The organism is Neobacillus bataviensis (assembly GCF_019969725.1).
In genome coordinates this window covers 1-57,671 of the sequence record NZ_JAHXYW010000006.1, presented here as the reverse complement: position 1 = coordinate 57,671, position 57,671 = coordinate 1, and the positions used below count along the sequence as shown (strand labels likewise).

Sequence of the window (57,671 nt, the reverse complement as noted above, 5' to 3'; positions counted from 1 at the left end):
TTATGTTGAACACCATTATTTGTTAACCATTTGCTTTCCCATATCTCTTTCATCCTTTTATTTACTTCTTCTATGCCAGGTAGCAATGGTCTAGTCACGTAAAGAGGTTCATAAAATTTATTTATCATAATAATCTTCCTTCTAAATAAGATAAATTTTGTTTAAGACTTGATGAGATGTAAATTAAACAATATCTTTTTTATTAACGGTTTAATCAAAGAATATAATGTATTTAATTCCTGTACTCTTGCAATTTTACTAAAACATATATACAACAAAATCCCTATTCCAATCTGAAAAATCATTGTGATTAAATTACTACCTGATAAAAGTAAACCAACATAATATACAATTCCCGCCATAAATATCGAAATTAAAAATATTGGTGTTATGTCTTTTAACTGCTCTTTAACTGAATAAGAAATTTCCCTAGCTGAAAAATAGGTGTTAATAAAGAGGGCAATAAATGAATGTAAAACTGTTCCCCAAATTAAACCTATAACCCCCAATTTAAGCCATAAAACTAATATTATTAAAATGGTTAATATTAATTTCTTTAATAATTCTAAGACTAGAAATAAATCGGATCTCCCCTTCACTTGCAGGATATTTAAATTTATAGCGTGAAGTGGATATAACATTCCAGCTATACAAAGTAATTGAAGATATTTTACAGACGGCATCCATTTATCTCCAAGTAAAGAATAAATAAGGGGACTTGAAATAGCAGCTAAACCTAACATAAACGGGAAAATGATAAAGGTAGTTGTCTTAATAACCTTCCTATAGCCGTATTTTAGTTTTTCCTCATCTCCTTGAATCTTACTTAGAACAGGATATGTTACACGTTGCACAGATGTAGTTATAGACTGAGACGCAACATCTCTTAATTTAACTGCGTTAGTGTAATATCCTAGTTGAGATGCAGTAAAAAACTTTCCAATAATCACAAAATATAAGTTATTGTATAATGTATCGATTAAACCAGAAATTAGTAACTTAGAACCAAAGCCGAAAAGCTTTTTAAATGATTTTACACTAAAGACAAAAGATGGAATCCATTTATTGTTAAACCATAACAACAATGTTTGAATAAATTGCATTGATAAACTTTTAAGAACAAGACTCCAAACTCCGAAACCAAATAAAGCAAAAACAATTGCTACCATACCCGAAACAGTACCAGCAATTATATTAATTTTGGTTTGTGATCTGAAATCGACATTCTTTATAAGAATAGCTCTTTGTATAATTCCAAATGAATTAATAATAAGAACTAACGATAAAATCCTAAGAATTGAAATCAATTGGGGTTCTCCAAAAAAACTACTAATCGCTTCTGAGGATATAAATAGAACCATATAGATAAGAAAGGCCAATAATAAGTTAAAGTAAAAGACAGTCGAATAGTCATCTTGACCTGGATTTTTCTCTTTGATTAAGGCTTGAGTAAATCCACTATCGATTATAGAGTTAGATATGGAAATAAAAATTAAAATCATACCTATCAAACCAAAGTGTTCTGGTAACAATAATCTCGCAAGAATTATTTGTATAAAAAATTGAATACCTTGATTTGCTATTAAATCAGTTGAACTCCATAATAATCCAGAGATAGCTTTTCTTTTCAATGAGCTTGAATCATTCATTTTTGTTTCCTCTTTCACATTAAGAGCTTTTATTTAGAATACTTCTTAGATAGTTTTGCTAAATTAGAATACAAACTTGGAAAGTTAATAAGTGTATACATTTTAACTTTCTTTATTAATGTCAAATCCTTAAAATATTGAGTTTTAAAAAACATTGTATCCTTTTGTTCTAACAATATTAATGCTTTATTTTTTGATATAAGAAAGTCTATAGAAGTGGAATATTTATACTCTGAATATTCGTTAAACCTTTCCAAAATCCAAATTAAACCTTTGGCGTTTTTAATTATTTTTGCACTTAGATTTTCCCCAGATAAGTTCCTCTGACTCCAAGATCCAAATACTCCGGTTCTATAAGCGGACATGATTTCATCTATATAAAATACTTTTCCTTTATTTGCAAGAATCATTACAAGAGGGTAATCACCTACAATACCATTTCCAAAGAATTCTGGTGGATTGTCCATTAATTGTTTAGGGTATACAATTGAGGCAGTGGGAAAGAGTCCACCTCCACCAAGAATTACTTCTCCAATTTCAACCACCTTATTTCCATAATATGGTTTAACATATTTACCAGTAGGGCTTTTATCTTGTTCTACTATTTCCGAAGCATGTACACATAAACTACAATCCGTATTTTCTTCCATGTAATCTATTTGTTTTTGTAGTTTATATGGGTCTGTCCAATAATCATCACCTTCACATAATGCAATATATTTTCCTTTTGATTGTTCAGCAATACGTAATAGATTTTTTTGAGATCCAACATTCGCTTCTGAGGTTATTAATCTAATTTTCTCGGGATATTTATTAATATAGTGTTCAACAATTTCTCTTGTTTTATCGGTACTACAATCCTCGCCGATAACAATTTCAAAATCAAATTTTGTCTTTTGCATTAGGAAACTTTCTAATGCATCTGCAATATAATCTTCATGATTATAAGTAATACAATTTATACTAACTAAAATACTCATAAAATATCGCCTCCTACTTTTAAGGCATTTCACTAGTAAGCTTAATATCCTGATATGTTCTTATGAAGAAAAATAAGAAGAGAAATATATTAGTAAAATTTATAGCATTCTATTATTAATTTAATCCAAATGATAAGTACCACTATACTGTTTATTAAAATATTAGAACAAATTTCTAAAAATCATTGAGTCGTCAAGTCAATTCTCTTTTGAACAAAAATTTAATATTGCATTAATAGAAATCATTTAATTCAATTCATTATATGAATTCCTTATTCTTAATTATAGATTTTATTGAGCTCATCATTTCACGTAGAATATACAATATTTTTATTTTGTTATATTTAAGAAGAAATAAATACACTTTGTGCTTTATAGAAAATCCTTCGATATTTCCATTTCTTAGGGATTCAGTAAACAGATTAGATTTATAAATATCTTTTATTCGATTTAGGGTAATATCTTTTGGGAGGTCTGAAAATAAAATTTCACATTCTATACATAATAACGCTAAACTTATATAATCATTTGCAATTTGTTCTACAATGTTTACATCCTTACACTTTGCTATTTCACTCAATTTAATATTTAGTTGATTTACTTTTTCTATTCGCTTGTAATCATACTTACCTGTAATTGATTGATTGTTAATTCGATAATGATAAGGGTGGTAATCTGGTAGAATTACAATTGTTTTAGCATCACAAACGCATGAAAAACATGTAATCAAGTCTTCCCCCAGTGAAATTCTATCGTCACAAAATTGTAAATTATTCTCTATAAGCTCTCTTTTAAAAAGTTTAGTAACTCTATTTGGAGACAACCTTCGCCCAAGGTAACTACCATCATTAATTATTCCAGGTATTATCTCATTTTTAATTTTTTCTGAGTTATAAACCCCAGGTTCTAATCTTAACTTCTCTTTTAATTTTATATTAGACAATTCATTAAACTCTTTAATTAATTGACAAACTGCAATATCAGCATCATGTGAAATAGCACTTTTAACAAGTTGCTCGTACATATTATTTTCTATCCAATCGTCACTATCAACAAATCCAACATATTTACCAATAGAAGATAAAAAGCCAGCTTTCCATGCAGACATAAGACCACCATTCGGCTTATGTATTACTTTAACTCTAGAATCTTTAGAAACATACTCATCGCATATTTTACCACTATTGTCTGTTGAACCATCATTGACCAAAATTATCTCCAAATCCTTGTAACTTTGCTGAATTACACTATCAATACATTGTTCTAAATAGGTTTCAACGTTATAAACCGGAATAACAATGCTAACCTTCATTATGAACACCTCATACTATAAATTGATAATTCCTTTCTTGAATAATTTATTTACTTCATAATGATTGTTTTTTAGTATCATAATGAGTAGAATAATATTCCATATGGGTTTATATGAATATAATGACATAGACATTGCCATAATCATATAACCTATAAAGCAAGTAGCCATAACATATTCTTTTAATTTAAAAGCTTTTCTAATATAGCTAAAATATAAAATAAAGAGCATAAGAACTCCTATTACTCCAATTTCTATTAACGACTCTAACCATATATTATGGGCGACATTTCCATTATAAGTAAAATAGCGTATTGTACCTGCACCCCATCCAAAGAACTTATTAAATCCTGGGGACTGTTCATAGGAAAAAATTAAACTTTCCCAAATATCCCCCCTTCCAGCAGCATTGTCGTTTAATGAATAAGATGCATCGTACCTCTGAGCTACTGTTTCGGGTAACATATTTAAAGCAATGTTAAAGATTGTGCTCATTATTAGGATAAAGCTAATTAGTATTATTAAAGAAGACGGCTTAAACTTTTTTGTCCTCGTCCATATCAAACTATAAATTAATATTGAACCGACGATAGCTAGAAACCCTCCCCGTGATCCAGTTAAAAGGACAAAAATCAAAAAAACACCCAATTTTACTATTGAGGCTTTACTCCTATTTTTTATTAAATCCTCAAAATAAAACATTATTGAAAAAATTAAAAAACCAGTTAAATAATTGGGATCTTGATATACACCGTTTACAGAAACCGTAAGTCTACCTCCCAAAATTGATTGAGTATCAGAATAGAAATACATTAGCAATAATGTAAGCCACCCGCTAAACACAATTGCCCGTTTTAATAATCTAATTTCTGTTCTATTGTAGCTTAACAAAGACAAAATAATTATTACCCCAATATTCTGCCCTATGGAAATGGTCCTTTGAATTGTTTCTGATAAATCGTGACTATAAAACATAGTTACCATTACCACCATGACATATAGTATTGGAATTATCAAAAATTTATCTAAGCGAATTTTCATATTCTTTAAATAGAAAATACTAACACCTAAAGGAATAAGGATTAGAAATCTTGAAACTGATACTCCGGGAATTACTGGCAAAAAGTCTAATGGTGCTAAAAATAAATAAAATGCTAATAGCATAGTAATTATTTTAATATTTTCCTTTTCTTTGATATTATTAATTTTCAAGATAAAAATCACCGTAATTTCTGTTATTTATTAAGTGTGTGTATATTATTTTCAAATACCTTAATATATTCTCTTGCCATTTCTTGAGCAGAAAACTGTTTTGATGCATCTTTAGCCGCACTCCCCAACTGTTGTCGAAGATTTTCGTCGTAAATCAATTTAAGTAATGCAGCAGCAATTTCTTCTTTGTTAGTGTCAACAAGGAGACCAGAAATATTATCCTTAATCATATCAGGTACACCACCAACATTCGTTGCAACTATTGGTAGCCCCGTAGCCATCGCTTCTATTAAAGTTATTGGCATCCCCTCCCATGTTGAAGGTAATACAAATATATCCGCTTTATTTAAATAAGGATGTACATCATCTTTTAAACCCAATATTTCTACAGAATCCAATAAATCTAACTCTTTTATTTTCTCTCTGACATCTTTCTCCATTTCTCCAGTCCCGATTAATCTTAATACAGTATCTGGGGATTTATCATGAACAATTTTAAAGGCATCTATTAATCCTAGATGATTTTTTTGCATGGAAAAACGCCCTATATGAAGTATGCTAACTTTACTATTCTCTTTAATGTAACTCTTTTTATATAAGCATTTATTTAAATCGATGCCATTAAAAATCATAGGCAAATGTTCATTTTGTAATTCATATTCCTTAATTACAGAATCTTTTACTATAGGGCTAATACTGACTGGAATTACCTTACAATATTTATAAAAGAATGAATGTAATTTCCTTTGTAATTTACCTACTTCTTTCTCGGCAATATTATGGATGGTATGAATTCTTATAGGTATTTTAGCCAATATTGCAGCAGGTATTGCATATTGCATTGCATAACGGTGTGTATGAATGACTTTTGGCCTTTCTTTCAGTATTAAATTATATAATCGGAAAATAAGCTTTATATCAAGACCCTTTTTCTTCCCTAGATAAAATAGGGGAATATTTTGATTTTCTAATCTTTTTGTTATTGCTGATTGTTCATCGTATAAACTAACAACACACACTTCAAAAAGATCATTCTTTAAATTAACTGATAAATTTTCCACCATTATTTCCGCACCAGCAACACCGAGGTTTGGTATTATTTGCATTATCTTTACTTTTCTATTCATAGGCTAAGTCCTTTCGCCCTTTTTAATACTTTTTTCAATAACTTTTAAAAAAAGTTGTTTTTTCTCCAAAAATTGTTTTTTCTTAGAAAAATTTATTTTAATTTTTTTATCTTTGATTTACTTACTTCTAATTACTCTAAGGATACTCTCAAGATAATTATCGATTAAATACTGTTCTGCTGATGCCCTTGCGTTATGTTTCATTTCTAATAGCAATTTTCTATCTAAATCTAATCGCTTAATTGAATCTGCTAATTCATCAGGAATGTTATGATTTAGAACAATACCCGTTTCCCCATCCTTAATAATCTCAGAATTAAAGCTTAAATCACTTACAATTGCCGGAATTCCTGCAAACTTCGACTCAACTAACACACCAGGTACACCTTCAGTATCACACTTAGTTGGAAATAATAATACATCATATTGTTGTAGTTTCTCATAAACATCTTCATTATTATCTGATTTAAAAACTCCCAAATAATCAAGATTATCAATTAAAGCAATAGAAGACTTAAATTGCTTTTCAAACTCAGGGTCAATGTGTCCATAAAAATCTATGCTATGATCAATGCCCATCTGTTCTAGTAGGATTGCAGCATCAATAATAAGATCAATGCCTTTATCAATTGATATTAGAGAAAATGATAAACATCGTATCGGCTGATTACTTTCTAATATTTTATTATTTTTATTTGGTTTTTCCCTACAATTTGGAAAAATAGAAACATTATTTACACCAACAGAATTAAGGACCTTTTTCATCCCGTTTGTCTCAACATATATACACTTATATTCTTTTACGTACCTCCCGAGCCTTACATCTGTAGCAACCATTTGTGGAAATGTACCGCCCATTACCATAACAATAGATTTGTTCATTATCTTCTTATTTGTGAAAAATAATATATAGGTCAACATTTTTAATGAATTTCTACTAATACCAATAATTAAACCATGACTATTACCTAACAATGTGGTTAAAAGTTTTATTATTCTCCAAAATAAATTCTTCCTTTTATCAAAAAATACACATTGTTCAATATCTATATGTTTAGATAACATATTAAACAAGAGGTTATTTTTTATTGTGACACCTCCATACGGAGGAGGGAGTGCCCCTATATAAATATATTTCAATTCAATACCATCCCTTACTATTACGATTTCCATTACGCCTTGCATTGTAAATCAAGACCTGCGCAACCTAATTTCTTGATTACTTAAGCTGGTACCTTTAAGGGTTCTAGTCTTAGTTCTCTTACAAAAAAGAAGACTTTCATTCTCTCTAAATTTTACCTATCACAATTACTTTTTTTATTCAGCCTATTTAGTTTATAATTTATAAACTCCATCAAAAGTGCAAATATTATTAGTATCAAGCACATGCTTATTTTTTATGATATTAATATTATTTTTAATATGATCATGACCTACCATGAGAACGAGAATCTCTATCTCATTTAAAAAATCCTCAAAGTTCATAAATTGATGGTCTACAAATCTAGTTTTTACAAACGGATCGAATACTTTAACACCAAAAGCCAGATGCTCATCCATTTTTTCTAGTAGTTGAAGAGTCGGGCTTTCCCTTACATCATCTACGTTTTCTTTATACGTTAAACCATATAGTCCAACTTTAGAAACATCCTTAATACCATGTTCCCTCATAATATCTCGAATTCTTCCCAAAACATGTGTAGGCATGGAATCATTTATTTTTCGTGCTGTCAGAATTAAATTTGTTAAGTCAGGATAATCCCCTACCAGGAACCATGGGTCTACTGATATACAGTGACCACCAACACCAGGGCCAGGTTTTAAAATATTTACCCGTGGATGTTTGTTTGCGATTCTAATAATTTCGTAAACATCCATATCGTCAGTTCGACAAATTTTAGCTAATTCATTTGCAAATGCAATATTAATATCCCGGTAAGTGTTTTCTACAACTTTCGACATTTCTGCTGATCTAATATCCGTTACAACAATTTCTGCCTTACAGAAACTTGAATATAAACCCTTAATTTTATCACCAATTTCCGAGTTATCTGCACCTATCGTCCTTGAATTATGCTCAAGTTCATAGATCATATTCCCCGGGATAATTCTTTCAGGTGCATGTAGTAAGTGTACATCTTTCCCAATAACATAGCCTCTTTTCTCTATTTCAGGGCGAACATATTTATCAATTGTACCTGGTGAAATCGTTGATTCAATTATTAATGATGCACCTTTTTCACAGACATTAAGAACGTTATTTACTGCTGAGATGACATACTTTGGATCTAGTTTTTTATTCTCTTTTATATAAGGGGTTGGGACAGCAATAATATAGGTATGGGATTTCTGATATTCGGTTGTAAATTCAATTCCATTACTAAGAGCTGCTTGGAAAAGTTCTTCTAATCCCTCTTCTTCAAATGTAAGCTTTCCTTCATTTAGTGAATTTACAAGTTCAACATTGTAATCAGTTCCTACTACTTTAACCCCACTTTTTGCAAACATAAGGGCTGTAGGTAACCCAATATAACCAAGGCCAATAATATTAATCATTAAAATACCTTCTTTCGATTTTTCACAATTATGCATGTTCTATTTCAAGTTTTATTCCCTCTTCGAAACTAAGTGGGTTATACCCTAAATCCCTTTTAGCTTCATCATAAGAGAAATCCTTATTTTCATTTAATCTTAAGACTTGTTCTGCTTTCAGCTTCGGTTTTTTTGAAATCTTTTCATACATTTTTAACAAGTTGTAGCTTAACTTCATAGGAATATGAATTTTAATTACTTTTTTACCCAATGCTCGACCTGTTATATCAATTACCTCATTATAAGTTAGAGGTTCTGCGCCAGAAATGTTATAGGCTTTCCCAACACTTATGTTATTTTCATAGGCACTTACTATAGCAATAGCTAAATCTTTTACATAAACAGGTTGCTGCAAGTATGTTCCTGAACCTAATATTGGAAGTACCGGTAGTCTCTTTAAGTACTTTACTAACCGCCACATATTGCGGTCACCTGGTGTCCCATAAATCATAGTAGGTCTTATAATTGAAAAATCTAAATTACTTTCTTTAATAAGCCTCTCTGCTTCAAGCCTAATGCCTTTGCTCGCGGGATTTAACTTAGTAAATATTCCCGTAGTACTTACAAAGACTGCTCGGTTTACATTCATCTCCATACATGCATTAACTATGTTTGGAGCATGTCCAAACCCTAGAGAGGCAATATTAATCAATGCTTCTTTATCCTTCAATGCTACACAGATAGACTTATAATCATCCAATTCACCGTATATATATTTAACATTAAATCGCTTAATCTTATCTAAATTACTTGTTTTTCTAACAAGACACGTAACTTCATGCCCTCTTTTTACGAGTTCTTCCAGTACAAACTCACCAAGAAATCCGGTTGCACCTGTTAATAAAATCATATAAATCTCCCTTTATATATCACTGATTAATTCTAAATATTTTTCAGCAAGTTTTTTTCTAGAATAGTTCTGCTCAACAAAAGCAGGACCATTTGCCTTTCTAAATTCATATAAGGACTTATCATTTTTTAGTTTAAGAATTGCTTGCTTAATTTCTACTGCATTATCCGGTTTAACCACTTCAGCAGCTTTTGATTGATTCAGTATATCTGCTGCCTCTCCTTCCAAGCTGGCAACAATCGGAACACCACATGCCATAATTTCAAACATTTTTGAAGGAATAAAAGTCTTAAACAATTCTATGTCCTTTAATGGGACTAAACAAAGATCAGAGGCATTATAAAACTCAGGAATCATCTCTTTAGGTTGTGAATCTATAAAAGTTACATTGTTAATTTGCTGTTCTTTTACAATGTTCTTTAATTTATCTTTTTCAGCGCCTTCTCCCACAAATAAAAACTGAATATCCTTTTCTTTCATTGCTAATTCTTTCGCCACTTTCAATATCGTATTTAAATTTTGGGATATCCCATGCGCACCAACATATGAAATTACGAATTTATTTTCCAAGTTATAGTTAGCTATAATTGATCTATTTTTATCCTTTGGATAAAACATCTCCTGATTTACTCCATTTGTGATGACGTGAACCTTGTTTGCGTCTATTCCTCTATACACTACATTATCTTTAAATGCTTTCGTCACCATGATAAGTTTCTTGCTCTTTCGGTAGAAAAACAATTCCATTTTTTCTAATATATTTGTGACGGCACCTTTTTTCATTACCCCCAGTTCAATCATTGCAGCCGGCCACAAATCTCTAATTTCGAGTACAAATGGGGCTTTTTTTCTTAGGCTATACCAATACCCAGAAAAAATTGAAAAGAAAGTAGGGGAGCTAGTAATAACAACATCTGGTTTCTTTATTTTTCTCATTGAAAACAAAACAGAAGAAAACATGAATGATATATGGCCAAGAGTCTTTTTAATAAAGCCTTTATTAGGGGTTGCATATACATAATTTCGGTGTACATGAATTCCATCTAACATTTCATGCATATATTTTTTTCCCTTATATTCATCCGGAATCATACCTGTTGGGTGATTTGGAAAACATGTAACCACATGCACTTCATGCCCAACTTCAACCCAGTGTCTTGCCATTTCATATAATCTTGCTGAAGGTGCTCCTATTTCAGGTGGAAAATAGTGAGACAAAACTACTAGCTTCATAATATATCTCCCAATTCATCATAGTTAATCATCAATTCTTTATTGCAGATTATTCTAATCCCTTTTTTTGATTCTATTATTTCCATATCTTTTGAACTAGTATCTATTAAATAACCAAAATAATTTCCATTTTGCTCTTTGTGAAACACTAAATGTTTATTTTGTTCCTTTATATTAAATTCTTCAGAATACCAACCCTGACCGATAGTCATTCTATTAATTCCAAACGGAGTTATTTTTGTATACGTTTTACCCTTATTCGCTAATGCTATTGTATTTTTTAAATCTACTTTCGTTTTAGGTGCAAAGTGCAAATAACTATTAACGTTTTCGCCTATCTTGGAATTTACAAAGTCTAAAACAATTACCGTATCTTCATCAAGATAGCCGATAAACCTTTTGTGTTCTACACCAAGATATGAAACATATGCGCCTGCATAAAATTGGATGCCTTTATAAATAAACTGTTTCCTTCTAACCTTTTTAATTCTCTTAGCTATTCTAAAGCTACCCCAGAATTGCGACTGCTCTAGTTCAGATATTGATACTGTATTATGTGCTTTTGTACTTCTAAAAAAATTTCTCCATTGGCCATTTTCATACTGAAATGTTCCAGAATTCACAAAAAGGGGTGACCCATTAATTGAGAGTTCAAAACTTAAAGCATCACAATGACCATGAGCTGGTAAATAAGAGGGGCAGATATCTCCGGTATCAAAAATTAGTTTCCTACTCTGGTCTTCAACGATATAAAAACCACTTTTCTTGAGGCTAATATTTTGAGGATTTATCCTAAAATACTTGTTACAGACTTTCAAAAGACATTTGAAATTTTTGCTCACTCCATTGGCACTATCATTAAAAGCGGGTGTCTTTCCAAAGTTACTCTCAAGGCTATAAGTTACATCCACCATCTTTTGAATATAAGATATTAATTCATGATAAATTTCTTCGTCATTTAACCAAAATGTGATTTTAATTAAATCCTCAAGAATTATCTTGTGGTACATAGGACTTAATTCAAAATGCATTCCATCTTTTAAGATTTGCTCTTTTAGCTGCTTCAATAGTTCTTTCTTAAACTTATTTTTTACGTTAACTTCATCAAAAAAAACACTTCCGATAATAAGTGCTTTTATATTTTCAAAATAATGGTTTCCTAGAACATCTTTTTCCAAATTGGTTTGTAGATATTTATATTGTAAATAAATGGACTCTTTAATCCTTTTATCAAAGTCATTATCAGCTATAATCTCGTCTTTAAATATTTGATAGGTAATTATCCAGTTGGTTATTCTCAATGATATGGTGTAGGGATGCCATCCATCACCAAAAGCATAGGGATTATTCTCAATCCAATTTGTAATTAATCCTCTATATTTTTCGTAATTTACATTTCTATTTTTCCCATTTAAATACTCATAGGCTATGGTGAATAGGTACTCAAAATAATGTAAATTGTATCTCCATAGATGCTGCAATTCCTTCTGATTCCAAGCTGTTGATAATTTAACTTGATTAGTCAAATTTATAAAAGTAAACCTATTCGACATGATATCGTTAATATCAAACCTATTCAAAAATTCTTTATCAAAATCCAACTCAGGAATAATAAAAACTCGGTTCTCTCCGATTTCTAGGTTAGCAGGTACATTTACTGATAATAGTTTTCTCTTATATAATTCCCGTTTGAATCTGTTAAATAATCTATAATAGATTTGTGAAGGTTTAAGATATCTTACTGTATTTACATATAATATAATTTTGTTATCCATCTAGAAGCACCTTATTTTCCCCAATTGATTTAATGGTTGGTTTTACTTTTTGTAGCACCAAATTCCTTTTTAACTAAAGCACCTGTCCCACCTTCAACAACACCATCACTCTTCACAACACTAATGATCGTACCAAAGAAACACTTGATATCCATCCACAAGCTAATATTTTTTACATACTCCCCATCTAACTGGGCCTTTATTTCAATAGGAAGTTCATCTCTACCATTTATTTGTGCCCAACCAGTTAGCCCTGGTGGCACATCATTGGCACCATATTTATCGCGTTCTGTTATTAGGTCATATTGATTCCATAAGGCAGGTCTCGGGCCAATAATACTCATTTGTCCAACAAAGATGTTCCAAATCTGGGGTAACTCATCAAGTGAAGTTTTTCTTAAGAACTTGCCCATCTTTGTAATAAATTGCTCCGGATTTTCTAATAAATGAGTTGGTGTATCCTTGGGCGTATCGATTCTCATTGTACGGAACTTTAAAATATTAAAATGAGTCTTATGAATTCCTATACGTTTTTGTTTAAACAGGACTGGCCCTTTTGAATCGAGTTTAATAGCTAAAATCAGAATCAAAAATATTGGTGATAATACAATTAATCCTAAAAAAGAAAGAATAATATCTATCATTCTTTTAATCTTTAAATACATTAAATTTAATCTCCTTTATCTCTTTAGTGCTTAGTACTAGGTGGAACATCATTTTTTCAACCGACTACTAATCCACTAAAAACTCAAAATAACGGCCCATGCCCATTTAAACTTATTAATATGGACAGGGCCTTACTTCTATTTCACTTTCATTTCATCCATAATCTCGTCAAGATAGGCTAGCAATTCTAATCTTAACTCAGGATTCTTTAAAGCCATTTCTATTGTCGTTTTTACAAAGCCAATTTTCTCACCAACATCATACCGTTTACCTTCAAAATCATAAGCAAACACTCGTTGGATTTGGTTTAATTTCTGAATGGCATCTGTCAATTGAATTTCTCCACCAGTTCCGGTTTCATGTTGTTCTAAAAACATAAAAATTTCTGGTGTTAGAATATAACGACCCATAATAGCTAGATTTGATGGTGCTGTACCCTGAGTCGGCTTTTCCACGAAATTGTTTACTTGATAACGTCGACCTTCTTTGGTTGCTGGATCAATAATTCCATATCGGTGGGTTTCTTCATTTGATACTGATTGCACTCCGATTACAGATGAACGAGTTTTTTCATATATATTAATTAATTGTTTTAAACATGGAGTTTCACTTTGAACAATATCATCGCCCAGTAGCACAGCAAACGGTTCTTCTCCTATAAAGTTCCTTGCACACCAAACAGCATGGCCTAAACCTTTTGGTTCTTTTTGCCGTATATAATGTATATCAGCAAGATTAGTAGAGTATCGAACTTTTTCTAAAATATCATTTTTACCTTTCTCAATGAGGTTTTGTTCTAACTCAGGAGCAAAATCAAAATGGTCCTCAATAGCCCTCTTACCTTTTCCTGTTACAATAATAATATCTTCAATCCCTGAAGCAATCGCTTCTTCAACAATATATTGAATAGTGGGCTTATCAACAATCGGCAACATTTCTTTAGGCATTGCCTTCGTTGCTGGAAGAAACCGTGTTCCAAGTCCAGCTGCTGGTATTATTGCTTTACGTACCTTTTTCATAAATCACTCCACCCTTTAACTTTATAGTAAATCTAAAAAGAATTATTTCATTAGTTTGCAGTAGTTAAAATAGCTGAACGACCAAATCTATTATTTGCGACAGCTATTAAAGTATCGTGCATTTCTTGTTCAGACATAGTTAATAGACTTTCTATTAACTCCCCTAAAGCCGTAGCATGTATTACCTTTGCTTTCCCAATATGAATCTTAGGAAAGACCTGTTCTGGATGAACTTCATTCTCATTAAGAAGTTCCTCGTACATCTTTTCTCCTGGACGAAGTCCAGAATATTGAAGCCCAATTTCTTCTATTGTATATCCCGAAAGTTTGATTAGATTTTTTGCCAAATCAACTATCTTAACAGGTTCCCCCATATCAAGCACAAATACCTCGCCACCACGAGCTAACGAACCCGCCTGAATTACAAGTCTTGAGGCCTCCGGGATTGTCATAAAGTAACGAGTCATTTCAGGATGGGTCACAGTTACAGGTCCGCCTGCTGCAATTTGTCTTTTAAACAAGGGAATAACACTGCCACGACTTCCCAAAACATTACCAAACCGAACTGCCACAAACTTTGTCTGACTAGTAACTGCCAAACTCTGAATAATCATCTCGGCAAATCGTTTCGTCGCACCCATTACATTCGGTGGATTCACAGCTTTATCAGAAGAAATCAATACAAATGTATTCACACCAAATGTGTCCGCCGCTTCAGCTACATTTCTAGTACCAAATATATTATTTTTAACCGCTTCCCTAGGATTATATTCCATCAACGGTACATGCTTATGGGCAGCAGCATGGTACACCACAAATGGCTGATGCTCCTCCATCACTTCAAAGATTCTAGACCGATCTTGAATATCACCAATAACTGGAACTATCTCAATTTGACTCTGATATTGTTTGCGCAGTTCCATATCAATCAAGTAAATACTGTTCTCTCCATGCCCTAGAAGAACAATTTTACTAGGGTTAAACTTACAAATCTGCCGACAAATCTCTGAACCAATAGAACCACCTGCACCAGTAACCATCACCGTTCTTCCAGATATCTTCTCAGAAATACCGGCTATATCTAACTCTACTGGTTCTCTTCCTAATAAATCCTCTACCTGAACATCCCGGAATTGATTAACAGAAATTTTTCCAGTCATCAAATCTTCAAGTTTAGGAATTATTTGTGTTTTTACTTTTGTTTTTGCACATTCTTCAAATATACGATTTAATTCTTTTTTACTTAGAGAGGGAATAGCGATGATAATGTTTTCTATTTGAAATCTTTCTACTGTTTGAGGAATATAGGCAGAACCGCCAACCACTGGTATTCCTAGAATATCCAACCTGTACTTTAATGGGTCATCATCAATAAAGGCTACAGGCTTTAAATCAACATCATGATTATTAAGCAATTGCCGCGCGACCATTGTACCGCCTCTGCCAGCTCCGATGATTAATGTTGGTTTAACATTTTGCTGCTTATTAATAAAATTGTCACGGAACATCCTCCAAGAAAACCGTGACCCGCCAATTAATAGAACATGAATCATCCAGGCAATCATTAATGCTCTTACATATATGTTATGAAAAACAATTTCCTGAACCAATGCCGTTACAATAATGGTGAACGTCACCGCTTTAACAATTGCAATTAATTCTCCAACACTCGCATATTGCCACGCCTTATTATAGAGTTTATAAATAGAAGCAAATGAATGATGGCAGATTAATAAAGTAAGCGCAGTAACAAGTAGCATTGGTATTTTAAAAATTTGCAATTCCGGATTAAGTGTAAAATAGCTTATGTAGACTGCTGTTAAAACAATAAGTGAATCCAGAATCGCCAGTGTGGTCAACCTTTTCCCATATGTCATCCGTCCCGTTCCCCCTTTTTTATTTTGTTTATCTAAAGAACTCTTTTACTAACTAAAGCAGATGGGCAAAAAAATAAATATCTAATGGAATTGCAAGTGCTTTCACACTTATTCTTTCATTAGATATTTATTGTTTTATTTTTTTATCGGGCATCTAACCCGTCCTCACATCATCCTTTTGACTACATGCGTCTAAGGTCCTCTTAATAGAGAGACCCACAGCATGATCGAGTGCCCCCATGGATAACGGACAGGGAAGCCTCGCCGTTCAGGCCCATAGGCCTGAAGAAGATGTTTAATTATTTCAATGCATTCCCATAGGCTTAGTTGGTTAAAATAGTTTAAAGAACTTCTTCTTTTTGATTCGTTCCGGTATTTCTTTGTAAACATGGCCACCATCAATCATAATGGCTGCATTTTCTTCAAATAAATACACCATTTCATTTCCATACTTCGTTTGAATCGTATCGAATGCTTCTCTCATCTTGAAGGTTCGGCCGCTCGTGTTATGAGCATCCGATGCAATCAGGTGAGTAAGGTTCGCTTCAATTAATTGCAGTGAAAAGTTTTTTATCTTTTTCCCAAAATCACCGCAAACACTTGCCGCTGTAACTTGAGTTAGCGCACCTTTTTCTACAAACCGGTAAAGAATGTCCGGTTGTTCAATTATCTGCTGATTCCGTTCCGGATGCACGATTACCGGAATGAGACCTTTCATCTGTAAATCATAAAACAGCTTTTCTGCGTACCTTGGAACATGAGACGATGAGAACTCTACTAACACATACTGTGTGTTATCAATTGGAAGAATCTCACCACCCTCATATCCCTCTACCATTTCACCGTAGATCCGTGTTTCTTGTCCTGGAAGAACATTTAGATCTATTTTTTCTAGTACTAACGCTTGATTTAACTCTTCAACTCTAGCAATAATTTGCTGCTTATTGTTTTCATATCTATTGTTTAAATGATGCGGGGTAGCAACAATTGTATGAATCCCTTGTTCAACGGCTTTTCTAGCCATCGAGATGCTTTCTAATAGGTCTTTTGCCCCATCATCAACTCCAGGTAATATGTGACAATGTAAATCAATCATACCCCACACCCTTTTCCAAATAACTGCAAAATTCCTACAACTCAATTATACTATCACTGTCGAAAGTACTAGTAAATAGCCATAATTTGTCGAAGTTTGTCACTTCGACCCATAATAATAGTAATAGTCATTATTCTTTACTTCTTTATGGTTAAGAACTACCCCTAAGAGTTTACTTTGGGCATTTTCCAGTAATTCTTTACCCTTTTTCGCTTGGTCGATTTCTGTTTTTTCACTATAAACGACAAGAATCGAACCATCGCATTGATTTGCAAGAATTTGCGGATCCGCTACCGCTAATAACGGCGGGGTATCAAAAATGATATATTCAAATTGTGCCTTTACATCTTCCATAAATTGTTCCATAGATTTCGAGCTTAATAGTTCGGCAGGATTCGGTGGAACTGGACCGCTTGTTAAAATATATAAATCCTTTTCAGCTGTATCAAGAACAGCATTTTCAAGGGTGGCTTGTTTCGTTAATACTGTCGTAAAGCCTATTAGGTTGTTTACACCAAAGGTATGGTGAACCGTGGGTTTACGTAGATCGGCATCGACTAGTAAAACTCTTTTTCCTAACTGCGCAAATGTAACGGCTAGGTTTGCAGCTGTTGTTGATTTCCCTTCAGCCGGGCCAGAAGAGGTAACCATGATTGCTCTAATTTCTTCATCTACAGATGAATATTGGATATTCGTACGAATCGTTCTATATTGTTCAGAAATTGGTGATTTTGGTGCAATGGCAGTTATTAATTTTCGGCTAGCATCACTACTTATTATTTTCTTCTTTTTAAGCGCCAATGGAATCACCTCTGTCTGTTTTCTTTTTTGCATTACGCTTCTTCAATTCTTCAATCTTTTGGTCATCTATGGTCGCGATCACACCTAAGATTGGAAGTTCTAATATTTTTTCAATATCTTGTTCATTTTTGATAGTGTTATTAAAGTACTCAAGTAAGAATGCTAGTCCTACTCCAGCCATTAATCCAACAACAATAGCAATCGCTACATTTAATAATGGTCTTGGTTTAATTGGTGATGGATTTTCAGAAACATCTGCTTTTGCTAAGATGCTAACGTTATCGACTTTCATGATATTTGGAATTTCCTTTTTAAATACTTCTGCCGTCTTGTTCGCAATTTGTGCAGCAACTTTTGCCTTTGGATCCTGAACTGACAGGTTCACAACCTGTGAATCTTTTTCGCTTCCAACAGTAATCTTTCCTTTTAATTGTGAAGCTGTCATATTTAAATCAAGCTCATCAGAGACGATATCTAAAATCGCCGGGCTTGTTATGATAACATTATAGGTATTAATTAATTGAAGGTTGGTTTGTACTTCACCTGGATTGTATACTGCTTGGTCATTTTTCGCTTGGTTTACGAGAATTTGTGTTGAAGCTTGGTAGATCGGGGTTAAGAAAAAGTAACTTACAATACCACTGATTAATCCGGCAATGACGGTTATCGAAACGATTAATAGCAATCGTTTTTTCAAAGTCTCGAGCAACTCTTTTAAACTTATAGTCTCTTCCATTTCGTCCTCCTGAATACGTAAATACAAAACGTTGTCTATTATATCACAATTCGTCACATTTTTATCTTTTTTGTAAAATATTTGTCATAAATTGATTGTTACTGTAACTATTAAACACCTTTTTGTAAGAAATTTGAAGAGGAAATATGTTTTCTGACAGGATTGTAAGAATTTTGTCGTAAAATGGACATAGCTCTCAAAAGCGATCCCAAATTGTATATGGAACTTAATATTTTTAGCCTTATTGTAAAATAATTACTATAAGAGGTGGAGAATTTGCGATTATTACTATTAGATGATGAAACAGTGATTGGGTCTTTTTTGCAGGAAATGTTGCAGGAGGCATCCTTTGAGGTGGATTACTATAATAATGCCAAAGACACCTACAATGCCGCGCTAGAAAACGAATATGACCTCATGATTTTAGATATAACGTTAGATCCTTATGCCCAACATGGCTTAATGCGTTCTGGTTTTGACGTGGCCAGAATGGTAAATGAAAAAAAGTCAGTTCCCTATATATACCTTACAGCTAGAGCAGATCCGGCAGATGTTACCCAAGGGCTGTATTCCGGGGCGGAGGATTATATTACAAAGCCCTATAATATCCCGGTATTGATTGCAAAGATTCAAACCGTGATCCGAAGATTACAAAATTCGTCTAAGCCTTATATCAGTATAATGTCTTACAAAGACCTGACCATATCCTTGATCAATCGCCGCGTAACGGCAGGGAAACAGTTGATTCATCTAAGCCCTACACTGTTTGACGTCCTTGTATGCTTAGTAAAAAACAAAAACCATGCCGTTTCACGCGAAGAAATAGCCAAAGAAGTATGGGGATACGACGAAATCTCCGATTCTGACAAAAACAAAATTGATGTGGCCATTAAGCGTTTACGCGAAATGATACCATCTGATTACATCCAAACGGTACGAGGGGTAGGATATCTTCTTGAAGACTAATGTATCTGAATCAAAACGTTTATCCGCCCGTCTGTCTACTCGGATCGCCTTCCTAGTTTCGATTATTTTTGTAATATTATTTTTCATACATACACCATTTCTTCTGCTTTCTGAATTAGATAAGGTATTGACCTATCGCTATCCGTGGCAAAATATGAAGGTTGAAGCAGGACCCGATCTCCTGGGCATCCCAGATCGTGCGTTGCCTCAAAAGATAAAGGATAGGTATTTCCAACTGTTGGCCGGAGATGTATATTGTATCGTTACCTACAATCGGGATACCCAAATGCTCTCCAAGTACAATTCTGAGGCCAAACTTCATTTACCGGTGAGTCAATCACCCATCTCTTGTCGGGATGTTCCCATGACTCGAACTCCGCCATTTTTTCATGCCATCACGAACATGACGGTAGAAGGCTATCGGTTTTTATTAGGACATGGCTTTTTTCAAAAAAATAAAGACATCCACTTTGTGAAAGATCACAATCTTTATTTTACCTATGTGAGCAAATCGGTGGATGTCCCTGGATTTCGCGGAGAAATTCTTAGCTATGTGAATATTGAGTATGCCTACTTACTGCGGATCAAAACTATTGTATTTCAAATGGTTACGGCCATTTTCATGATTTATATAACAGCCTTTTTGGCAGCCTATTTTGCTGCTAGAGATATTTTTAAGCCATTACATACGGCCTTGAAAAAGTTAATCCATGTGAACAAAGATAATTTTCGTGAAAGAATTCCTTATCATTCAAAAAATAATTCTTATCTAAATCAATTAATAGATGAAGTGAATTTTATTTTAGAACGAGCGGAACAAGCGGTTCTCTCTCAACAGCAAAGCGCTCGGGAAATTACTCATCAAATCCGAACACCTCTACAGTCGATCCTGCATTCCGTTGATTATTTTCGAATGTTCGGATTTAAAAATGAAAAAAAAGTAGAAGAGCGGCTCGATATGATTGCTTCCCAGGTTGAACGGATTTCTTCGATGACAGAGAAGATCATAACGTTGTCAAAATTACAAGAAATCGAAACAGAAGCTGGGCATTCCTATAGTTTGTCCCGTCATATGATTGATTACCTTGATCGAAAATTGATGGACGACGAGAAAATTACTTATGAGATGAGCATCCAAGAGGGGATCTTCACCTTTATTCCTTTTGAGCACATCCTTCATATATTGGATTCCCTAATAGAAAATGCGGTGAAATATTCGTTTGAACCAAAATGGATTTATACTGGATTGTCTTCAGATGGGGCGAGTATTCAAATCACCATCAAAAATAGAGGCGTGGAAATACCAGAGGAAGAACTATGTCTAATCTTTGAACACTCTTATCGGGGAAAAGCGGTCCAAAAAGATTACGCCGGAACCGGATTAGGTTTAGCGGTCGTTAAGAGATTTGTGGAGCTGCACAAAGGCCGGACGGATGTTACTAGTAAGAATAATATTACTACCTTTGTTGTGACTTTGCCTAATAAATGAAAATGACTCAAGAATAACTTGGGTCATTTTGTGTTCATTGATAATCTACCACTTTACGTTTTCGATACACCTTATTTTCCATAATGTGCCCGAGGATTCCCATCAGCAGTCCGAAGACAATCCCATTCACTACAGGATAGTCCAGAAAACGAATTGCTGAGTGATGCAAGATAAAACTGCCGTCATGCCAGAAAAGCCCGAAATCCATTCCGATAACCAACCCAAGGAAGAAACCGGAGAAATAGGTTCGCATTGGGCCTTCTTTCCCTACAAGTTTTTCATTATTGGCTCTAGCGGAATTATAGGCCTGCCAAATCGCGTAGCCATAAATCGATGGATAAAAAAGCCCCCAACGATAATTAATCGAATGATGAGCAGAATTCATATCACCCACAAAAGTAGTGATAAGGGATAGGTTTAAGTTTGCGTTTAAGTTCACGAGAAACTCCAAGGCGATCAGAGCAAAACCGACAAGATAATCCTTATTGTATAATTGGCCGAATCCCGGTAGAACCACCGACCACAACATCGCAGCATTTGGAGATTTATATTGTCGAGTTTGCCTCATTGTCACTTTCACCTCTAAATGGAATTATGTGACATATAATTTCTACAAATAATTCCCAAATTCCTCCTAGTTTGCAATTTTCAGTCATTATGTCATGCCATTTTTCTACTACTTAGGAAGTAATTCCTATAGTACTTAATGTTTACCCCATAAAAAACAAAAAACTGCCGATTTCCTCTGGCAGCATTCAATCTATATATTTAGCTAATCATCATATTTTTGAGATCGACTTTTATATCTTCAATTAATTTTTCCGGTGTCATTCCATTCTCATTGAGGCCCTTTTCATATGCCTTCTTCACAATCTCTGAAAAATCGGCGAGATTCGAGTTATTTTTATCTTCTCTATCCAAAATCGACTATCCTCCTCTTCATCCTATGCTAGTTTCCTATTTTACTAGAATAAAGGGTCAATGTAAATATATTACCAGTTGATAATTGTGGAAAATATATGAATATTGTCGAAAGTTTGAAAGAACAGGGAGATATGCGGTGTTTATGATGCTAAAAACAGTCCGTTGTAATGGACTGGCATTTAGCTAAATTAATTTTTTCATGCTTCCTTTTAATTCAGCCAGCTTTTCTTTAATAAATGGATCCATTTCTTCAGGTAATTGATCTAATGGGAAAAATTCGGCCTCAATCGCTTGATTCTCATCCGGCCTTACTTCCCCTTTATAATCCGTACATATATATCCTATTGCCACCATCTGATACTCGTCACTGCCGTCTTCTGGTTTATCCATTAAGGCCCCGCCGGAAAATACCCCAAATAAGGATAATCGATTCAGCTTTAATCCGATCTCTTCTTGTACATTTCTTTTTATGCAATCTTCAACCGATTCGTCTAACTGCAATATCCCACCAGGTATCCCCCAGCTGCCGCCTGAAAATCTGCTCAGCAATATTTCTCCTTGATGATTCATGATTGCTACACTTGGACGCACGATAATCAAAGGGGTGTTCCCAATCATGCTCCTCATCATTTTACAATAATCCATACCCATTTCAGCCCCTTATCTGTACCATTCATTTCTCTTATTCAATATTACTACAAGAGTATCTAGTTTAAACATTAAGGAGCTATCAATATGACTAGTATCGACCAAGAGCAATGAGAAAAAATCATTTATGTGTTCCAAATTCTCGATAAGAATCTGCTCTTCGGTTGAGGATTTGGATTCGCCGATAAATCTCGTAAATTCGCCGATAAAAGTCAATTTTTCGCTAGTCTCCTACTCTAGAGAACGATTGCATCGCTGGTGAACGGCCATTTTATCAAAAAGATCGTTACAGCCTCCGAGGTGAATTGAAATTTGGTGCAATTATCAAATATTTTAGCCTTATTTCCATCATAATTTTGCATGTTCGATGATAAATTGGATGTAAATGTCGTGTTATTGGTGGGAAGAACTATGAGGTATGTTTTTGATCAAGGGGAAATTCTAGATGAATCAAAGGTTTCAGTAAGTATAAGAAATAAAGCGTTAAATTATGGATTAGGCTGCTTCGAGGGAATTAGAGCTTTTTGGAACGACAGTCAAAACCAATTGTATATTTTCCGGATCTACGACCATTATAAACGATTCCATGACTCAGGCAATGCTCTTCATATCCCCATTCCCTATTCATCTATGCAATTAATCCCTTGGACGCTTCAATTATTAAGACAAAACAACGTCCGGGAAGATGTTTATATTCGGCCCATTTGCTTTAAAGGGGCAAATACCCTCACTCCCAATTTACTTGACCCTTATAATAGGGTCAGTATTTATTGCAATGAGTTAAAGTATATGCCTAAACCCGCTTTAAAGTGTGGTGTTTCTTCCTGGAATCGTTCAGGTAATAATATGATTCCACCCCAGGCAAAGGCAACGGGAAACTATTTAAATTCTGGTTTAGCTTCTTCTGAAGCACGTTTAAATGGATTTGATGAAGCTATTTTTATAAATGATCGAGGGAATGTAAGTGAGGGACCAGGCGAAAATATTTTTATTGTAAAAAATAATAAATTGATTACCCCGCCCCTATCCGATCATCTACTTGCAGGAATTACGCGTGATACTGTCATGCAAATCGCGAAAAACGAATTACAATTGCCTGTTCTGGAACAAAGCATAGCAAGAACGGAACTATACTCTGCTGATGAAGTATTTTTTAGTGGCACAGCAATAGGGATTAAACCCATTATCAATATTGATCATCGGATGATTGGAAGCGGCAGTGAAGGGACGATTACTAGAAATATCCGCTTTGTTTATGAAAATATTGTTAGAGGAAACAACCCCAATTATTTTGGTTATTGTACACCGGTGTATTAGGGGAATGACGTTTAATCACCCACAAAAAGGACTGCTTGTCCCAGCCCCTATTCCTCCATTTCCTTTGCTATCCCTTTGAAAAACCATACACAAAACCATCTGGACAGCATAAAGGAGATGAACAGGGTAATCCATGTCCAATACCAGGACCAGTGCAGATACTTTATTAAATCTGTATACTTTTCAATAATCGTTTCAAGGATCGTTAAAATCGTACAGAACGAAGAATAGTACACGAACTTTACCATTTTGCTGCGAGCATGAGGATAATAGGCATTAACAACACCGCAAAGAACAGGGAATGACAGAAACTCATAGGTAAAGCTGGTGTGATTAACAGTCGGAAAGCAGCGGACTGGATAGGCGATCAGCCCATACTCCACAACCACTAAACCGAGGAACCAGGTAATCACTTGCGTAATTAAAAAAGCGACGATGGCGATTCGCCTTTTCTTTTTGGGGATTATGAATACCAACCCCAACGTGATCAGCCAAACCACAAATAAAATCATCCACTCTATTCTCATTGTGTCGCACCCTTATCGCTTTGAAACATTGCCTTATCTTTGAAAAACCATCGATATAGTAAATTCGTGACCGCAAACATCCAAAAAAAGTTTAGCCACGACCAATACCATGCATAATGCTGGTATTGTAATAAGCCTGTATATTTTTCCAACAATTTTATGATCACAACAACACCCGTAACCCAACCAGATAAATATAGGAGACGCACTGTGTAGTTTCTTTTTGGCTCATAGATGATATAAAAACCGCATAGGAGTGGAAAGAAGAAATAATTTAGTGCCAATAATAAATGAGTGGCTTTTGGAAATTCGCGAATGGGATAAGAAATCCGGTCAAAGTAAACGAGCAGCACGGCAATCAGCCAGGTAAAGGTTTGGCAAATCAAAAAAGCGATTAAGAATCTCCGCCGGCGATTTTTTGGAACAAACAGCATAAATGCTGCAAAACCAATCATCCAAATTAGTATTAATACCCAAACATCAACCGTCATATCACGCAGACCTTTCAAAAGGTTTTGTTACTATCATTCCCTAGTTTTGGATAAACACACGAAAAAATAGCACGGAGATTTCCTCCGTGCTATTTTTTCAAAGAGTTTTATTTGAATTTGATATAAGGAAACACCAATCGATACGTCCTATTCAGTTTCTTCTCCCGCGGTTTCATTGCCGCCTTCATCGGTTGGCGGAATATCGCCGCTTTCGTTGTGTTCGGAGCCTGATGCAATGATGCTCTTCTTCACGATGCTGTCTCGCACTTTGATGCCTTGCTGTCCGCCCGCTTCATCATTATCATTGCCGGCAATTCCGCTTCTGCCGTTGCCATCGGCGAAATTGGAATCGGTATTGGCCGATGCACTGTGATCAATTGCGTTTTGCCCGCCTTGATTGGCGTTCGTGCCCACATGCTTGTTAATTTGCCCGCCGCCCTCTGCTCGCTGTTCGATATGAGTTTCTGTATTTCCGATATTAAAGGTGTAATTAATGTTGATGTTGATATTGCAGCAGTCACATTTGTGTTCGTATTCGGTTTCTTCTTCCTGCTTTTTATCTTTTTTGCCGCTTGACATGGATAAATCCCCCTTTCTTGTACTGATACTATCAATATATGGCTACCGCTGGGTTTCGAATGGACAAGTTCAATGCAAAGGAGATTTTTAATGGAGATCCGCTACCATTTAACTGAAGAGGATTATTTAAACTTCAATATGTTTCATGTTAAAAATTCCAAAGCCGCGATGCGTTCCTTGAATATTCAACGGTTTTTGCTGCCGATTATTTTTATTATTGCGGCCTATTTGGCGTCTACGTATGGCGATATGCCCTTCGTGACGGCGTTTGTGATTTATTTTATTATTGCGGTTCTTTGGATTATTTTTTACCCGAAGATTTTCTATCGCCATGTTAAGCGGATGACAAAGAGAATGATGAATGAGGGTAAGAATGAAGGGATGCTTGGCGAACATGTGCTGCGGATGACAGATGAGGGAATTGTGGATTCTAGCGCAAATGGCGAAACAAGGGTGACTTGGGCAGGGATTGTTGAGATGAAAGAGGATCAAAATAATATCTATCTCTATAACAGCGGGGTTAGTGCTTGTATTCTTCCGAAAAGAGAGTTGCATGATGTGGAGGGAGTGCGGAATTATCTTGCTGGGAAGATTAAATAGAGTTTTTGCGGTGTAAAAATATACTTTTCCAGGCGTTATTTTGATTTATCGGCGGATTTCGTGGGTTTATCAGCGGATTCAACCACTTTATCGGCGAATTTTCCATTTTATCAGCGAATTTCATACGTTTATCGGCGAATCGTAAAATAGGCAAAGTTGCCAACAACATCAAATTGACAATTAATTTACAATTGCTTTATATATTTTTCATAAAAAAGGTGTACACTAAGATTATAAAACCTAAAGAGGTGGTCACCATGATGATAATCGAAATGCTTATTCGTCTTACTATTATGACTACATTTCTCACCCTGGTTTGTCCTTAATGCCTCTTAATTAAGGCTTTTTTTTGCAAAAAAATATCCGGCACAAGGCCGGATGCGCAACAAATATTTTTATAAGGGGGTCAAAGAGAGAGTTGATTAAGCTGTTCTCTTCATGTACTTATAATACCCCCTAGATATGAACAAACTATGAACAAATCTTTAAGGTTATTTAAAATTATTGAAAAGTATTAAAACAGTAGAATTCACAACAGAGATCACACTACTAATAACAGGGATAATTTTAGCAAGTTAGGTATTCTTAATAATCGTTTCAACCTATTAGCATACTCTTTACAGTAGTTAATATTTCTCCTTGTGACTAATCATACTAGCCTTGAATTAGGACTTCCTTTCGACTAAATTCCGTATATGCTATACTATTCAATCGTTTGATTAAAACGACTGAAAATGCTTCCCTATCTGAAATTTTGATGGAAAGCAGGATTGAAAATTGTCGAGGTTCGCAAATGTATTTCGCAGGAAATATCCAATCTTTCAACAAAGTTGGACTGATTTCGCTTCCGATAACATCATTCTACCCCTTTCTCTCTTATTCTTCACTATTCAAACGTTTGATTAAAAATCCCTTAAGCCGATCTAATCCTAGAAAAACTCAATTAACAGCCTAAAAAGTATGTCGAATGTGTTCTTTTTTTAGATCTGTATTTATCTTTACATTTTCACACATTCTATTAACAGAGGTGAATTTTATGCGCGAAGACCATAAACGACCAAGGAGCTCTACTAGTTATGAGGAAGGCGAGCCTTATTTAGATACTAGTAATGATCCATCCATACAGGCAAATTTCGCTGGCGGCAGACCTTATTTAAATACAAGTGAGGATCGTTCCACACGGACAAATTTTGAAGGCGGGAATCCTTATTTAGATACAAGTGAGGACTAATCTATGGACGATATGCGATAACTCCCTTCAGCCTTTGATGGGAGTTGGTTTTTTATGTTATAATCCAGGCTAAAATAAGCCTTCAACCACCAGTAACGTAACGTCAACTTTCTCTGCCCATCTTGTTAAGTTCCTTGATCCTTCCACCTATCCAATTCCTCCTATATTCAATTACCAAATCTTGCATAATACAGTAAGGAACGAGACATATTAAATCTATGACAACACACCAAAAAGGACGCAGACAGAGAGCATATCTCGGCACGCTACATTTGAATCTATTACATTTCACGAATCCATGGGTAAATGTTGCCTGGTCATGGTTTATGCCGGGTTTTGGTCACCTCCTATTAGGCCAGTATATATTAGGCTGGATTTTGTTTGTCTGGGAAGTTGTCCTCAATGTACAATCACATTTCAACGTTGCCATTATTTATACTTTTACCGGACGATTTGATGAGGCTGCACAGATCCTCAATCACGGGCATGGTGATTATTGGATTTTAACTTATGGAGCTTTATTTGTTTTTACCGTTTACAGCACCTATAAACTTTCGGTAGATAACAATTTACATTATGAGCTTGCCCATAAAGAGAATGCATCCATTTCTATATTCAAAATAGACCAAATTCATTGGAATTCTCTTTCGAAAAGAAGCCCGATTGTAGGAGTTTTATGGACATTATTCAGCCCAGGTATCGGTGCCGTTTATACACAGCGGGTCTTAACAGCCGTTTTTGAAGTTTTGTGGTGGAACATCATCTTATGGAAGTCACATCTTCTTGCAAGTATCGAATACACCTTAATCGGAAAATTTGATAAAGCTGTTTCCGTCCTTGATCCAGAATGGGCATTATTTATTCCCTCGATGATTAGCTTTACCGCTTACTTTACCTACGTGATTACCGTAGGGCGCAACAAACTTTTTGATAAGGAACAATCAAACTACCTGGCGCAAAACTACCAACAGAACAAACAATTTTCATTACGGATAAAGGATGACCCCATCAAAATGCGATTTATAGCTTCCTTCAACCACTCAGAGCATTTGGAAAAGGCAATCACTGCATTAGAATCGCTCGGCGTGATGCAGGAAGACATTTTTGCAGCTCCACTTGATAAACGAAATGAAAAGTCGCAATGGTTCGATACCATTCACCGCTAGGATGGGAAAAGCCTGTTCGATGGCATCATGCTTCTTGGCGCGTTAGGCTGTTTTTTCGGAACCGTTTACGGTTTTATCTTTCACTGGGGTCCAGTTATTTGGGGACTTTCCGGATTTGCAGGCGGATGCCTCTTAGGCTGCATAATCAAGGGAATTCCAATTTTACTTACAACAAAAAAGAAAAAGAAAGTACCCAAGACTGAGGTCGTGTTGATTGTGGATTGTGAAAATGATCTCGCTCGTAAAACCGAGGAAGTCCTGTGGTCGAACCATGCCTTCGGACTTTCGCAAATCAGAAATTGACCCGAGAATAGTAAAAAAACTCCTCATGGGAGTTTCTTTACTATTCTCAGTCTTTCAGGGCATCTAACACTCTCACTTAAATCAGTAATTAAGAACAACCCCGCAAGGATCGGTTCCTTCCATCTCAGCCGGACTATCAAATTCTACAAGTCCTACTGTTGTCATTTCTCCTGGTTTAAATTCTAACTCAGTTGGGATTTCACTTAATAGATTTTGAAAGAGTTGAGGGATCTCTTGATCTCCTGTGATCAGTACCATTTTGCTGATTTTCCTGCCGTCTAAAGATGGAACCGCATCTGCTCTTCGCTGCAGTTCAATTTTGAACCCAAATGGGGTATAAATAAAGGTGCGGCGCTCTCCTTCTTCTACTTTTAAAGAAAGGCTTTCGGCATTTTTGCAAATAGAATCATATTCTTCTTGTGAAACTAGAAAACCCAAGTGGTCGAACTTGGCCGACTTGCCGAACCCAAATGTAACATTGATGCTGCCTAACACCATTTCAATTGTACGAAATAATGGAGGATTGGGTTGGAAATCATCCCAGGTTAATGGCGGATTAAACGTTTCGAATTGACCATTCTTTTTTCCAATTCGCAGCTTAACGGTGAATCCGTTGCTAGTATAAAAGTCTTCCATTTCTTTCGGTTGGGGCGTCCAATAATGATAATGAAATAATCTCATTTTGATTTTTTTAACACCCTCACTAATAGAAATCCTACAATAACAATTAAAGCTAATATTACTAACGGGACAAATGTATTTGAAATCATATATGTTCCCCCCTAAGCATCTCTATTTTACCATAAAACACCAATAAATTTGTATTTACTCTTTTGCCATTGTTTATATCCTTTTTGCTAGCAAGCGGGCCCTGCAAAGGGAAATTTAGGCATTGTCTATTATGAAGTTCCAACTGGTACCATTAAAAAAGTAATTTCTGGAACTTACAATTTGAAAGGTTTTTTCATAAAATTCGATTATTAACTTAATTGGAGGATCGAACTTATGGAAAATACTTTTCAAATCACTTACAAAATCAACTCAGAAATCAGCCCTGAAGATATGTCAGCTGTTTTTAAAGCTTCAGGAATTAACCGCCCTTCCGATGACTTGCAACGACTGCAGCGGATGATTGACCATGCCGATATCATCATTACAGCCTGGGTAAATGAAAAAATAGTTGGAATTGCCAGGGCGCTGACGGATTACAGCTACTCCTGCTATTTATCTGACTTAGCGGTAGACAAAGCGTATCAAAAGACAGGGATTGGAAAGGAACTGGTCCGATTAGTACAAGAACAAATCGGAGAAGAAGCAACTCTAATCTTGCTGGCCTCCCCTGTTGCGATGGAATACTATCCTAAAATTGGTTTTGAGAAAATAGAAAATGGGTTCAAGATTCTTCGAAAGAGGTAGGTTTCTGCTTTTCACAGGACAAATTACAGTTTAAATTCGGCGGACCTAACGGTTTATCAGCGTTTTTTACAGATTTATCAGCGAATTTTCAGCTTTTATCAGCGAATTCGACCTATTTATCAGCGAATTTAGGACTTTTATCAGCGAATCTAGTTTTTCTAAAAATAAGAAAGAGGAATTGCCGCAGCAATTCCTCTCTTCTCGCTTATCCCCGATGCGTACTTCCTTTTAAAATCCGTCTATCTTTAACCACGATCACAAAAACCACCGCGAGCAGCGCTCCCGAAAGAGCAAATACACTCCGCACTCCTAAGGAATCGGATATAAACCCCATGATCAATGAGCCAACACCGAATGTACCTGTTGAAATGGTGCCAAAAGACGTATACACCGTGGCCAATTGCTCTTTTGGAATACTCGTTTGGATGATGGTTTGCTGCGGAATATTTTTCAACTGCCCAAAAACACCAATCAAAGCCGATAACAACAAAGCAATTAAAGGGATACTGGTTAAACTGAAGAGAATGGTGAAAAAACAATTCAATACAATGCCTACCATAATAAATCTATACTGATTTCGTTCTAAAAACCGAGGAAACTTAACACACAACAAACTTCCTAGAACCAATCCGATGAAAAAGGCACTGTTAATGAACCCCCACCACTGCTCCTGTGTATTCAAGGCCTGCTTCACATAGACAATCAAGATGGCCGCAATCCAAACGGAGTTCGCGATTGTTTCCATGAATTCCATTTTTGCCAGTGTTTTTAATACTGGTGTAAGACGAATGTTCTGCCAGCCTTGTGTAATTAAATCCCGCATTCTTTCTTGTCGTTCCGCTTTATGGTTTACATTTTTTAATAAAGCTAAAGTTAAACTCGATAAAACAAATAACACGGCAACCAACAAGATTAGTTGATTGGGACTAAATACTATTAATAAAAGACTGCCAAAAAACCAAGTACCGATTTAAATCGATTGTGTAATGGTTTCGGCTATTCCGTTCGCCTTGATGAGATGTTCTTTTTCCACATAATAAGGAATTAGCGTCTGCCTAATGGGATTGGCGCAGCCATCCAGGAGCGCAATTCCCGCTATCATGAAAAATACAAAATAATAATTGGTTAAGGCTAATCCGCTCATCATAAATGCACTTAACCCAAACAAAATGATCGTCTTCCCTATTTGTGAACCGACCAACAGCTTTTTCAGATTCACTCTTCCAATCAGAATTGGTGTCAGGATGCTTGAAATAAACATGGCGAAGGTAATGGTAAAGGGAACGATGGCCGAGGCTGCGGCTGATTTGGTTATTCCAAAAATAAAGCTGATCACAGCGACAACATATAACACATCCCCAACATTGGCCAGTGACTGGCCAACCATGAGGAACAGAAAATCACGATTACGTTTCAAGATGATCCCCCATTTTGAATTTATTTTTTTAAAATGAGGGGGAATTTAGATTGGATTACTCAACTGGTATCGTAGCTCCTTTGCAAAGAGGCAATTAGATAAATACTTAGGGGGACCACTCGTTTTATCGTCATTGCGTCAAATTTTCTTTCTTAAATTATACTTTGTTTTTTTAGAAGGGATACATCTTTTTTGCCGGACATAAAAAAGCGTTCCTGGGCAGGGACGCTTATTTGATCGGTATAGAGTTCAGGTAAATCAGTAGGATGGATATCGGGATGGAAATTAAGATGGTAAACACTGGCTTTTTATGATGCAACCGAAGAAGAGTGAACAATAGGATATTAAATAAAAACGAGTGGAATAGCGTCCAACCGTGTTCATATCTAAAAGTTCCTATTTTTAATAATATCCATTCATTTGCGGTGTAAATGATGACCCAAAGCGCGGTCCACCAAGCCGATAGTAAACGGTGAGCTGGATACCTTCCTAAAAAGATCAATATCGTGCTGGTAAATACAATAAACTCACCGGCTATACATGTCAGTTCGTTTTTTAGCGGCCATGTAGGGATGAGTGACCAGAGCCGGTGATTATAACTGACATAATAATAAAGAACGTCGCCAAGAATGAAATAAAGTATCGTTCCATAATAACTGCGCCAGTTTCTCCAGTCGCCCCAACGAATACCCGCAAATACCCAAGAACTGACCCCAATAATTTCAGCCATTTTTACGCCTCACAACATAGGAAATTGAATGTATATTGTATAATACCCATTTATGGAAAAATTTATAAAAATCGCATAAGAACTTTGTTGGATACCCGCATAGGCACTCACCCAAATCTGCCTATAAGAATACCTTATGCTTAAAACGATATGAAAAACGGAGGAATCGGGATGGGGTACTTTGTTACGGTAGAACCGGGTGTAAATTTATATGTTGAAGATATTAACCCAAGCGGAAGCAAGACCATTGTCTTTATTCATGGCTGGCCGCTCTCCCATAAACAGTTTGAATATCAGTTTGATGTTCTTCCTGCAATGGGTTACCGCTGTATTGGGATTGATTGGAGGGGCTTCGGGAATTCAGATAAGCCAATCAGTGGATACACTTTTAACAGACTGGCAGATGATATTCGCGCGGTTGTTGGTACATTACAATTGCAAAATGTCTCACTCGTTGGCCACTCCACCGGAGGAGCGATCGCGCTTCGATATATGACCCGCCACAACGGTTACGAGGTGTCCAGGCTCGTCCTTGTTGACGCTGCCGCTCCCACAGGCTTTACAAAGGAAACGGCCAATAAATTCCTTAAGGAAACCTTAAACGACCGCCCGAAGATGATGCAGGAAGTGACGGATAGCTTTTTCTTTCAATATATAACACCAAGATTCTCAGACTGGTTTTTTCAAATGGGGTTACAGGCGGCTGGCTGGTCGACTGCTGCAGTCGTTGTATTATTAAGAGATGAGACGCTTTTTGAGGATCTTCCCAAAATAAATGCGCCCACTTTAATTATTCACGGTGTTCATGACAAAGTGATTCCGTTTGCTCAAGCACAGGAAATGAATCATAAGATAAGAAATTCCCAGCTTGTCCCGTTTCAATATAGTGGCCATGGTCCTTTCTGGGAAGAGCGTGATCGGTTTAATCAGGTTTTGGCACAATTTGTTTAATAGGAGTCGGCTGCCATTGGTGCAGCTTTTTTATTTTGCTTGCAGAAAGTGGATGGTCTAATTTCCGATGAATTGGATGGTCATTAAACACACCGGTTGCGTTATTATATATTTGTTATTAATTTATAACACTAATAAGAGGTGCAGTATGAAAATAATGTTTGGTTTGGTCATATTGATCTTAATTTTTTCAGTGGTTTCAACTCTAATACTTACGAGGAAGCCTGACGAAAACTATAGAGGTTCAACCAAAAGAAATACGACTAATTTAACGTTAATATATGTGGTTATTATTTTTATCGCTTTAGTTTCTTTAGGGATTTACATTTGGTTGACTTAAACGGAGATGATGAGTATGACTTGGACTGTGGTTTCGATTATTCTTATAAGTCTTGTTAAAATTTTGATGACCTGTCTTCCGACCGGCCCTGTGAACTGGCTTATGAGCAAATTTCAAGTTCATTCAAAGCTTAGCGCAGAAGATGTAACCATAACCTATGATGGATATAACTTAGAAGATGAAGACAAAACTCAAATTATCCATTCTTTTAATGAAGCAATATTTATGAAGCAGCAATATATTTATCCAGGGACTGAGGATTTTTATTTGCATCCGGAGAACGGGGATACTCCGTTGGTCATTGATACCAAGAGCGGCAGGTTATTTGTTTACACCCATGAGGATCATGTTGATGTAGTTAAGCAGTCTAAGAAAAAGGTAATCGCGTACAGTCTTTTTTCTGATTATCTTCAAAAACGGTCTTTGTCGGTAACTGGAGATGTATCTTAAAATCTTTGCAAACAATAATGGACCTGCTCGTAACATTTGAGCGGGTCCATTTTTTGTTTGTATGGCTCTATTAATTTTTAATCCAAGTTAATATTCTTATAATTTGGAATGGGTCATTCCAAGTAATAATAAAACTCAAGAGGAAAAATGCCGCTGCGGCAAAAAATTTTATTTTTCCCTGTTCTTTTTTAAACATAGCTCCAAAACTTAACAAAAAGCCAATAAACAATACACCAAATCCTGATACCATTAGAGGCTCAAAGTGACTTGGATTCATATAAGAGGAACCGAGAAGCAGGACACCTATAACAGCAAATAAAATAGAAAGTTTACTCAGCATTTTCATAAAGACACCTCTCTTTAACCAAATTATACCAATACGTGATTGGTTTGGCCAATATTTTGAGGCGGTCTTAATCCCAATCAGACATTAGGTTGTAACTCTGAAAAAAGGCAACAGTTATGTAAACTGTCACCTTTATCAGAGCTTCCAGTCTGGAAACCCTTTGTCTTTTTGTTTTTCATACTCTTTCATTCTTGAGTATGAATTTCCCAGTCTGCTTACAATGTAACCTTGAGGGCTCTTCGTTTCTACTTTACCGGATAATTCTTCTAATTTTATCCTTGCAAACATGTTTGCCACTGTAGCTAAGCTTTCAATTGTGTCCATTAATTCAGGGTTATCACTGTTGTAACGTTTAGCAATGAAGTGAATATAATCAAGTCTATTTTTAATAAGCTTAAGCGTTTCGGTATCAAACTGTTCATGTTCCATAACATTCCACTCCTTATCCATAAGCTTATGTGAAAAAAGGAATTTTGGAACACCAAAAATAAATAATTGGAAAAGGTTCTTTTTTCCTTTAAATGATTATAATTGCAATCAGAAAACATTCCCTACAAAGGTATCTGGGCAATAAATTTCACTATTCCATTGGGATATCCCACCATTTTTGGTGCCCATAGCCGGTCGTCCCCTTGCTAATGCTTTTGAATAGTGCTACTATAAAGAGGAATTATTTTTGTTCGGTGTAAAGAAAGATGTATTAGTACTGACTTTCGTCTTGAAGATCACTGAGAGCAAGGATAGTAATACAATGTGTGTACTAACACACTAGGAGGCAACAAAAATGGAAAAAGGCAAAGTAAAATGGTTTAACGGCGAAAAAGGATTCGGATTCATCGAGCGTGAAGGTGGAGAAGACGTATTCGTCCATTTCTCAGCTATCCAAGGCGAAGGCTACAAAACATTAGAAGAAGGTCAAGAAGTGACTTTCGACGTTGAGCAAGGTCAACGTGGTGCACAAGCAGCTAACGTTCGTAAAGCGTAATATAGATATAGAATTAGCCTCTAAATTTTAGAGGCTTTTTTATTTTTATAAAAAAACAAAAAAACCCTACTCATAAATGAGCAGGGAACATTAAAAAACAGTAAATCAAATGGTAAAACAAGTGTACCATACAATTAGAGAATGTCCTAATTTCGGCAAGTTGTTACATTTTAGGAGAATACACATTAGGTCGAAACAACCGTTAGAGCATCCGTAAACCTCTTTATCCCTTCATTTATCATATCTTCTTTTTCCCTCGCAAAGGTAAACCGGGCAAATCCCTTTTCCGTCCCCATGGTTGTTCCAGGAACATAGATGACTCCCCTTTTAATCGATTCCTCTAACAATTGAGTTTCATTAAACTCTTTTTTGATCCTGCACCACAAATGAATGCCGCCCTCTGGGATATGAAATTCGACCTGATTTTTTAAAAAGCTGTGAAAGCTGGCAACCATTTGGTCTCTTCGACTTTCTAACTGCTTCACTAAATTCCCGATGTGGGATTCAAACTCCTTTGATTCTAAAAAATCATTGGCAATCCATTGAGAGTAACTGGCATGTCCGAAGTCGACCTGGTGCTTGGCGTCTGCCAGCCTTTCGATCACTGCCTTTGGTCCGATGATCCAGCCGATTCGCAAACCTGATGCCACTATTTTTGTCAGGGAGCTTATATATAAAACATTCCCATGCTGGTCCAATGATTTGAGCGTTTCGATTTTTTCTCCATTGAAAGAGGTAAGGCTGTACGGATCGTCCTCCACGACCGGAATCCCGTATTCAGAAGACAATTCAAGAATCCTTTTTCTCCGTTCGACGGGCATAAGCGTCCCTGTGGGATTTTGAAAAATAGGATTCAAAAAAATCATTCTAATTCTATGCTTTTTATATAAAGTGGTGATGTCATCAGGGTTTATTCCGTCCTTGTCCCCTTTTAAATAATAGGTTTTAATGCCTGCAGATTTAAAAACAGGAAGATTGTAATGATAGGAAGGATTTTCAATTGCCACGGCGTCGCCTGGTTTTAACAAACATTGAACCACCAGATGCAAGGCCTGCTGTGCTCCCGATGTCATTAAGATCTTAGATGGATGGGTTTCGATGCCGCGAAACTGTTTCACATGATTCGTAAGGGTCTGCCGGAGGATCACATTTCCCTGCGGATGGTCGTAACCCAAGGTTCCGATAAAGGATCGGTTGGCCGTAATTTCTCTTAGCGAAGTCAGCGGAAACAGGTCCTCAGATAATTCCCCGCTCGCTAAATTGATAAGTTTATGGTCTGCCATTTCTTTATGGATTCTTTGCGTGACAGGCAAATTCGGCAGAAACGACCCAGCCTCAATATACCGGTTCCAGCTAGGAATCCGTTTTTTGGCCAACCCCCAAATATCTTTACTGACGGTTGTTCCGCTGCCACGGTTCCGATCGATGAGTCCATTGGATTCCAGCTCGTCATAGGCCGCGACGACGGTGCTTCTGTTTACTCCAAGCTCTTTCGCCAAACCTCTTTCAGAAGGCAAGGGCTTGTCATGCGGAAATGTCCCATCAGCAATCCCGTTCTCAATATACATAGCAAGTTGTTTATAAATGGGTATTTTCGATTCTCGGTCCGGTTTCCAATCCATTTGCTACATCCTTTGATTTTAATTAGTCTCTTCTTACATATTGTAAACTTTTTCGATATATAATTCATTGCGGACGCAGATTTTGAAAATTAGGACCACAGGCGTAGAGACAATTAAGTCTCTGGCACATTTTTAATTCATTTTCTTCCTATTAAAATAAAAGCTGTTCAAAGAGCATCTTATTAGGGGGATAAATAAGTTGAAAAAAATAGGTCCTAAGGGCATGAAGTGGCTGAAAATAATCCATGTTTTTCTAGTGATATTATTTTTTGGCGGTATTTTAAGTTCAATCGCCTTAAATCTGCACATTGATTTTTCAAAATATGATGAATCCTATCTTGGCTATAAAAACATGATTGTTATTAGTGATAATATCGTCAGATGGGGCGCGGTTGGAACATTATTAGTTGGTTTCACTTACGGGTTTTTTACAAATTGGGGATTTTTTAAGCATGGATGGGTTGGCGTTAAATTTATTCTGTATATCATTCAGACCATTGTAGGGATTTTTGTGGTGGACAAGTTGATGGTGGCAAATATGGAATTATTGGAAACTCAAAAAGAATTGGCTTTGAATAATCCCGTTTTTATCCAAAATCACGAAATAAGGCAATATGCTGTCATTTTCCAAGTGGCCGTCACCGCTTTTATTTTTATCATTTCCTTTTTAAAGCCTTGGAAAAAGAAAAAGCTCACTTAAAAAAATTAGAAAAAGCTGCCCATAGCGGCAGCTTCCTCCTTTTTAAAACTAATATTTAGGATTTTCACCAAATCGATTGTCGCCTTGGCTGTCTTGGCACAAAAAGACAAGGACAATAATCCAGCCGACTAACGGAATGAGCCCAATCAGCTGCATCCATCCGCTTCTTCCGGTATCATGAAGTCGGCGCGCTGTAACAGCTAGCGTTGGTAACAATAAAGCCAAACCATAGAGTCCCGTTAAAATATTATTAAGGCCTAGGACATTTTCTATAATCGCAAGTATAACGTCAAAGATGAAATAGAAAAGAATAAACATCCAATATTCCTTACGGCGTGCTCTTCCTTCGAAGCCAGCATAATTCTTTACAACTTTCAAAAACCATTCCATTCCAATTAACCCCCTTGGAAGTATTTGTCAGAAATATTAATAATTACAATATTAAGTATATCAGTTTATAAGAATAATATGTTAGGGAATTTTGATATTCTATGAGAGATAATGTCTAAAGATGGCGAAGGCAAGTTACCTTGGCCAGGCTTGCCGCCTGGCTTTTGAGGAAAAAAAAGAACAAATCCATGTTCAAAATGGATTTGTCCTCTTAAGGATGTTAATTATTGATTAAAACGTCCGCGCTGTCGAAGTAATTCGCGGTTCAGGTTAGGATTTCCTTCAAAGGCTGCACGCCCATGGAACCAGAATATATTGTTAATAACAACTAAATCCCCGACTGGAAGCTCGAGCTCTGTAACACTCTCATCGGTTTCCAATGAATGTGAAAGGTCACGAAGGTATTTAGCTTCTTCAATGGTTTCAGGATAAACAAATTGGTCGATGAAACATGCACCAGGCTTATTATTGTAATTGAAGAAGGTTAAGCGCTGGATTTCTTGGTCCACATTTTTACTTGATGGTGCTTTATAAGTAAACTTATGGCTTGATAATGGATGATTTAAAAACTTATCAAGGTCTTTCCAATCATCAAGGTGTAATAATCGGGATTCCCCGCCCCGGGCATTTTCCTCGACCATTTTCATCATTAACAGCCAATCGGTTGGCTCATCCACAAAAGTCCCATCTGTATGAAGAGTGAATAAGCGATAGGCTTGACGAAGATAGGAGTCACTGTTATCGGTATGTTTGACAGAAAAGCGTGCGTAATATTTACCGGACATCGAATCAAAGTTTGATGAACCTAATAAATAAGAAATTGCAGTGGAAAAAATAACGTATTCATCTGTATCCTTCGTAACACCTTCCAAGCCAATCGTAAACCCGCCTGATTCACGGTCATGAACAATGTTTCGCAGTAACTCGCCGAATTCATCACCGACTTGATCCAATAGCATGGAAGCGACAATAAGACGGGCATATGGGGTATATTCTAAATGCTGGACCGAATAGTTTTCTGCTTTGACGGCATTTAAAAACCCTTGAATTGCTTCTTTCGAAAGTTGAATGTAGTATAGACGGTCTGTTTGTGGATGAACGTTCACTTCATACATTTTTGTTTTTGTTTCAAATTTTCCTCTTTGTTTTTGTTTTTCTACAATTGCCATTTTTCATTCCTCCAGTTTTGTGTAAGATCGGTAAAAATATGGAAGCCAAGGAATATAAAAAGCCAGCTGCACAAAGTTCCCTAAAATAGCAGGGACTCAATGTACAACTGGCTTTATTCACTTCACAGCTCTATGGTAAATAGAGTCACAATGAATTAGCAGTTAATTGATATTTATATTTCCTGTTTCCAAGTATTTATAATCTATCCACGGTTCTGAAAGGGGTGTTATATCAGAAAGCGGAAGTATTAGAAATATTTTCTATTATTAGTATAATTTGTATATTATAGATTGTCAATTAGTTATTTTATAAGAATGATTATACCTTCTGTATTTCTTCTGTTTTTATTTGATGGAAATGTAGGCCCAGATCCTTTAATGCCGCAACAATAGCATTTGTTGCCTTGCCCCGGTAGTAGGTTTCAATTTCTTCGATTGCATCTTCTACCCCATCTTTTAAACTAATGCCCCTTAATATACGGCCAATAAAGTCGCGCCCATGTTCGGTTGCTAGAGTGCAAGATGCCTCTAAGATAACACCATATTTCATATCTACTTCAGCTGTAATTGTTAACGTATCGAAGACACTTTTTGCCGCCATTCCTTGCGGCAGACGTGCGTGGCCAGCAAGAAAAATTATTTTTCCATTTAGCATATTGGGCCTTCCTCTCGAAAGAAATATTTAAACGAATGTAGCTACTTTTAAGTTTGTTTGTTCTGGTATTCTATTCACAACTTCTTTTCCTATTTCGATGGAGGCCGTTGCAGCAGGAGATGGCGCGTTGCATACATGGATTGTTCGTTTTCCTTGAATGATATGGAAGTCATCCACCATATTTCCATCGCTCCTTAATGCTTGAGCACGGACTCCTGCAGGTGCAGGGATTAAATCATCTTCTTGGATTTCAGGAATCAGTTCCTGAAGGCTCTTTGTAAATTGTTTCTTGCTGAAGGAGCGAATATATTCATCCAGCCCCTCTCTCGCAAACTTCCCGGCCATTTTCCATAATCCAGGAAAGCTTAATGATTCTATTAAATCCTTTGCATTAAAATCTGTCTTTCTGTATCCTTCCCGTTTAAAGCTAAGCACAGCATTTGGTCCTGCATCGACTTCACCGCTGATCATTCTGGTAAAATGAACCCCCAGAAACGGGAACTTTGGGTTTGGCACCGGATAAATTAAATTTTTTACTAGATAGCGCTTTTCAGGTTTTAATTTGTAATACTCGCCTCTAAAAGGCAAAATCTTCATATCAGTTTTATATCCGGTTGCTAAAGCTACACGATCGCTGTGAAGCCCGGCACAGTTAATGACCATTCCAGCTTTTAATATTCCGCGATTCGTTTCAATGATTACTTGATCCGATTCCTCATGCATTTTCTCCACTTTTGTATTTAGATGAATCTCTCCGCCACTCTTTTGGATCAGTTCGGCGAACTTTTCACTAACTTGTCTGTAATTTACGATGCCAGCCATCGGAACGCGGATTGCGCCTAATCCATTAACATGTGGTTCAATTTCCTTTAATTCCTCTGAACCGATTCTATGAATAGCTAATTCATTTTCAAGCCCTCGTTTATATAAATTTTCAAGAAGCGGTAATTCCTCTTGTTTCGTTGCAACGATTACTTTTCCGCAAATATCATGGTCTATTCCATGTGTTTGGCAGAAGACGATCATCGATTTACTTCCTTGGCGGGCAAACCGGGCTTTGAAACTGCCGGGCTTATAATAAATGCCGGAATGAATCACGCCGCTATTATGTCCGGTTTGATGTTCCGCAACACCGGATTCCTTCTCAATGACGACAACCTTTGCATTGGGAAAACGCTCATAAATGGCCATCCCTGTTGATAAACCCACAATTCCTCCGCCCACTATTGCAAAATCATACATTTTCAATAGGACCCCTCTCCGTTTTGATTCACCTTATACCACTGGATCCATATAAACAGTCTTCACTTCTGTATAAAACTCAATAGCCGCTTTTCCCTGCTCGCGGCTTCCTGAACTGGAATTTTTAACGCCGCCAAAAGGCATTTGTGGTTCTGCTCCTGAAGTTTCCGAGTTAACATGTACAAGTCCTACTTCCGCGTCTTCAACAAAGCGGCGGGCCAATGTCAGGTTGTTGGTGCAGATGGCTGCGCTAAGACCAAATTCCGTCTCATTTGCCATTTCCACTGCTTCTTCGTAATCTTTGACTTTAAATAAGGAAAGAACTGGACCAAAAATTTCTTCACGGGCAATTCGCGCGTCACGAGGCACATTTTCAAAGATTGTTGGTTTTACATAAAAACCATTTTTTAATTCTTCCTCTTCCGGAATCCCTCCACCGCAAAGCAGTGTTGCTTCTGATTTCCCTGCTTCAATCATTTCGAGCACACCATCAAGCTGTGCTTTTGATACGGCGGGTCCGATATAGGTTCCCTCGTGAAGCGGATTACCTATTGTTAATTCCTTCGTCCGCTTTACTAGCAGGTCACGAAATGACTCGTAAATCCCTTCTTGGACAATCACACGACTAGTTGCTGTACATTTTTGGCCAGTAGATTTAAAGGCTCCGCCTACAGTTATTTCAACTGCTCTATCAAGATCTGCATCATTTAGAACAACAAGCGGATTCTTCCCTCCCATTTCCATCTGTACCTTTTTCCCGTGTTCTACAGCCTGTTTTTGAATCTGCCGTCCTACTTGGTTCGAACCGGTGAAAGAAATCGCTTTTATATCTGGATGTTTCACCAATTCATTCCCAATAACAGAGCCTCTGCCGAATACACAATTAAGGACACCTGCTGGCAGACCTGCTTCATCAAAAGCTTTCATGACGTAATAAACAGATTTCGGCGTTAAATCAGCAGGCTTAATCACCACTGTGTTTCCATAGATAAGAGCTGGGGCCATCTTCCATACTGGGATGGCAATAGGAAAATTCCATGGTGTAATTAATCCGACAGGACCTAAGGGTGTACGCGTCGTATACAAAAATGTTTTCTCACTAGCGGACGGTATGACGTCACCAAGCGGCTGCCGTGCTTCAGCTGCAAAATACTCGAGGATGCTTACTGCGCGGTTCGCCTCCCCCATCCCTTCTGAAAATGCTTTTCCCTCTTCCTTAATAAGATCCCGTCCTATTTCCTCTATGTTTTCTTTCAAAAAAGCCGCTGCCCTTTGTAAATAAGCTGCCCTTTGTTGAATGGAGAGTTTTTTCCAAGCTGGAAAGGCTCTTTTTGCAGCAGCTGCCGCGTCGTGTACATCAGCCGGGGCACTGGATGGGAATTCCCCTAAGCTTTCACTGTTATGTGGACTCAGGTTTTCTTTATATTCCTTTGTAGACGGCTCTTTCCATTGTCCGTTAATGTAATTTAAATGACGCATCCATAAATCCTCCTAAAATCATCTATTATTCTCTTTTTCACCTTTTCCTTTATGCTGGATTGCTAATATCAGCATCATCTTTCACACTAGCAGTCGTTATTTGAATCTTCCGACAATTCGAAGTCTATTACACTACCTTATCAGGCTGCTCCTTTGATAAGACAGTTGCATCGCTTTTCTTTCTAGTAAATTTAAAATAGTAAAAAATATAACAAGCGGCAACAAAGCCAAATCCTATATACAGTGATGTCCGCTGGGCTGCATCGAATGCGGTAAACACAACGATCCCTGCGCACATGATGAGGCACAGAATTGGAAGGAGAGGAAAGAAAGGTACTTTAAATTTTAAATCCTTCAAGCTTCCTCCATCCGCCATATACTGTTTGCGGAATTTATACTGTGCAAGAGCGATCGCCATCCATGTAACGACCCCTCCAACCCCGCTGATAGCCAACAGCACCACAAATAATGTTTCCTCTGCTATGACACTAGTAAGCAACGATAGTAAGGCAAAAACAAGTGTAACAAGCAAGGCATTCATAGGTACCCCACGCTTGTTTACCTTTCCGAACACACGGGGAGCTTGACCGCTTTGGGAAAGAGAAAAAAGAATTCTCGTACAAGCAAATAAACCTGTGTTCCCAACGGAAAGAATAGCCGTTAAAATAACGAAGTTCATAATATCCGCCGCATAAGGAATACCAATCATATCGAATACTGTTACAAACGGGCTTTCAAGTACACCTGCTTTTTTCCATGGAACAATGGCTGATAACACAAAAGTTGCCAGCACATAGAAAAGTAAAATACGGACAATGATACTCCGGATTGCTTTTGGGATACTCTTTTCGGGCTCCTCTGTCTCCCCTGCTGCAACCCCCATGATTTCCGAACCCATAAAAGAATAGACGACTGTCATGATTGATATAAATATACCGATGAATCCCTTTGGAAATAATCCATCACCAATAAAGTTTGAAAGGAATGGAGCAGATTGCCCCTTGATCGAAACCAATCCGAATATTGCAGCCCCTCCAACCACGATAAAAAAGAGTACGGCCAATATTTTTATGGCAGAGAACCAATATTCCATCTCAGCAAAGCTTCTTGTTGTCAAAGCGTTTATTCCAAATAAAATCAAGGTGAAAACGGCGCACCACACCCATACTGGTACATCAGGAAACCATCTGGCCATGAGCAAACCGGCAGCGATAAATTCTAGACCTACATAGATAGCCCAGCTTAACCAGTAAGTCCAGCCGATCATAAACCCAGAAGCAGGGCCGATAAAGCGCTCTGCATGGGCCTGAAAAGAACCGGAGACTGGCATCACTACCGATAGCTCTCCTAGACAAACCATAACCATGTACATCAGTAAACCGCCGAATAAATAGGCCGTGATCGCTCCCATAGGTCCAGCCTGACCAATCGCATACCCGGACCCTAGGAAAAGACCCGTACCAATGACTCCCCCTATCGAAAGCATAAATAAATGTCTGCTTTTCATCGAACGTTTTAATTCTTTTGGTTGACTTCCCTGTTCTGGTTTCATCTAATTCCCCCTTTATTTTTCTATCCCTATGAATGAACTGCTTATCTGACTGCTGCTTTTTCAGACGGATCAGCAAACTCTAATAAATCACTGACTTCTGGCTTAAAGATTTCATACGCAACATCTCGCTGATATCTGTTTTGTTTCTTCGCTTCTGAAAATAGTTGAATCGTATTTTTTCGGCATAGCTTTTCAATATCATCCATTACAGCCTGTGGGTCTGGTTTGACCAGTCCAAAAATCACAGCGTCATAAAATCTGATGGCCCCTAGGTTCGCAACAAAATCATTGACGATGTCAATTCCTCTTTGTTTGATGATTTCATCTCCTTCGGAAGAGACTGGGATATTAGCTGCTTCCACAATCAAGCTGGCTTTTACCGTATCTGCATTAGACTGGTTAATAACATCCTCTAACGCACACGGGATGAGAATATCGCAATCTACATCCAGCCAGTCGGAGTTTGGCCTTACCGTATAGTTCGGTTCAAAATAATTGGTATCCATTTCGCCATATACATTTTTATGGTCAATTAGGGTTTGAATATCCAATCCTTCTTCACATGTGACTAACAGATTCGCATCTGAAATTCCCACGATTTTATAACCTAATTGAGACAGTTTTAATGCGCAGCTGGCTCCTACACAGCCGAAGCCTTGGATGACAACCTTTGCTCCGTCCTTGCCATTTTTAAACTTCCAAGCTTCATCTGCCGAAAAGGCAACACCATATCCTGTAACAGCATCATTTAAAAGCAATCCATCCATTCTTGTTTTCATCAGTCCATCAAAATCCTTTATCCCTTGAAGAATCGCAGGATCTTGTTTCATTGATTTTGTTAGAGGGATATCAATGCCAAATTCGTTAAAGATTTGGAGGACATCTTCATATTTCGTACCAAGATCACTTCCTAAAGATACACCGTTATCGATATAAGGCATCATCGCAATTAAAAATCTTCGTAAGACGGCATAAGCATCTGGAGCTTTGTAATCATACTTAATACCTGCTTTACATCCACCGGTCGTTCCGCTGTCACTAGCAACATACTTATAAGCCATTGCTTGGGCTAATCTTTCCACCTCTTCTTTTGTTACAGTCGGATGCATTCTCGTGCCGCCGCCTGTATATCCCTTTACGAGATTATGAACTACAAGCCACCCCTGTGCATCCGTTTCCGTATCATTCCACTCGACAACTAAATATGGTTTAGTCATTCCAATCCCTCCCAAAGATTTATCCCTTCACGGTAAGTACCTATTCAAACCAGCCTATTGGCTTTGGTTCCAAATGAATGTTAATCTGTTTCGTTTCTTGGTATTCGTCCAATCCGTACGTACTAAGGCTTCTGCCGATGCCGCTTTGTTTATAGCCTCCCCACGGCGCTTGAATATTTGTGAGATGGTAAGCGTTCACCCATGTAATACCGGCACGGACCCTTTTGATGACTCGCATGGCCTTGTTATGATCGGTAGAGAAAACCGCTCCTGCAAGTCCATAGTCTGTGTCATTGGCGATCTTGACAGCCTCTTCTTCATCTTTGAATTTCTGAATGGCAACAACGGGGCCAAAGATTTCTTCTCTGACAATCCTCATATCGCTTGTTACATGCGTAAAGACGGTAGGTTCGATGAAAAATCCTCTATCCATTCCATCTTTCTCTATTCGATTACCACCAAGAACAAGGGTTGCTCCTTCTTCTTTCCCAATCCGAATGTACTCTAGTATACTTTCAAAATGCTTTTCGCCGACAATGGCACCCATTTGGGAATGTTCATCATTTCCGGGGCCAACCCTAATCCCTTTTGCCTTTTCTACAAATTTCTCCACAAAGGTATCGTAGATCCCCTCTTGGACAAGAAGACGGCTCCCCGAAGAACAAACTTGCCCTGAGCCCAGAAAAATGCCGAATAGGGCATAATCAACGGCTGTTTCCATATCCGCATCATCAAAGATAATGTTCGGAGATTTCCCTCCTAACTCAAGGGACACTTTTTTCAAATTACCTGTTGCCGCCTGCATGATCCGACGGCCGACTTCTGTACTTCCAGTAAAGGAAACAATATCTACCTCATTACTTTCGGCAATCGTCTGGCCCACTACTGATCCGATTCCCATAATCAGATTAGCTGCCCCTTTTGGCAAATCGGTCTCATCCATCAGTTCAAACAATTTTACCGCTGTCATCGGCGTAATTTCCGCCGGCTTTAGAAGAATGCTATTACCCGCTGCCAACGCCGGTGCGATCTTCCAAACACTCATCAATAAAGGAAAATTCCATGGAACAATCAATCCGGCAACACCCATTGGTTCCTTCACGATTAATGTCTGCATATCCCCGGAAGCTTCATACGATTGGCCATTAGGCATCGTAAGCAGACCTGCATAATAACGGAAGGTAGAAGCGGCTTCCTCTGCATCTGACTGTGCTTCTCTTCTCGTCTTTCCGTTATTCTGTACTTCTAAATCGGTTAACACATCTATGTTTTCCTGCAATTTATCAGCAATCTGAAGTAAAACGGCCGCCCGCTCCATTGGTGATTGACCCGACCACACAGCGCTTTCAAATGTTTTCTTTGCTATTTTAATAGCTTCGTTCGTTTCTTCTTTTGTTCCTAACGGAGCCCTGGCAATGACTTCCTGTGTGGCAGGATTAATAATATCCATTTTTTCCGGATTACTAGATTCAATCCAATTCCCGTTCATATAATGTTTCAATTCTATTACCAAAGCTTTGTTCCCCCTATCAGTAGGCTTATAGTCTATCAATTGCTGAAGTTAGGAAATTATCCGTGTTTTGGACGGAATGATGCAATATATTCATCTGAATCCTTGTATTCCAATACACCTACTGCCTCTACATCTACTACAACCATATAAGGTTTATTGCTTTTGACTGCATTTGCTAATCCTTCTTTAAATTCATTGACCGAGCGTACTTTCTCAGATTCGAAGCCCATTGATTTTGCCATCATGACGAAATCCGGGTTTTTCAAATCAACGGATGTGCGTCTGCCATATGCTGCTTCTTGGTAGTATCTTAAGATCCCGTAACCGCCATCATCGAATAATAGGATAATAATCGGCGCATCTTCCTGAATTGCGGTAATCATCTCACTAGCATTCACCATGAATCCACCGTCACCCGCAATCAGAACAACCTTCTTATCCGGCTGACCGATTTGGGCGCCAATTGCCATTGGCAAGCCTTGACCGATTCCACCACCGGTCATGTAAAGGTAATTCCTTGGTTCGTAAATGTCGAACAATTTATTCCCCCAAGTGTATCCAGGAATGGTCACGTCCGTTACCAGGACCGTACTCTCGGGCAGCAGTTCACGCATGATATCAGCAACTTCACCATATGGCCCGATTTGGCTGCGGAGGTCATCACGGACACCTTGACGGGCAGACTTCACTTCATCCACATAAGCTGGATCAGGCTGGATCTTCTTATTAGTCAAAACACTGTTGATCTCTTGTAAAACGGCCTTGGCATCTCCGACCAGTGTATACAACGTATCAAAGTTGCGGTTAAATGCATTTGGATTCAAATCGATATTGATATGATTTTCAGGTACCGGAAGTGTCCAGTTATATGTTTCCCCGCCCCGGAACCGGACCCCAATACTAATGAGAAGATCCGACTTTTCCAGCAGTTCCTTCACTTGTGGTGTAGCCACAAAGTTGCCGATGCAAAGCGGATGATTTTCAGGGATGGCCCCTTTACCGGACTCGCTTGTAATGACAGCAGGCTGTATGTTATCTACTAACGTTTGGAGTTCCTCTGACGCCCCTGAAGCAATCACTCCATGTCCTGCCCAGATGACCGGTCTTTTTGCGGCGGCGATTTTTTCCCCAATATCAGCCGGAATGTTTATTTTCACTTTTGGGTCTTGAACGGTTTCCACTTCAATCAATTGATTATTTGGAATGATCTGCGCCTGAAAATTTGTTGGAATGGAAATCGTTACCGGACCTGTAGGAACAGTCAGCGCCTCATTGATCGCTTTCCTAATAAACGGTGTGATTTGCTTTGGCCGCTTCAACAAATGGGCAGATTTGTTTGCACCATCCATCATTTTCAGCTGATCCTTCGCTTCGTGAATATAACGTTGATCTGTTCCAATATAATTGGAATCAGCCTCCCCGGTAATGTGCAATAATGGCGTTCCTGAGTTCCATGTTTCCGTCAATGCACCCGCGCCGTTCCCTGCTCCTGCACCAGTACTTGTTAAAACAACGCCCAATTTCCCTGTAGCACGTGCATAGGCATCGGCCATGTTGACTGCTCCACTTTCACCACGGGCAGTGACCATACGGATGCTCCCTTCACGCAGCATCGCATCATAAATCGGCAAATTGTGAATACTGACGATGCCGTATACTACTTCCACCTTTGCTTGTACAAGCTCTTTTACAATTGCATCTGCAACCGTGAATTCTGTTTGATTGTTCATTGTAGTGTCCTCCCATATCTAATCATATTTCTTAGAAGCTTATCTTCACTGGCCATTGATGGCGTTTTCATAAAGATTGTGGAAATATTTCATTGCATACTCAGTCGGAGAATAAACTCCATACTTGAAGGCATTCGTGTGGAAACCTTTCTGCAATAACTCCACAAGGTCGAAATCCTCTTCTCTAACCTGATCCACGAAACGAATCAGTTCCTCCTGCTCTTCACTAATTTCATCGGATTTAAAGTAGTAGCTATAGATAGCCAGGGTTTTATCCGCGGACAGCGGTAAAATTTGGCTTGTCGTCATATTTCCCTCTTTTCCAGGGTAGATACTCACCATCAAGTTGGGCCACACCCAATAAAAATTGGCGTGATCTCCTTGATCTTCCTTTGATTTATTAGTTAATTCTGAATATTGACACGAGAAATTGGCATGTAAATCGATATGGTAATTTTTCATGTCAAAGGTTTTTGAAAACTCAGGGTGTGCAATCTTACAGTGGTCGCACTCCAAATAGTTATCAACAACCGCTTTCCAGTTAGCATCTATGACTCTTTGTGTAACACGAATCTTTTTCAATGAATCTAGGAATGTGTACTTTTCCAAACTGGCCATGAAATCTCCATAGGTTTCTGCCATTGGTCTTGCATCCGGATTCAAATTGATAAAGATCATAGACTGAAATACTTCAAGTTTCACTTTCGTCATACAGCTATGGTTTCCTATTTCATTCGTAGTAAAGTTCGGCGCTTTATTCAATTTTCCGTTTAAATGGAAGGTCCAGCCGTGATACGTACACGTGAAAACCTTTTTATTTCCGCACTCACTTTTTTCCACTATCGTCCCTCTATGCGGACAAATGTTGTAAAAGGCATTCAATTCATTGTTTTTACCCTTGCTAATAATTATCGGCTGATCGGCTATATCAAAAGTGAAGAAATCCCCTGCTTTCTCCACTTGGCTCATATGTCCTGCAAGGATCCAGCTAGATTGGAAGATTTTCTTCTTTTCCTTTTCAAATATTTGTGGACTCACATAATTTTCATACGGAATAGTGTGCTCCAAGGCATAATCGGTTTGTAACTCTTTCATTTTGCCATTCTCCCTTCTAACATTCAAACCCCTTAAAGTATTGTTTTCATAAAATATATATTGCAAATTCCATGCCAACTGTCTTCATTCATCATTACTGGGCTTTACAGGATTTCAAACATTGAAATTGAGTTTATTTGTGTTCAAAGCTTCCAATATATGCGTCTTGCTCCTGTCATTTACAGTTCAAAATATTTAGACTATTATAAGGTGTAAAGTGATATAAGTCACACCTACAAGGGTTATAGCTCCTTAGTTTGTTAGAATCACCTGGCAGTTTATTTTTCTGAACACAATTGTGCTCAGGTTGAGTTCGTTCACACTCACATGTTGTTTTCGGGAGGTCAATCATGACATTATCCAATATTTCAACCGATTTAGATTTAAATTTGGAAACACTCATTAAAATTTTGGATTATTCTTCTGATGAAATTTTTGTACTGAATAAGGATACGAAAATTATTTATGTAAATGATGCCTGTAAGAAGCATTATGGTTTAAATAAGGAAAACGTTTTAGGAAAAGTAAGCTTGGAATTAGTGAACGAAGGCTATTGGTATCCCTCCATTTTCCCTGATATATTGGAAAAAAAAGAGCCGATCTTAATGAAACAAACCACCATCCTCGGTGCAGAGCTTCTTACTTCCGCCGTCCCTATTTTAAATGATAATAAGGAAGTAGAATTGATTGTAACAACCGCAAGGGAACTGCAGAGCTACAACATGCTGAAGGTAAGAGAAAAGGATTCAAATCACAGAAAAGAAATGGATGATCCATTCGGCAGCATTATGACAAATAATGAAAAGATGAAAGATGTACTGAAATTTGCCAAGAAGGTGGCGGCTGCGCACTCTACTTTATTGATTCTTGGGGAGTCCGGAACAGGTAAAAGCATTTTGGCCCAATATATTCACGAAAACGGCAGTCGAAAGAACGGACCCTTTTTAACTGTCAATTGTGCTGCCATCCCTGCTGATTTAATAGAATCTGAGCTCTTTGGCTATACTCCTGGATCTTTCACCAATGCAAACCGTTCCGGAAAAAAAGGGATACTTGAAAGTGTGGATGGGGGTACACTTTTTCTTGATGAAATAGGGGACATGCCTTTGCCTCTTCAGGTTAAAATACTGCAAGTCATTCAGGAGAAAAAGTTCATTCCTATTGGCGGGAATAAAGAAAAGAAAGTGGATATCCGAATCATTGCCGCAACCAATAAAGATTTAAACAAAATGGTAGAAAATAAAATGTTTAGAGAAGATTTATATTATAGGCTGAACGTCGTTGATATCAAAATGCCTCCGCTTCGCGAAAGGCAGGAAGATATCGTCCCGCTCATCTATAAATTCATATACAAATTTAATCGAATCCATGAAATGAACAAATTCATTTCTAAAGATTGCCTTGAATGGCTTACCCATTATCCTTGGCCCGGAAACATAAGGCAATTAGAAAACCTGATCGAAAAGCTTGTTATTGTAAGCGATGAGGTCATCGGTATCGATGACCTGCCCGAAGGCATTTATAACCAAGGACTGAAGCAAATCGAAAACAGTGCCCCCGATTCCCTTCATGAAGCGATTGAATTGGCCAAAAAAGAGATGGTTGTAAAATCTTATAAGCTGAATAAAAGCTCTAGGCGTGTAGCCAAGGATCTGCAAATAAGCCAAACGTATGCGGCCAAATTGATTAGAGAGTATTGTCAGGGCCTGCCTGTGGATTGAGCATCAATTTAATCATGTGACAGATAGGAGAAGCCCTTCAAATCAAGAGGGCTTCTTTCTTTTGTCATGATCCTTATCTTATTACTGCCAATTACGAACTAGAATTCCGCGAAATTTTGATTTGATTCCGCGAATCTGGACAGGAATTCCGCCAATCTGAACTAGAATTCCGCAAATTACTCTATTAATTCCGCAAAAATCCATCCTTTGCGCCACTTTTTAGCAAATTTTTCCCGAAATACTAGCAAACTATGGTAAAATATTAAGAAAAAAGGGATATAGAGGTGATTTTTACAAGATGAAGAAAACGATTTTTCGTACGCTGTCGACAGCAGCGCTTTTTTCGACGCTTTTTGCTGGATCCGCCCTCGCCGATACATACAAAGTTCAAAAAGGTGACACCTTATCAAAAATTGCCTCGAAATATAATACGAGTGTTCAAGATATCAAGACTCTGAACGGCCTGAAATCCGATAATATCTATGAAAATCAAACTCTCATCATTTCCGCTGAGCCCCAGGCACCACAGACGACCACTTACACCGTAGTCAAAGGCGACGCTCTAATTAAAATCGCCAACCGTTATAACGTCACGGTCGGTGAGCTGAAGCAATGGAACAACCTAGATAGCAATATCATTTATGTTGGACAAGTCCTGAAGGTTTCGGCTCCGAAACAAACAACGGCGGCAACTAAGCCAGCCACACCAGCACCGGCACCTGCTCCAGCGCCGCAGCCGTCCACCACGACAACCAGTGAATATACCGTTAAGAGCGGCGACAGCTTGAGTAAAATTGGTGTGCAATTCGGCATGACGGTTGCACAGTTAAAAACATTAAATAACTTGAAATCTGACATGATTTATGTCGGGCAAAAACTGAAGGTCACAGCGGCGCAAACATCAACGACGACACCACCGGCACCGAAGCCAGCCATGCCTGCTCCAACGACACCTGCTCCATCAACGGTCTCCGAGTATACGGTCAAAAGCGGTGATACGCTTGGGAAAATTGCCGGGCAGTTTAACATGACGGTTCAGAATTTGAAGTCGCTAAATGGGTTAACCTCCGACAGAATTTATGTCGGGCAGAAGCTGAAGGTATCGGGCCAGCAGCCTAGTACCACTACACAACAGCCAACCGATTTTGCGTCGAAGATGATTTCGACTGCAAAAAGTTTGATCGGTACGCCTTACGTATGGGGCGGCAGCTCTCTTTCCGGATTTGACTGCAGCGGGTTCATTTATTATGTGGCGAACCAGGCGGGCATGAAGATCGGCCGTTATTCCGCTGATGGATACTACAGCCGTACTTACTATGTGACCCAGCCAAAACCAGGCGATCTCGTCTTTTTCGAAAATACATATAAGCCAGGAATCTCGCATATGGGAATCTACCTTGGCGACAACCAATTTATCCACGCCAGCGAATCCGGAGTGGCCATTAGTAATTTAAGCAATTCTTATTGGAAACAGCATTTTGATGGATTTAAGAGGTTTTACTAACACGAAAAACACTTGGAATTCCAAGTGTTTTTTATCGTTTGAATTTTTCAAACAAATATTGAACTCCATAAAGTAAATAGGCTTTATAGTGCAGGTAGATAAAAAACTGAAAATGATTTAGCCGATTCAGCCGGGCGATTTTCAATTTTTTTAAAATATCAACGAAAAGAAAAGCAAAGAATCCATCAGAAATCACATTAAGCAGTACAAACTTTTTAAAGTTTCCGTATGAATATTTAAGTATCCACATCGATATAGGCATATATGGGCCTATGCTGAAAGGAAGCTCGTCCCTGAGGAAGGATTTTCGTTTATCATAAAATTTCCACCAATTCCTCTTGTGGCCGTACATATGATTGAGAATCTCAAATAAAACGATAAAAACGCCCGCAACCGAATAACGTTTTATACTGCGTTTTCCGATAAACAACAACGATAACCAGGGAATCAAAATGAACAATAGATTAAATATTTTGTGCCTCTTTGTTGCCATAAGCGATTTCACCCCAACCTACTGTTTATTCGCTTTTGTTATCCTATCCAAAAATGCCAAAAAAATCCTTTCAAAAATAAAAAGTTGCCCATGATAGGCAGCTTTATTTTTCTGAAATATAGGAAATAACTCTTTCAAAAGCATCTAGCTGGTCTGAAACAAGGAAAGCAGGTAGAAGCATCAGAGCAAGAAAAACCACAAGATTCGAACCAATCCCTATTTTTATAAAGCTTTTTGTAAACTTCATAATAGTCCCTTCTTATTTATAGTAATATTACATACTATGCTGATATATCGAAAGGGATTGGATGAGTTGCTCATAAAAACATAAAAAAGCTGTTTAGTTTTACTTTTTCTTTTTGAACGCTAATAAGGTAAGAATTATTGCCACTATAACAAATATATAAATGGGAGTCATCCAAATGAAGTAAATAGAGCCGGGCATGGAATGACCAAATTTATCTTGGATAAATCCAGTATAAATAGTGATGGAATTCCAATGGATGCTAACCGGATTTTCAGCCATAACGGAGATTTTATGAAGATATAATGTTCTGTGAGTGACACGAAACACTACATATAGTAAGCTGACCATTAACAACATATTGGCGATTAATAATTTTTTCATAGTAATACCTCCTCCAGTATTACTTATGAAACTATTAGGACAAATAGTAGCTCCGCTTTACAATTCATCCATCCTTACACAAGACATTCCCCGGCCTTCTATTTCTTTAATAGTTCACTCGAATTCTTCTCAAATAGTTTCAGAGCTGTGGAAGATATTTTTTTATAGTCTTTTTCTAACCATACATTAATCTTAGGCTCATAATCTTTATTAAAAATGCTAGAAGACAAATTCTTAATTATGTTGAAAGAAGCATACGGATGGGGAAAATCAGGGTCATTTTTTGCATCGTTCAGGAATTTCTCTAGAATTAAGTGGTTTTTGGAATAAATAAGTTCTACTAGTTTTGCCCGATATTCTAATTCATAGGACTTCAAACCAGGAAAGTACTTGTAATCATATAAATGCTGCGCTTCGTGTTTTAAATAGGACACCTGAAATGGGTCGTCATCTAAGTCTTTGTAACGTTTGATATTACAATACAAACCATCTTCGTTTGCCCATCCACCTACGGATCGATTGTTAAAAGTTGCGTAGCCCATCCAGCCTTCAAGTATAAAATCTGACATCATATGTACTGATACTGGAATTGATTGCTGAGGTATTTCAACATCAAAATTAACTGTTTTTGTCCGTTTCCAAATATATGCCCCTCTAAATGGAGGAGTAACTCCACCTCCTTTTAAAGTAAAGCATTCTCCTCTGATATTCTTTTTCATCTTCCATTTCGTTATATTCTATATATCATACGAATGATACGAATAAAAGAACAATTGTATTTTCTTCCGTATACTTCATAGTTAATACCCATAAAATAATCTCAAGTTAGCTGAAAGTCATTTTACGGAAATTACAGAATTCTTACAAAATGTGCGTTGTAGATTAGGGAATAAAATCGAAAATTACTCCAAAGGAGCACGTGTTAATGGAATCTGAACACATCACTAAATTGACCGCTGCTGAAGTTGCACAAATTTGGTCCGCCTATATGAACTCCAGCATGTGTAAATGTTTGTTTACATACTTCTTAGAAACAGTGGAAGATAGTCAAATACGCTCGGTTATTCAACATGGATTAGAATTAGCGGAAACTCATTTAGCGAAATTGTCAGCGTTTTTTCAAAAAGAGGGGTATCCAATACCCTGTGGTTTTAATGTAGAAGAAGATGTAAATATGGCCGCTCCAAGATTATTTTCAGATAGTTTTATGTTGCATTTAATTCATAATATGGGTGTAATGGCACTTAGTTTTTATGCTATTGCCAAAACATTCTCTGTTCGTTCAGATATAGATAAGTTTTTTGCTGAATGCGTTAAGGAACTGAATGAATTCGATACGAATTCGAAAAATCTTTTGTTATCAAAAGGCTTATTCATTCGGTCGCCTTATTTAATACCATCAAATGAGGTCCACTTTGTTAAAAGTCCAAATTTTATATCCGGATTACTAGGGAATAAAAGTCCCTTAACAGCCATTGAAATTACAAATTTGTTTGCAAACTTACAAAAAAACGCTTTTGGTCAAGCAGTAATGATGGCATGGAGTCAAGTTGCTCAATCCAAAGAAGTAAAGCAATTTATGGAAAGGGGAAGGAAAATTGCCTTCAAACATACCAAGGTATTTGGTTCCGCGTTAGAAGAAGATTCTTTACCTGTTCCGACGTCTTGGGATACTGAAGTAACGGACTCAAAAGCAGCTCCCATTTCGGATAAAATGATGATGTTTATGGCTACTACTTTAACCGCATTAAGTATCGGATTTTATGGAACAAGTATGGCAACCTGTACAAGAAAAGACTTGGCTCTCGATTACGTTCGCTTATCCGCAGAAATTGCTTCATTTGCTGAAGACGGAGCGAAAATAATGATCGATAACGGCTGGCTGGAGGAACCTCCGCTAGCTGTGGACCGTGATAAACTAGCGAATTAATTACTCTAAGATAAAAAGCTATCTTTAATTTAAGGATTAAATATTGTTCCTACTCTTATGACAAACTAATGGAGACTAAAAAAGGAGGAGGAACATGGGCAATAAGTTTGAAAAGAACACATTAAGAATCCTATTTATCCTTGGCATCGGTGCCTTTTTTAATCTTATTAGAAAGCCGCCGATGAAAGAATGGATTATCATTTTTTTGTTAAAGAGTTACATTGCTTCGATTTTAGACAATATTCTTGTGAAAAAAGGTTATTTTAAATACCCAGTTAATTTATTTAAAATCTTCGACATAAGTGCTTTGTTTAGTTATTTACTTTTTCCGATCATTTGTATTTATTTCAACCAGATTACTAAGAATTCAAATATTAAAGGGATACTTTTTAAGTGTTTATTATTTAGTCTTCCATCTGCTTTGGCTGAACATTGGCTTGAAAGAAAAACAAAATTAATTAAATATAAAAAATCCTGGACCTCTGTACATAGCTTTTTTTCAATCGCTTTTACGTTCCTAATGGTGCGTTTTCTAATGACATTAATTAGAACAGCTTCTCAGAAACAATGAGGATAATTTTCATTGTTTCTGAGTTCTCTTATTTGAGTTTAATCATGGAAAAATTACTCCTTTTTACACCGTTATCACAAGAGGCCAAAGATTTTCATTACCACCCACAAAACGATTACACCCCATATCAAAACAATTATGGAACCGGCTATCCAATTCTTTGGTTTAGTGCCTTTCATCCTTTCTTCAGCCTTAGCTTCACATTCAGACAGGACATTCTTGGGTATCATTTTTAACGCGAACCATATCCCTAACGGAAGAAGAATGACATCGTCCAGATAGCCCAGAATTGGGATAAAATCTGGAATGAGGTCAATCGGACTGTATGCATAAGCTACTACACAAGCTGTGAATAATTTAGCATACCAGGGTACTCGTTTATCTTTACAAGCATAGTACAGAATGAATATCTGCTTTTTTAAATTTCTAGCCCAAGTCTTGATCTTATTAAACATCTAATCACCCATAACTATAATTTCTTGATTTTATTATAAAACTGCATTCCCGTTGTGTAAAAAAGAAAAGGCGCCATAATGTAATGCACCCCAAAAGTTAGAGGAAAATCTGACTCTTGGGGTGTTTTTTATGGCTAAATATAGTGATGAGTTTAAGCTCATGGTTGTAAAAGAATACAAAGAAGGTACTTTAGGACATAAGCT

General features: G+C 37.1%; 63 protein-coding genes (1 of these 63 running past the window's edge). 16 read left to right on the top strand and 47 right to left on the bottom strand.

The features are described from left to right. The 17 genes from LC455_RS16365 to LC455_RS16285 form a co-directional block, all read right to left on the bottom strand. Positions 1 to 128, bottom strand: the 5' end (the start) of a protein-coding gene (locus LC455_RS16365; protein WP_223592367.1) for a DegT/DnrJ/EryC1/StrS family aminotransferase. It extends 1,024 nt beyond the left edge of the window; only the first 128 of its 1,152 coding nucleotides appear in the window; it begins with the start codon at positions 126 to 128; its stop codon lies beyond the left edge, outside the window. 33 nt (positions 129 to 161) lie between these two features. Further along, positions 162 to 1,649: a lipopolysaccharide biosynthesis protein gene (locus LC455_RS16360; RefSeq protein WP_223592365.1), complete on the bottom strand. Its 1,488-nt coding sequence runs from the start codon at positions 1,647 to 1,649 to the stop codon at positions 162 to 164. 29 nt (positions 1,650 to 1,678) lie between these two features. After that, positions 1,679 to 2,629, bottom strand: coding sequence for a glycosyltransferase family 2 protein (locus LC455_RS16355; RefSeq protein ID WP_223592363.1), 951 nt, complete (start codon positions 2,627 to 2,629; stop codon positions 1,679 to 1,681). A 259-nt stretch (positions 2,630 to 2,888) separates the two neighbouring features. Then, complete coding sequence (locus LC455_RS16350; RefSeq protein WP_223592361.1) at positions 2,889 to 3,941, bottom strand: glycosyltransferase family 2 protein; 1,053 nt, start codon at positions 3,939 to 3,941, stop codon at positions 2,889 to 2,891. Positions 3,942 to 3,956: 15 nt separating this feature from the next. Beyond that, positions 3,957 to 5,153, bottom strand: a complete 1,197-nt coding sequence (locus LC455_RS16345) for an O-antigen ligase family protein (RefSeq protein ID WP_223592359.1) — start codon at positions 5,151 to 5,153, stop codon at positions 3,957 to 3,959. A 23-nt stretch (positions 5,154 to 5,176) separates the two neighbouring features. Continuing rightward, entirely contained in the window at positions 5,177 to 6,280 is a 1,104-nt protein-coding gene (locus tag LC455_RS16340) for a glycosyltransferase (protein ID WP_223592357.1), read from the bottom strand. A 117-nt stretch (positions 6,281 to 6,397) separates the two neighbouring features. Then, on the bottom strand, positions 6,398 to 7,420 hold the full coding sequence (locus LC455_RS16335) for a glycosyltransferase (protein WP_223592355.1): 1,023 nt from the start codon (positions 7,418 to 7,420) through the stop codon (positions 6,398 to 6,400). 195 nt (positions 7,421 to 7,615) lie between these two features. Then, the gene (locus LC455_RS16330) at positions 7,616 to 8,836 is read right to left on the bottom strand and encodes a nucleotide sugar dehydrogenase (protein ID WP_223592353.1); all 1,221 of its coding nucleotides are present in this window, start codon (positions 8,834 to 8,836) and stop codon (positions 7,616 to 7,618) included. A gap of 28 nt (positions 8,837 to 8,864) precedes the next feature. Further along, positions 8,865 to 9,722, bottom strand: a complete 858-nt coding sequence (locus tag LC455_RS16325; protein WP_223592351.1) for an NAD-dependent epimerase/dehydratase family protein — start codon at positions 9,720 to 9,722, stop codon at positions 8,865 to 8,867. 12 nt (positions 9,723 to 9,734) lie between these two features. After that, complete coding sequence (locus LC455_RS16320) at positions 9,735 to 10,955, bottom strand: glycosyltransferase family 4 protein (protein ID WP_223592350.1); 1,221 nt, start codon at positions 10,953 to 10,955, stop codon at positions 9,735 to 9,737. Continuing rightward, positions 10,952 to 12,730 carry an alginate lyase family protein gene (locus LC455_RS16315; protein WP_223592349.1) on the bottom strand — a complete coding sequence of 593 codons (1,779 nt, stop codon included), beginning with the start codon at positions 12,728 to 12,730 and terminating at the stop codon, positions 10,952 to 10,954. The genes LC455_RS16320 and LC455_RS16315 overlap by 4 nt, the downstream gene beginning before the upstream one ends. Positions 12,731 to 12,759: 29 nt before the next feature. Next, positions 12,760 to 13,395 carry a sugar transferase gene (locus tag LC455_RS16310; protein WP_223592348.1) on the bottom strand — a complete coding sequence of 212 codons (636 nt, stop codon included), beginning with the start codon at positions 13,393 to 13,395 and terminating at the stop codon, positions 12,760 to 12,762. Positions 13,396 to 13,533: 138 nt separating this feature from the next. Continuing rightward, positions 13,534 to 14,415 carry a UTP--glucose-1-phosphate uridylyltransferase GalU gene (gene galU / locus LC455_RS16305; RefSeq protein WP_223592347.1) on the bottom strand — a complete coding sequence of 294 codons (882 nt, stop codon included), beginning with the start codon at positions 14,413 to 14,415 and terminating at the stop codon, positions 13,534 to 13,536. Positions 14,416 to 14,465: 50 nt separating this feature from the next. Further along, positions 14,466 to 16,292: a polysaccharide biosynthesis protein gene (locus tag LC455_RS16300; protein WP_223592346.1), complete on the bottom strand. Its 1,827-nt coding sequence runs from the start codon at positions 16,290 to 16,292 to the stop codon at positions 14,466 to 14,468. Between the two features lie 331 nt (positions 16,293 to 16,623). Then, complete coding sequence (locus tag LC455_RS16295; protein WP_223592345.1) at positions 16,624 to 17,388, bottom strand: tyrosine-protein phosphatase; 765 nt, start codon at positions 17,386 to 17,388, stop codon at positions 16,624 to 16,626. 99 nt (positions 17,389 to 17,487) lie between these two features. Continuing rightward, positions 17,488 to 18,189 (bottom strand): CpsD/CapB family tyrosine-protein kinase, encoded by a 702-nt coding sequence (locus LC455_RS16290; RefSeq protein ID WP_223592735.1) that lies wholly within the window; start codon positions 18,187 to 18,189, stop codon positions 17,488 to 17,490. Beyond that, a complete protein-coding gene (locus LC455_RS16285) occupies positions 18,179 to 18,925 on the bottom strand; it encodes a YveK family protein (RefSeq protein ID WP_223592344.1) in 747 nt (248 codons plus the stop codon). Before LC455_RS16285 ends, LC455_RS16290 begins: the two co-directional genes overlap by 11 nt. A 276-nt stretch (positions 18,926 to 19,201) precedes the next feature. On the opposite strand from LC455_RS16285, the gene LC455_RS16280 reads away from it, so the two are divergent. Both LC455_RS16280 and LC455_RS16275 read left to right on the top strand, forming a co-directional pair. Next, positions 19,202 to 19,891: a response regulator transcription factor gene (locus LC455_RS16280; protein ID WP_223592342.1), complete on the top strand. Its 690-nt coding sequence runs from the start codon at positions 19,202 to 19,204 to the stop codon at positions 19,889 to 19,891. Next, entirely contained in the window at positions 19,881 to 21,380 is a 1,500-nt protein-coding gene (locus tag LC455_RS16275; RefSeq protein WP_223592340.1) for a sensor histidine kinase, read from the top strand. The genes LC455_RS16280 and LC455_RS16275 overlap by 11 nt, the downstream gene beginning before the upstream one ends. A gap of 34 nt (positions 21,381 to 21,414) precedes the next feature. Here LC455_RS16275 and LC455_RS16270 read toward each other — a convergent pair whose 3' ends face one another. The 4 genes from LC455_RS16270 to LC455_RS16255 form a co-directional block, all read right to left on the bottom strand. Continuing rightward, on the bottom strand, positions 21,415 to 21,948 hold the full coding sequence (locus LC455_RS16270; protein ID WP_223592338.1) for a hypothetical protein: 534 nt from the start codon (positions 21,946 to 21,948) through the stop codon (positions 21,415 to 21,417). 200 nt (positions 21,949 to 22,148) lie between these two features. Beyond that, a complete protein-coding gene (locus tag LC455_RS16265; RefSeq protein ID WP_223592337.1) occupies positions 22,149 to 22,301 on the bottom strand; it encodes a hypothetical protein in 153 nt (50 codons plus the stop codon). Positions 22,302 to 22,487: 186 nt separating this feature from the next. Then, entirely contained in the window at positions 22,488 to 22,949 is a 462-nt protein-coding gene (locus LC455_RS16260) for an NUDIX domain-containing protein (protein WP_223592336.1), read from the bottom strand. Positions 22,950 to 22,964: 15 nt separating this feature from the next. Continuing rightward, positions 22,965 to 23,168, bottom strand: a complete 204-nt coding sequence (locus LC455_RS16255; protein ID WP_223592335.1) for a hypothetical protein — start codon at positions 23,166 to 23,168, stop codon at positions 22,965 to 22,967. 195 nt (positions 23,169 to 23,363) lie between these two features. Here LC455_RS16255 and LC455_RS16250 point away from each other — a divergent pair, with 195 nt between their 5' ends. After that, positions 23,364 to 24,269 (top strand): branched-chain amino acid transaminase, encoded by a 906-nt coding sequence (locus LC455_RS16250; RefSeq protein ID WP_263297819.1) that lies wholly within the window; start codon positions 23,364 to 23,366, stop codon positions 24,267 to 24,269. Positions 24,270 to 24,316: 47 nt separating this feature from the next. Here LC455_RS16250 and LC455_RS16245 read toward each other — a convergent pair whose 3' ends face one another. The 3 genes from LC455_RS16245 to LC455_RS16235 all read right to left on the bottom strand — a co-directional run bounded on the left by LC455_RS16245 (position 24,317) and on the right by LC455_RS16235 (position 25,866). Further along, positions 24,317 to 24,796 (bottom strand): CBO0543 family protein, encoded by a 480-nt coding sequence (locus LC455_RS16245; RefSeq protein ID WP_223592333.1) that lies wholly within the window; start codon positions 24,794 to 24,796, stop codon positions 24,317 to 24,319. Next, a complete protein-coding gene (locus tag LC455_RS16240; protein ID WP_223592332.1) occupies positions 24,793 to 25,287 on the bottom strand; it encodes a CBO0543 family protein in 495 nt (164 codons plus the stop codon). Before LC455_RS16240 ends, LC455_RS16245 begins: the two co-directional genes overlap by 4 nt. A 147-nt stretch (positions 25,288 to 25,434) precedes the next feature. After that, a complete protein-coding gene (locus LC455_RS16235) occupies positions 25,435 to 25,866 on the bottom strand; it encodes a hypothetical protein (RefSeq protein ID WP_223592331.1) in 432 nt (143 codons plus the stop codon). Positions 25,867 to 25,956: 90 nt separating this feature from the next. Between LC455_RS16235 and LC455_RS16230 the strand changes: the two genes are divergently transcribed. From LC455_RS16230 to LC455_RS16215, 4 genes are all read left to right on the top strand, one after another. Then, positions 25,957 to 26,466, top strand: coding sequence for a YcxB family protein (locus LC455_RS16230; RefSeq protein ID WP_223592330.1), 510 nt, complete (start codon positions 25,957 to 25,959; stop codon positions 26,464 to 26,466). A 1,036-nt stretch (positions 26,467 to 27,502) separates the two neighbouring features. After that, a complete protein-coding gene (locus LC455_RS16225) occupies positions 27,503 to 27,697 on the top strand; it encodes a hypothetical protein (protein ID WP_223592328.1) in 195 nt (64 codons plus the stop codon). Positions 27,698 to 27,969: 272 nt separating this feature from the next. Then, the gene (locus LC455_RS16220) at positions 27,970 to 28,863 is read left to right on the top strand and encodes a hypothetical protein (protein ID WP_223592327.1); all 894 of its coding nucleotides are present in this window, start codon (positions 27,970 to 27,972) and stop codon (positions 28,861 to 28,863) included. Between the two features lie 27 nt (positions 28,864 to 28,890). Next, entirely contained in the window at positions 28,891 to 29,166 is a 276-nt protein-coding gene (locus LC455_RS16215) for a hypothetical protein (RefSeq protein WP_223592326.1), read from the top strand. 81 nt (positions 29,167 to 29,247) lie between these two features. Here LC455_RS16215 and LC455_RS16210 read toward each other — a convergent pair whose 3' ends face one another. Then, the gene (locus LC455_RS16210) at positions 29,248 to 29,847 is read right to left on the bottom strand and encodes a hypothetical protein (RefSeq protein ID WP_223592325.1); all 600 of its coding nucleotides are present in this window, start codon (positions 29,845 to 29,847) and stop codon (positions 29,248 to 29,250) included. 324 nt (positions 29,848 to 30,171) lie between these two features. On the opposite strand from LC455_RS16210, the gene LC455_RS16205 reads away from it, so the two are divergent. Further along, entirely contained in the window at positions 30,172 to 30,582 is a 411-nt protein-coding gene (locus LC455_RS16205) for a GNAT family N-acetyltransferase (RefSeq protein ID WP_223592324.1), read from the top strand. A gap of 205 nt (positions 30,583 to 30,787) precedes the next feature. Here the strand turns inward: LC455_RS16205 and LC455_RS31735 are convergent, their stop codons facing one another. From LC455_RS31735 to LC455_RS16195, 3 genes are all read right to left on the bottom strand, one after another. Next, positions 30,788 to 31,480 (bottom strand): MFS transporter, encoded by a 693-nt coding sequence (locus LC455_RS31735; protein WP_317851445.1) that lies wholly within the window; start codon positions 31,478 to 31,480, stop codon positions 30,788 to 30,790. Between the two features lie 72 nt (positions 31,481 to 31,552). Further along, positions 31,553 to 31,999: a hypothetical protein gene (locus tag LC455_RS31730; RefSeq protein ID WP_317851444.1), complete on the bottom strand. Its 447-nt coding sequence runs from the start codon at positions 31,997 to 31,999 to the stop codon at positions 31,553 to 31,555. 229 nt (positions 32,000 to 32,228) lie between these two features. After that, positions 32,229 to 32,729 carry a CBO0543 family protein gene (locus tag LC455_RS16195; RefSeq protein WP_223592323.1) on the bottom strand — a complete coding sequence of 167 codons (501 nt, stop codon included), beginning with the start codon at positions 32,727 to 32,729 and terminating at the stop codon, positions 32,229 to 32,231. 171 nt (positions 32,730 to 32,900) lie between these two features. Between LC455_RS16195 and LC455_RS16190 the strand changes: the two genes are divergently transcribed. Both LC455_RS16190 and LC455_RS16185 read left to right on the top strand, forming a co-directional pair. After that, positions 32,901 to 33,680: an alpha/beta fold hydrolase gene (locus tag LC455_RS16190; RefSeq protein WP_223592322.1), complete on the top strand. Its 780-nt coding sequence runs from the start codon at positions 32,901 to 32,903 to the stop codon at positions 33,678 to 33,680. 355 nt (positions 33,681 to 34,035) lie between these two features. Beyond that, on the top strand, positions 34,036 to 34,470 hold the full coding sequence (locus LC455_RS16185) for a YfmQ family protein (protein WP_223592321.1): 435 nt from the start codon (positions 34,036 to 34,038) through the stop codon (positions 34,468 to 34,470). Between the two features lie 70 nt (positions 34,471 to 34,540). On the opposite strand, the gene LC455_RS16180 is transcribed toward LC455_RS16185, so the two are convergent. Together LC455_RS16180 and LC455_RS16175 are read right to left on the bottom strand one after the other, a co-directional pair. After that, complete coding sequence (locus LC455_RS16180; protein ID WP_223592319.1) at positions 34,541 to 34,816, bottom strand: hypothetical protein; 276 nt, start codon at positions 34,814 to 34,816, stop codon at positions 34,541 to 34,543. A gap of 135 nt (positions 34,817 to 34,951) precedes the next feature. After that, a complete protein-coding gene (locus tag LC455_RS16175; protein ID WP_223592317.1) occupies positions 34,952 to 35,245 on the bottom strand; it encodes a hypothetical protein in 294 nt (97 codons plus the stop codon). 355 nt (positions 35,246 to 35,600) lie between these two features. On the opposite strand from LC455_RS16175, the gene LC455_RS16170 reads away from it, so the two are divergent. Further along, positions 35,601 to 35,801 carry a cold-shock protein gene (locus LC455_RS16170; RefSeq protein WP_027322326.1) on the top strand — a complete coding sequence of 67 codons (201 nt, stop codon included), beginning with the start codon at positions 35,601 to 35,603 and terminating at the stop codon, positions 35,799 to 35,801. A 185-nt stretch (positions 35,802 to 35,986) separates the two neighbouring features. On the opposite strand, the gene pdxR is transcribed toward LC455_RS16170, so the two are convergent. Then, positions 35,987 to 37,423 (bottom strand): MocR-like pyridoxine biosynthesis transcription factor PdxR, encoded by a 1,437-nt coding sequence (gene pdxR / locus LC455_RS16165; RefSeq protein ID WP_223592316.1) that lies wholly within the window; start codon positions 37,421 to 37,423, stop codon positions 35,987 to 35,989. A 199-nt stretch (positions 37,424 to 37,622) separates the two neighbouring features. Between pdxR and LC455_RS16160 the strand changes: the two genes are divergently transcribed. After that, positions 37,623 to 38,123 carry a DUF2269 family protein gene (locus tag LC455_RS16160; protein WP_223592314.1) on the top strand — a complete coding sequence of 167 codons (501 nt, stop codon included), beginning with the start codon at positions 37,623 to 37,625 and terminating at the stop codon, positions 38,121 to 38,123. A gap of 48 nt (positions 38,124 to 38,171) precedes the next feature. On the opposite strand, the gene LC455_RS16155 is transcribed toward LC455_RS16160, so the two are convergent. The 10 genes from LC455_RS16155 to LC455_RS16110 form a co-directional block, all read right to left on the bottom strand. Continuing rightward, the gene (locus LC455_RS16155; protein ID WP_223592313.1) at positions 38,172 to 38,513 is read right to left on the bottom strand and encodes a DUF805 domain-containing protein; all 342 of its coding nucleotides are present in this window, start codon (positions 38,511 to 38,513) and stop codon (positions 38,172 to 38,174) included. A gap of 224 nt (positions 38,514 to 38,737) precedes the next feature. Continuing rightward, complete coding sequence (gene glaH / locus LC455_RS16150; protein WP_223592312.1) at positions 38,738 to 39,682, bottom strand: glutarate dioxygenase GlaH; 945 nt, start codon at positions 39,680 to 39,682, stop codon at positions 38,738 to 38,740. A 319-nt stretch (positions 39,683 to 40,001) separates the two neighbouring features. Next, positions 40,002 to 40,337 carry a DUF3870 domain-containing protein gene (locus tag LC455_RS16145; protein ID WP_223592311.1) on the bottom strand — a complete coding sequence of 112 codons (336 nt, stop codon included), beginning with the start codon at positions 40,335 to 40,337 and terminating at the stop codon, positions 40,002 to 40,004. Positions 40,338 to 40,364: 27 nt separating this feature from the next. Further along, positions 40,365 to 41,579: an L-2-hydroxyglutarate oxidase gene (gene lhgO, locus LC455_RS16140; RefSeq protein ID WP_223592310.1), complete on the bottom strand. Its 1,215-nt coding sequence runs from the start codon at positions 41,577 to 41,579 to the stop codon at positions 40,365 to 40,367. Between the two features lie 33 nt (positions 41,580 to 41,612). Then, entirely contained in the window at positions 41,613 to 43,058 is a 1,446-nt protein-coding gene (locus tag LC455_RS16135) for an aldehyde dehydrogenase family protein (RefSeq protein WP_223592309.1), read from the bottom strand. A 127-nt stretch (positions 43,059 to 43,185) separates the two neighbouring features. Then, positions 43,186 to 44,610, bottom strand: coding sequence for an amino acid permease (locus LC455_RS16130; RefSeq protein WP_223592308.1), 1,425 nt, complete (start codon positions 44,608 to 44,610; stop codon positions 43,186 to 43,188). 41 nt (positions 44,611 to 44,651) lie between these two features. Further along, positions 44,652 to 45,827 (bottom strand): Glu/Leu/Phe/Val family dehydrogenase, encoded by a 1,176-nt coding sequence (locus tag LC455_RS16125; protein WP_223592306.1) that lies wholly within the window; start codon positions 45,825 to 45,827, stop codon positions 44,652 to 44,654. A gap of 40 nt (positions 45,828 to 45,867) precedes the next feature. Beyond that, entirely contained in the window at positions 45,868 to 47,316 is a 1,449-nt protein-coding gene (locus tag LC455_RS16120; RefSeq protein WP_223592734.1) for an aldehyde dehydrogenase family protein, read from the bottom strand. Positions 47,317 to 47,396: 80 nt separating this feature from the next. After that, positions 47,397 to 49,070 carry a thiamine pyrophosphate-binding protein gene (locus LC455_RS16115; RefSeq protein ID WP_223592304.1) on the bottom strand — a complete coding sequence of 558 codons (1,674 nt, stop codon included), beginning with the start codon at positions 49,068 to 49,070 and terminating at the stop codon, positions 47,397 to 47,399. 45 nt (positions 49,071 to 49,115) lie between these two features. Beyond that, positions 49,116 to 50,165, bottom strand: coding sequence for an aromatic ring-hydroxylating oxygenase subunit alpha (locus LC455_RS16110; RefSeq protein ID WP_223592302.1), 1,050 nt, complete (start codon positions 50,163 to 50,165; stop codon positions 49,116 to 49,118). Between the two features lie 350 nt (positions 50,166 to 50,515). On the opposite strand from LC455_RS16110, the gene LC455_RS16105 reads away from it, so the two are divergent. Next, positions 50,516 to 51,886 (top strand): sigma-54 interaction domain-containing protein, encoded by a 1,371-nt coding sequence (locus LC455_RS16105; protein WP_223592300.1) that lies wholly within the window; start codon positions 50,516 to 50,518, stop codon positions 51,884 to 51,886. 81 nt (positions 51,887 to 51,967) lie between these two features. On the opposite strand, the gene LC455_RS31465 is transcribed toward LC455_RS16105, so the two are convergent. Continuing rightward, positions 51,968 to 52,090, bottom strand: coding sequence for a hypothetical protein (locus LC455_RS31465; protein WP_263297818.1), 123 nt, complete (start codon positions 52,088 to 52,090; stop codon positions 51,968 to 51,970). A gap of 94 nt (positions 52,091 to 52,184) precedes the next feature. Here LC455_RS31465 and LC455_RS16100 point away from each other — a divergent pair, with 94 nt between their 5' ends. Then, on the top strand, positions 52,185 to 53,390 hold the full coding sequence (locus tag LC455_RS16100; RefSeq protein WP_223592298.1) for a C40 family peptidase: 1,206 nt from the start codon (positions 52,185 to 52,187) through the stop codon (positions 53,388 to 53,390). Between the two features lie 31 nt (positions 53,391 to 53,421). On the opposite strand, the gene LC455_RS16095 is transcribed toward LC455_RS16100, so the two are convergent. The 4 genes from LC455_RS16095 to LC455_RS16080 all read right to left on the bottom strand — a co-directional run bounded on the left by LC455_RS16095 (position 53,422) and on the right by LC455_RS16080 (position 55,230). Further along, positions 53,422 to 53,883, bottom strand: coding sequence for a hypothetical protein (locus LC455_RS16095; RefSeq protein WP_223592297.1), 462 nt, complete (start codon positions 53,881 to 53,883; stop codon positions 53,422 to 53,424). Positions 53,884 to 53,986: 103 nt separating this feature from the next. Then, entirely contained in the window at positions 53,987 to 54,130 is a 144-nt protein-coding gene (locus tag LC455_RS16090; RefSeq protein WP_223592295.1) for a hypothetical protein, read from the bottom strand. 99 nt (positions 54,131 to 54,229) lie between these two features. Then, positions 54,230 to 54,511, bottom strand: a complete 282-nt coding sequence (locus LC455_RS16085; RefSeq protein WP_223592294.1) for a hypothetical protein — start codon at positions 54,509 to 54,511, stop codon at positions 54,230 to 54,232. Between the two features lie 98 nt (positions 54,512 to 54,609). Then, a complete protein-coding gene (locus LC455_RS16080) occupies positions 54,610 to 55,230 on the bottom strand; it encodes a hypothetical protein (protein WP_223592292.1) in 621 nt (206 codons plus the stop codon). A 206-nt stretch (positions 55,231 to 55,436) separates the two neighbouring features. Between LC455_RS16080 and LC455_RS16075 the strand changes: the two genes are divergently transcribed. Together LC455_RS16075 and LC455_RS16070 are read left to right on the top strand one after the other, a co-directional pair. Beyond that, positions 55,437 to 56,441, top strand: a complete 1,005-nt coding sequence (locus LC455_RS16075; protein ID WP_223592290.1) for a DUF3231 family protein — start codon at positions 55,437 to 55,439, stop codon at positions 56,439 to 56,441. A gap of 94 nt (positions 56,442 to 56,535) precedes the next feature. Continuing rightward, positions 56,536 to 57,012, top strand: a complete 477-nt coding sequence (locus tag LC455_RS16070; protein ID WP_223592289.1) for a CBO0543 family protein — start codon at positions 56,536 to 56,538, stop codon at positions 57,010 to 57,012. 74 nt (positions 57,013 to 57,086) lie between these two features. On the opposite strand, the gene LC455_RS16065 is transcribed toward LC455_RS16070, so the two are convergent. Next, positions 57,087 to 57,467, bottom strand: coding sequence for a YkvA family protein (locus LC455_RS16065; protein WP_223592287.1), 381 nt, complete (start codon positions 57,465 to 57,467; stop codon positions 57,087 to 57,089). Positions 57,468 to 57,671: the final 204 nt, after the last annotated feature.

Bases quoted from the DNA above. Each gene is read 5' to 3' on its own strand.
- LC455_RS16360 (WP_223592365.1), bottom strand. From the start codon at position 1,649: ATGAATGATTCAAGCTCATTGAAAAGAAAAGCTATCTCTGGATTATTA.
- LC455_RS16355 (WP_223592363.1), bottom strand. From the start codon at position 2,629: ATGAGTATTTTAGTTAGTATAAATTGTATTACTTATAATCATGAAGAT.
- LC455_RS16350 (WP_223592361.1), bottom strand. From the start codon at position 3,941: ATGAAGGTTAGCATTGTTATTCCGGTTTATAACGTTGAAACCTATTTA.
- LC455_RS16340 (WP_223592357.1), bottom strand. From the start codon at position 6,280: ATGAATAGAAAAGTAAAGATAATGCAAATAATACCAAACCTCGGTGTT.
- LC455_RS16330 (WP_223592353.1), bottom strand. From the start codon at position 8,836: ATGATTAATATTATTGGCCTTGGTTATATTGGGTTACCTACAGCCCTT.
- LC455_RS16325 (WP_223592351.1), bottom strand. From the start codon at position 9,722: ATGATTTTATTAACAGGTGCAACCGGATTTCTTGGTGAGTTTGTACTG.
- LC455_RS16320 (WP_223592350.1), bottom strand. From the start codon at position 10,955: ATGAAGCTAGTAGTTTTGTCTCACTATTTTCCACCTGAAATAGGAGCA.
- LC455_RS16315 (WP_223592349.1), bottom strand. From the start codon at position 12,730: ATGGATAACAAAATTATATTATATGTAAATACAGTAAGATATCTTAAA.
- LC455_RS16310 (WP_223592348.1), bottom strand. From the start codon at position 13,395: ATGTATTTAAAGATTAAAAGAATGATAGATATTATTCTTTCTTTTTTA.
- galU (WP_223592347.1), bottom strand. From the start codon at position 14,415: ATGAAAAAGGTACGTAAAGCAATAATACCAGCAGCTGGACTTGGAACA.
- LC455_RS16300 (WP_223592346.1), bottom strand. From the start codon at position 16,292: ATGACATATGGGAAAAGGTTGACCACACTGGCGATTCTGGATTCACTT.
- LC455_RS16295 (WP_223592345.1), bottom strand. From the start codon at position 17,388: ATGATTGATTTACATTGTCACATATTACCTGGAGTTGATGATGGGGCA.
- LC455_RS16285 (WP_223592344.1), bottom strand. From the start codon at position 18,925: ATGGAAGAGACTATAAGTTTAAAAGAGTTGCTCGAGACTTTGAAAAAA.
- LC455_RS16270 (WP_223592338.1), bottom strand. From the start codon at position 21,948: ATGAGGCAAACTCGACAATATAAATCTCCAAATGCTGCGATGTTGTGG.
- LC455_RS16260 (WP_223592336.1), bottom strand. From the start codon at position 22,949: ATGGATTATTGTAAAATGATGAGGAGCATGATTGGGAACACCCCTTTG.
- LC455_RS16250 (WP_263297819.1), top strand. From the start codon at position 23,364: ATGAGGTATGTTTTTGATCAAGGGGAAATTCTAGATGAATCAAAGGTT.
- LC455_RS16245 (WP_223592333.1), bottom strand. From the start codon at position 24,796: ATGAGAATAGAGTGGATGATTTTATTTGTGGTTTGGCTGATCACGTTG.
- LC455_RS16240 (WP_223592332.1), bottom strand. From the start codon at position 25,287: ATGACGGTTGATGTTTGGGTATTAATACTAATTTGGATGATTGGTTTT.
- LC455_RS16235 (WP_223592331.1), bottom strand. From the start codon at position 25,866: ATGTCAAGCGGCAAAAAAGATAAAAAGCAGGAAGAAGAAACCGAATAC.
- LC455_RS16230 (WP_223592330.1), top strand. From the start codon at position 25,957: ATGGAGATCCGCTACCATTTAACTGAAGAGGATTATTTAAACTTCAAT.
- LC455_RS16225 (WP_223592328.1), top strand. From the start codon at position 27,503: ATGCGCGAAGACCATAAACGACCAAGGAGCTCTACTAGTTATGAGGAA.
- LC455_RS16215 (WP_223592326.1), top strand. From the start codon at position 28,891: ATGCTTCTTGGCGCGTTAGGCTGTTTTTTCGGAACCGTTTACGGTTTT.
- LC455_RS16210 (WP_223592325.1), bottom strand. From the start codon at position 29,847: ATGAGATTATTTCATTATCATTATTGGACGCCCCAACCGAAAGAAATG.
- LC455_RS16205 (WP_223592324.1), top strand. From the start codon at position 30,172: ATGGAAAATACTTTTCAAATCACTTACAAAATCAACTCAGAAATCAGC.
- LC455_RS16195 (WP_223592323.1), bottom strand. From the start codon at position 32,729: ATGGCTGAAATTATTGGGGTCAGTTCTTGGGTATTTGCGGGTATTCGT.
- LC455_RS16190 (WP_223592322.1), top strand. From the start codon at position 32,901: ATGGGGTACTTTGTTACGGTAGAACCGGGTGTAAATTTATATGTTGAA.
- LC455_RS16185 (WP_223592321.1), top strand. From the start codon at position 34,036: ATGACTTGGACTGTGGTTTCGATTATTCTTATAAGTCTTGTTAAAATT.
- LC455_RS16180 (WP_223592319.1), bottom strand. From the start codon at position 34,816: ATGAAAATGCTGAGTAAACTTTCTATTTTATTTGCTGTTATAGGTGTC.
- LC455_RS16175 (WP_223592317.1), bottom strand. From the start codon at position 35,245: ATGGAACATGAACAGTTTGATACCGAAACGCTTAAGCTTATTAAAAAT.
- LC455_RS16170 (WP_027322326.1), top strand. From the start codon at position 35,601: ATGGAAAAAGGCAAAGTAAAATGGTTTAACGGCGAAAAAGGATTCGGA.
- pdxR (WP_223592316.1), bottom strand. From the start codon at position 37,423: ATGGATTGGAAACCGGACCGAGAATCGAAAATACCCATTTATAAACAA.
- LC455_RS16155 (WP_223592313.1), bottom strand. From the start codon at position 38,513: ATGGAATGGTTTTTGAAAGTTGTAAAGAATTATGCTGGCTTCGAAGGA.
- glaH (WP_223592312.1), bottom strand. From the start codon at position 39,682: ATGGCAATTGTAGAAAAACAAAAACAAAGAGGAAAATTTGAAACAAAA.
- LC455_RS16145 (WP_223592311.1), bottom strand. From the start codon at position 40,337: ATGCTAAATGGAAAAATAATTTTTCTTGCTGGCCACGCACGTCTGCCG.
- lhgO (WP_223592310.1), bottom strand. From the start codon at position 41,579: ATGTATGATTTTGCAATAGTGGGCGGAGGAATTGTGGGTTTATCAACA.
- LC455_RS16135 (WP_223592309.1), bottom strand. From the start codon at position 43,058: ATGCGTCATTTAAATTACATTAACGGACAATGGAAAGAGCCGTCTACA.
- LC455_RS16130 (WP_223592308.1), bottom strand. From the start codon at position 44,610: ATGAAACCAGAACAGGGAAGTCAACCAAAAGAATTAAAACGTTCGATG.
- LC455_RS16125 (WP_223592306.1), bottom strand. From the start codon at position 45,827: ATGACTAAACCATATTTAGTTGTCGAGTGGAATGATACGGAAACGGAT.
- LC455_RS16120 (WP_223592734.1), bottom strand. From the start codon at position 47,316: ATGAACGGGAATTGGATTGAATCTAGTAATCCGGAAAAAATGGATATT.
- LC455_RS16115 (WP_223592304.1), bottom strand. From the start codon at position 49,070: ATGAACAATCAAACAGAATTCACGGTTGCAGATGCAATTGTAAAAGAG.
- LC455_RS16110 (WP_223592302.1), bottom strand. From the start codon at position 50,165: ATGAAAGAGTTACAAACCGATTATGCCTTGGAGCACACTATTCCGTAT.
- LC455_RS16105 (WP_223592300.1), top strand. From the start codon at position 50,516: ATGACATTATCCAATATTTCAACCGATTTAGATTTAAATTTGGAAACA.
- LC455_RS31465 (WP_263297818.1), bottom strand. From the start codon at position 52,090: ATGGATTTTTGCGGAATTAATAGAGTAATTTGCGGAATTCTAGTTCAG.
- LC455_RS16100 (WP_223592298.1), top strand. From the start codon at position 52,185: ATGAAGAAAACGATTTTTCGTACGCTGTCGACAGCAGCGCTTTTTTCG.
- LC455_RS16095 (WP_223592297.1), bottom strand. From the start codon at position 53,883: ATGGCAACAAAGAGGCACAAAATATTTAATCTATTGTTCATTTTGATT.
- LC455_RS16090 (WP_223592295.1), bottom strand. From the start codon at position 54,130: ATGAAGTTTACAAAAAGCTTTATAAAAATAGGGATTGGTTCGAATCTT.
- LC455_RS16085 (WP_223592294.1), bottom strand. From the start codon at position 54,511: ATGAAAAAATTATTAATCGCCAATATGTTGTTAATGGTCAGCTTACTA.
- LC455_RS16080 (WP_223592292.1), bottom strand. From the start codon at position 55,230: ATGAAAAAGAATATCAGAGGAGAATGCTTTACTTTAAAAGGAGGTGGA.
- LC455_RS16075 (WP_223592290.1), top strand. From the start codon at position 55,437: ATGGAATCTGAACACATCACTAAATTGACCGCTGCTGAAGTTGCACAA.
- LC455_RS16070 (WP_223592289.1), top strand. From the start codon at position 56,536: ATGGGCAATAAGTTTGAAAAGAACACATTAAGAATCCTATTTATCCTT.
- LC455_RS16065 (WP_223592287.1), bottom strand. From the start codon at position 57,467: ATGTTTAATAAGATCAAGACTTGGGCTAGAAATTTAAAAAAGCAGATA.